This window comes from Chryseobacterium pennae, from assembly GCF_003385515.1.
Taxonomy (GTDB): Bacteria; Bacteroidota; Bacteroidia; order Flavobacteriales; family Weeksellaceae; genus Chryseobacterium; species Chryseobacterium pennae.
Map to the genome: position 1 here is coordinate 57,672 of NZ_QNVT01000018.1, position 57,671 is coordinate 115,342.

The window sequence follows — 57,671 nt, forward strand, 5'->3', positions numbered from 1 at the left end:
GCGTTAAAAGATAATATTGAACCGGGATCCACTTTCAAAACCATTTCGCTTTTAGCGGCAATGGATGATGGATTCATCGATGAAAATACAACCGTAAACGTAGGAAACGGCGTTTGGACATACGCAAAGCAGAGAATTTCTGATGGCCACGGTGGAGGAACTTATGATATCAGTGATGTATTAGCAAAATCCAGTAACGTAGGAACAGCAAAACTCATCACAAAATTCTATGCTGAAAAACCACAGATCTTCCTTGACCATTTGAAACGTTGGAAATTATTCGATAAAATGGACATCGAACTTCCGGGGATCACAAAACCGAAGATTTTAACACCACAAAATAAAAGATGGAATGCAGCAACATTAGCTTCTATTTCATTCGGATACTCTTCCAATGTTAACCTGCTGCAGCTGGCAACATTCTACAATGGGGTGGCTAACGGAGGTAAAATGCTTAAGCCGTTATTCATTGATAAAATCATGAAAGACGGAAAGGTAATGTACACTGCAAAACCTGAAGTAATGGTCAACAAAATGGCATCTGAGAAAGCCATCAAAATGATGACCAATGCCTTAACTAAAGCCGTAGAAAAAGGAACAGGACGAAGCATCTTCACTCCCAACCTTAAAATGGCAGGAAAAACAGGAACCGCAAGATTTGAATACTGGCTTCCTGGCCCAATGAAGTACCGTGCATCATTCGCAGGGTTTTATCCTGCTGATGCTCCAAAATATACATGTTATGTGATGGTAAGCGAACCTAATACATCCATTGGATTCTACGGAGGACCTGTAGCCGCACCGGTGTTTAAGGAAATAGCAGGAAAAACCTTCCTGAAAACACCACAAAACATTGAAAAAGAAATGCTCGTAGACAAAAAGGTAAACCTGAGCAAAATGGTTGAACCTAATGTAAAAGTAGCAGTCAATGATAAGCAAATGCCGAATGTCGTAGGATTGATCGGTAAAAATGTCATCCCGCAATTGGAAAATTTAGGATACCGTGTCGATTTTAAAGGAGTTGGACGAATTAAAGAACAATTCCCATTAGAAGGCACAACGATTAGTAAGAACCAGAGAATATATTTATCTCTACAAAATTAAAAAAACGGAGTCCCGAAGGGACGGCTTAACAAAAAATAGGATAAAGTCCTATTGATATAAAATGATAATAACAGAATTAGTAAACAGAATCCCAGTAATAGAAATCCACGGTGACAACAACTGTGAGGTATCAGAATTGGTATTCGACAGCAGAAAGGTTACAGAAAACTCTCTTTACATTGCGGTAAGAGGAACAGTGGTGGATGGACATTCATTCATAACATCTTCTATTGAAAAAGGAGCAACAGCAATTGTTTGCGAAGAATTCCCTGAAACGCTGGCAGAAAACGTAACTTATATCAAAGTGAAAGACTCTGCTAAAGCTTTAGGCCACCTTGCTTCTAACTTCTACGGAAATCCGTCAAGAAAACTAAAACTGATAGGTGTTACCGGAACTAATGGAAAAACCTCTGTTTCTACCCTGCTTTTTGATGTTTTCAGAAATTTAGGATATGATTCTGCTTTATTATCAACTGTTGAAATTAGAATTGGGGAAGAAATTATCCCGGCTACTCATACTACTCCGGATGTCATTACCATCAACAAAATCTTAGCTGAAGCAGTGGAGAAAGGATGTGAATTTGCATTCATGGAAGTAAGTTCTCACGGAATTGCTCAAAACAGAATTGAAGGATTACACTTCAAAGTAGCAGGATTTACTAACCTTACCCACGATCATTTAGATTATCACAAAACATTCGAAGAATATTTAAAAACGAAAAAAAGATTCTTTGATGAATTAGAAGACACAGCGATTGCCATCACCAATGTAGATGACAAAAATGGTAATGTTATGCTTCAGAATACAAAGGCTAAAAAGAAGTCTTATGCTTTGAAAACAATGGCAGACTACCACGGAAAACTATTGGAAGTTGATTTCAACGGAATGCTGCTGAACTTCAACGGAAAAGAATTCTGGACAACATTGACAGGGAAATTCAATGTGTACAACCTATTGCTTGTATTTGGAATTGCAGAAGAACTTGGTTTTGAACAGGACGAAATTCTTCAGGCTATCAGCCAATTAAAAAGAGTTTCCGGAAGATTTGAAACGATGAAGTCAGACGGTGGGATTTTCTTTATTGTAGACTATGCACACACACCGGATGCCTTAGAAAACATTCTTGACAGCATCAACGATATCAGAACCAAAAACGAAAGATTAATCACCGTTTTCGGTTGCGGAGGAGACAGAGACCACTCCAAAAGACCTGAAATGGGAAATATTGCCTCTAAAAAATCAACATTGGCAATCATCACTTCAGACAACCCGAGAACAGAAGATCCGGGACAGATTATAAAGGAAATTGAAGCAGGTGTTGAACCTCAGTATTTCAGCAAATACACTTCAATCCCGGACAGAAAAGAAGCCATAAAAATGGCCATAAAGTTTGCAGAACCTAAAGATATAATTCTCGTAGCTGGAAAAGGCCACGAAAATTATCAGGAGATAAATGGGGTAAAACATCATTTTGATGACAAAGAAGTAATTAATGAGCTTTGGAAATTAATGTCCAAGTAATTATTAACAATTGAAACTATGCTATACTATCTATACGAATATCTAACCGACCATGGAATTCACATTCCGGGATTAGGATTGTTGAAATACATTTCCTTTCGTGCCGGAATGGCGGTATTGTTCTCTTTAATTATTGCTCTTGTTTATGGAAAAAGAGTCATTAATTACCTGAGAACAAAACAAATGGGCGAATTAGTCCGTGATCTTGGATTAGACGGTCAGAAGCAAAAAGAAGGAACTCCTACCATGGGAGGGCTTATCATTATTTTGGCAACCATTATTCCTGTATTGTTGTTCACAAGAATTACCAACGTATATATTGTGTTACTGTTGGTTTCAATGTTCTGGATGGGAGCCATCGGATTCCTGGATGATTATTTAAAGAAAATCAAGAAAAATAAAGACGGACTAAGCGGTAAATTCAAAATTGTAGGACAAGTTGGTTTAGGCTTAATTGTCGGAATTACAATGTATTTCCACCCGGACATTACCGTTAAGAGAAAATATGCTGATGCAAAAGTAGTGAACAGAAACAATGTAGAGCAGAATTTCATGCCTACAGAGAAAATCACAGTTTCTACAGTACCTTTTGCAAAGAACAATGAATTCGATTATAGCGGAATCCTGTTTTGGATGAATGAAAAAGATGCCCACGAATGGGCATGGATTGTCTTTATCCCTATCGTTATCTTTATTGTAACGGCTGTTTCGAACGGAGCCAATATAACGGATGGAATAGACGGTCTCGCAGCAGGGACCAGTGCCATAATACTGCTCACCCTTGCCCTATTCGCCTATCTTTCAGGGAACATCATCTTTGCAGACTATCTCAATATCATGTTCCTTCCGAATATGGGAGAAACCACCATTTTCGCAGTCGCAATGGTAGGAGCTGTAATTGGATTTTTCTGGTACAACACCTATCCTGCCCAGGTTTTCATGGGAGACACAGGAAGTTTAATGCTGGGAGGAGTTATTGCCGTGTTAGCGATTATTTTGAGAAAAGAATTATTGATTCCTGTTTTATGTGGAATCTTTTTGATCGAAAACCTATCTGTAATGCTTCAGGTAATCGTTTTCAAATACAGAAAGAAAAAATACGGGCTGGAATATGCCCAAAACAATAGACTATTCAAAATGTCACCATTACACCACCATTATCAGAAAGATGGATTTCACGAAAGTAAAATCGTAAACAGAATGATTATCATTGGAGTAATACTGGCAATTGTTTGTCTGATCACCTTAAAAATGAGATAAACCTTAATTTAAAAATTAAAAGATGGAGTCTTTTAATCATTAAATCAAAATAATATGAAAATAGTTGTTTTAGGAGGAGGAGAAAGCGGATGTGGAGCTGCTTATTTGGCTAAAAAGAAAGGTCTGGAAGTATTTCTTTCAGATAAAGGAGCCATTAAAGATAACTATAAGCAGTTTCTTACCGAAAATGGAATTGAATTTGAAGAAGGAAACCACGATGAAGAAAGGATTTTAAATGCTGACTGGATCGTAAAAAGCCCGGGAATCCCGAAAAAAGCTGATATCATCAATAAAATTCATGAAAAAGGAATAAGACTTTCCTCAGAAATTGAATTTGCTTCTGAATTTACAGATGCTAAGATCATTGCCATTACAGGAAGCAACGGAAAAACCACCACCACTTCCCTGATCTATTATATCCTGAAAAATGATGGATTAAATGTAGGTTTAGGAGGAAACATAGGCTACAGCTTTGCAAAACAGGTTGCTGATGAAAACCACGAATATTATGTGCTGGAAGTGAGCTCTTTCCAGTTAGATGATATTCAGAACTTCAGACCTTATATTTCTTTATTGTTGAACCTGTCTCAGGATCACCTGGATCAGTATAATTACAACTATGAGGAATATGCTTTGGCTAAATTCAGAATTACTGAAAATCAGGAAAATGATAATTTCTTCATCTACAACAAAGATGATGAAATGAGCAAAAGCCTGCTTGAAAAATTAGAAATAAAAGCGAAGATGATTCCTTTCTCCACAAAGGAACAACTTCCTGAAGGAGGTTTTGTAAATGACGATCAGATTGTGGTAAAAATGAAGGATGAATTCTCAATGAAAGTTGAGGAATTATCCCTACTTGGGAATCATAATGTTGCCAATAGCTTAGCTGCATCTATTGCCGGTAAGATATTGAAAATAAATAACGAAAGCATAAGGCATTCATTAATGACATTCCAGGCTGTAGAACACAGATTGGAGTTCGTTACAGAAACAGAGGGTGTAAAATACATCAATGACAGTAAGGCAACCAATGTGAATGCCACTTACTACGCTTTGGAAAGTATGAAAACCCCAACCGTATGGATCGTTGGCGGATTAGATAAAGGAAATGACTATACCGAAATTGAAGATTTAGTCAAAAGAAAAGTAAAGGCAATTGTTTGTCTTGGAATTGATAATAAGAAGATTATAGATTTCTTTAAAGATAAAAAAGAGTTCATCTATGATACTTCAAGCATGGAAGAAGCCGTGAAGATATCAAAATCACTGGCTAAAAAAGGAGATACCGTTCTGCTTTCCCCATGCTGTGCAAGCTTTGATTTATTCAAAAGCTATGAAGACAGAGGACGCCAGTTTAAAGAACAGGTATTAAAAGCCAATGGCAATTAGCCAAAAGCCAATAACATTAATTATGGACGAGCAGAATACAGAAAGCAGATTTGAATTTCTAAAGGGCGATAAAGTACTTTGGATGGTCATTCTTGTGATCTCCATTTTCTCTATTTTCCCAGTTTACTCTGCAAGTTCAAACCTGGAATATATTGTGAATAACGGAACCACAACAGGTCACGTTATCAAGCACATGTTTTTTGTAGTTCTGGGATTGGCCATTATGCGGCTTGTAGGAACTATAAAATATGAATACATCGGAAAACTCAGCAGTATCCTGCTTGGCCTGATGATCGTATTATTGGTAGTTACTATGTTTACCGGCCAGACCATTGACGGAGCCAGTGCTTCCCGATGGCTGAAAATTCCGGGAACACCTATCTCATTCCAGCCGTCATCATTTGCCTTCCTGATGTTGATTATCTATTTATGCAGATACTTAACCAAGAAGATTACAAGAGAAAGACTTCCGATAGAGAATATCATGTATATTTTCGGGCCTATTCTTCTTGTTTTTGTACTGGTGGCAAAAGACAACGGTTCTACCGCATTAATGATTTTGATGGTTTCGGTGGTTGTTCTGATTATCGGACAGCTTCACTGGAAATACATTGCAGGCTTTATTTCAGCCTCGTTTGTAGCCATCGTATTCTTTCTGTTGATTGCACTGAATACCAATATGATCGGCGGAAACCGTGTGCACACATGGATGAGTCGTATTGAAACATTTACATCAAGCAAAGCCAAATCAGCAGATACTGATGATGAAAGTGTAAAAGCCAAGAATTATCAGGTAATGCAGGCAAAAGCCGCTATCGTGCACGGTGGAATTACCGGAATGGGACCAGGAAAAAGTGCATTAAAGCAAATGCTGCCACAATCTGCCTCCGACTTTATCTTCGCCGTTATCGTAGAAGAATATGGAGTAATCGGAGCAGCCTTCCTGATCAGTCTGTATCTGATTATGATGATACGGATCGTAATGATAGCAAGTAAAATGCCAGCCTTCTTCGGATCGTTGCTGGTGCTCAGTCTCGGGGTAATGATTTTCATACAGCTATCGGTAAACATAGCCGTTGCTGTGAATCTGATCCCAGTAACAGGGCAGCCGCTACCCTTGATAAGTTATGGAGGAACCTCAATGCTGGTGACCTACTTACAGTTAGGAATTATCTTAAATATAAGCTCCAGAATCCAGATTTACGATGAAGAAGGAATGGGCAAAAAACAAAGCATAGCAGAAATAAACGATATCGCATAAACCAAGTCCTAAAGGGACGATTTAACAAACAATCGGACACAGTCCTATTATATTAGACAATGAACAAAAAATTAAAAGTATTACTATCAGGTGGAGGAACAGGAGGACACATCTTCCCTGCCATCGCCATCGCTGATGAGATCAAGAAAAGATTTCCTGATGCAGAATTTTTGTTCATTGGGGCCAACGGAAAAATGGAAATGGAAAAAGTTCCACAAGCAGGCTACAAAATTGAAGGAATTGATATCGCCGGAATCGACAGAGGAAACCTATTATCCAATTTAGGACTTCCTTTCAAGATTATAAAAAGTTTAAGCAGATCAAAAGCGATCATCAAAGACTTTAAACCGGATGTTGCGATAGGAACAGGAGGATTTGCAAGCGGACCCGCTTTATATGAAGCTACCAAATTGGGAGTTGCTGTTTTTATTCAGGAGCAGAACGCTCATGCAGGAGTAACTAATAAAATTTTAAGTAAAGCAGCTAAAGCTATATTTACAGCCTATCCCAAAGTAGCAGGCTTCCCGGCAGAAAAGATAAAATTTCTGGGAAATCCTATCCGTTCTGTTATTATTTCAGGGATGCAGGATACTGCTCAGGCAAAACAAAAAATGGGATTAAATAAAGATAAGCTTACCATTTTATCAGTAGGTGGATCTTTAGGCTCCAGAACATTAAACAATGCATGGAAATCTCATCTAAAACAAATTGTAGACAAAGATTATCAGTTGATCTGGCAGACAGGAAAGCTTGATTATAAAGATATTTTAGAAGAAACAAAAGATATTGATACCAGAAATATTCAGATCCGTGAATTTATCAAAGACATGGAACTTGCTTATTCTGCAGCAGATATCATCGTTTCAAGAGCCGGAGCCATTGCCATTTCAGAGTTGGCTGTAGCACAGAAACCGGTATTGTTGGTTCCTTTCCCTTTTGCAGCGGAAGACCATCAAACCAAAAATGCCATGAATCTGGTTGAAAAAAATGCAGCCAGAATGGTAAAAGACTCTGAAATGCAGGAAAAATTCTGGAATACATTATCAGAAATCTGCGAAAATGAAAATGTAAGAAAAGAAATGTCCGACAATCTTGAGTATTTTGCTAAACCAGATGCCACAAAAGAGATTGTAGATGAGATATTTAAAGTGATTAATAGATAAAGGAAAAATGAAGAATTTAGAAACATATCAAAACTTTTACTTCGTGGGAATCGGGGGTATAGGAATGAGTGCACTAGCACGCTATTTCCATGCGTCCGGAAAAAAAGTATTGGGTTACGATAAAACCAACACCAAGCTTACCCAAAATCTGATGCAAGAAGGAATTGATATTGTTTTCGAAGATCTCATTGACGAAAGAATTACATCCCTTCAAAAAGAAGATACATTGGTAATTTATACTCCTGCTATTAAAACGCTTGGAATCTTAGATTACTTCAACCAAAATCAGTTTGAAGTATTGAAACGTGCCAAAGTTTTAGGATTAATCACTGAAAATACAGACTGCATCGCTGTAGCTGGAACTCACGGAAAGACCACTACATCTACCCTGGTCTCTCATCTATGCAAAGAAGCAGACCTTCCGTTTTCATGCTTTTTAGGAGGTATTTCTGAGAACTTTAAGTCAAATTTCCTTTATAACGGTTCCACGTATTCAGTGGTGGAAGCAGATGAATATGACAGAAGCTTCCTGAACCTATCTCCGGATTGGGCAGTAGTCACTTCAACCGATGCAGACCATTTGGATATTTATGGGGATAAAAGCCATATTGAAGAAGGTTTCAGACAATTTGCAGCCTTAGTTCCGGAAGATAAACAACTATTCGTAAGAAAAGGAATTGAAATCGGAAGAGCACATCAGACGTATGCTGTAAATGAAAAAGCTGACTACTATTCAGATAACCTGAGAATGGATCATGATAAGATTTATTTTGACTTCCATACCCCTACAGAAACTATAAAAGATTTTGTTTGGGAAATTCCGGGGATTCATAATGTGGAAAATGCTACAGTTGCATTAGCAATTTTGCACAATTTGGGCGTAGATTTTGATACGCTGAAAAAAGCAATTGCCAATTTTAAGGGAATTAAAAGAAGATATACCAAACATTTTTATGAAAATGGCAAAATTTATATAGATGATTATGCGCACCATCCAACAGAAATCAATGCGGTAATAAGCTCTATCAAAACATTTTATCCCGATAAAAAGCTATTGGTAGTCTTCCAGCCGCACCTGTTTAGCAGAACAAGAGATTTTGCAGATGGATTTGCAGAAAGCCTAAGCAATGCAGACGAATTGATCTTATTGGATATTTATCCAGCAAGAGAGCTTCAGGAAAATTTTGAAGGAATCACTTCAAAATGGCTGTTGGAAAAAGTAACATTAGACAAAAAAGAAGCATCCACTTTATCCGATGCTTTTGAAAAGATAAAAGAAAAAGATTTTGACATCCTTCTCACCGTAGGAGCCGGAAATATAGATACCCTATATGACCCAATCTGCGAATGGATAACGAAAATTTAACATACACGCAGTGTACGCTAAGAAAACTTAAAAAGGAAAATATTTTTCGAACGCAGAGGCGTTTCACTTAGCAATGAAGATAAAATAACAGAGATTTCTGTAAAAACAGATATATTAAAAATAAAAGTATAAAACTTACAACCTTCGCTGAGTAAAACGCCCTCGCGAACGGAAAAAGAATAAGGATCCTTTGCGACCATAGCGTTAAAAATAAAAAACACACAATGTATGATAGAAAATGAAATTTCAGGTATTGTTTTCGATGCTGGAATGAAAATACATCGTACCCTTGGGATAGGACTTTATGAAAATGTATATGAAGAATGCTTAGTCTATGAATTGAAGAAAAGAGGATTGAATGTAGAATATCAAAAAAATATTGATATTAAATATGAAGAATTAAATATCTCTAATGCGTTCAGAGTTGATTTATTAATTGAAAACAAAGTAATAATTGAGATAAAAGCAGTTCCGGAAATTAATGATTATCATTTCTTTCAGCTTTTAAATTATTTGAGGATAACAGGTATGAAATTAGGAATGATTTTAAACTTTCATTCAATGTTATTCAAAGACGGCGTAAAACGAGTTGTAAATAAATTGTAATGGAGAGCGGAACATCTCTACGAAAAAGAAATAAAAATACTTTAAGCCCAGCGTTTAAAGAAAAATATGAAAAATAAGTACAGAATATTAAAAATTGTTATCACGGTAATCATCCTTGGATTGTTACTGAGTTTCTCATTGAAGAGATTCGGTGGTCAAAAGATTACGGATAATAAGATTTCTGTAAAAATGAATGAAAAAACGCCTGTTTACTTTGTTGATGAAAAAGACATCAGAGAAATTGTAAAAAAGGAAAACCCATCAGGGAAAGTAGGAGATCTGAACATTCCGGCTTTGGAAAAAAAGATCAACTCACTTCCGGCTGTTGACAGTGCCAATGTCTATCTGAACCTAAACGGTAAATTGAATCTGGATATCAAACAGAGAGTTCCGGTATTCAGACTTAACAAGGATGGAAAAGACTTTTATGTAGATGAAAAAGGAATTGAATTTCCTATTTCAAGAACCTATTCTCATCCTTGTATGCTGGTAACAGGAAATGTACAACCGGATGAATATGAAAAACTGGCAGAATTAGTTGGAAAAATTGATCACGATGATTTCAGCAAGAAGTTCTTCATTGGAATTTCAAAAAGTAAAGACAGCTACAATCTCCTTACCAGCGAAGGAAATTACAGAGTGGAAATTGGAGATCTGGAGAATATTGATTTTAAAGTAAAAGGGTTTAAAACTTTTGTAGAAAAATACCTGGTCTATCAGGATCCTCAAAAGTACAATATGGTTTCTGTAAAATATCAGAACCAGATTGTAACCACTCTAAACCCACACTTTAAAGAAAACGACAGTATCCTGAAAGCTGGTAAATTAGAAATGGCAAAAGCTCCTGTGCTCACTGCTGCTGCTAAAAAGGCGGATGTAAAGCCAAAAATTGCAGAAGTAAAAAAGACAAGCTCACCTCCGGTAAAAAAGAAAGAGAGCATAAAGCCTAAAACACAGGCAAAGGAAACAAAGAAAACAGAGAAAAAAACTACGGCCACGGCACAGTCCAAACCAAAGCCGAAACCAAAGGTGAAAATAGAATAAAAAAAAGTCTCAAAAAGGCAATTTAACACAAAACAGGACTTGGCCCTGTATGGAAAAAGTAGAAAAAATCAAATCGATATAAAAAATGGAAAATCAAGAGTATTCAGTAGGTCTGGACATCGGGACAACGAAGATAGTCGCGATTGTCGGAAGAAGGAATGCACACGGGAAAATAGAAGTTCTCGGTGTAGGAAAAGCTAAAAGTCTTGGTGTTCATAAAGGTATTGTGAATAATATTTCACAGACAATTAATTCAATCAAGGCTGCAGTATCCGAGGCACAATCCAGTGCCGGGGTTCCTATCCGCAAAGTTACGGTAGGTATTGCAGGAAAACACATCCGTTCTCTGCAGCACTCCGATTATATTATGCGTGAACATCCGGATAAATTCATCACAGATGATGATATTGAAGCATTAAAAGATCAGGTCAAGAAACTGGTTATGCTTCCTGGAGAAGAAATTATCCATGTACTTCCACAAGAATATAAAGTGGATTCCGAAGGCGAAATTCAAGAGCCCGTCGGAATGCACGGAAAACGTTTAGAAGCTAACTTCCACGTTGTAGTCGGGCAAATGGGAAGTATCAGAAATATTGCAAGATGCGTTCGTGAAGCCGGATTAGAAATGGAAGCCCTTACTTTAGAACCATTAGCCTCTTCAGAAGCTGTTCTTACCAAAGAAGAGAAGGAAGCCGGAGTTGCTATTGTAGACATTGGAGGGGGAACTACAGATATTGCGATCTTCAAAGACAATATCATCCGTCATACCTGCGTAATCCCTTACGGAGGAGGAATTATTACGGAAGATATTAAAGAAGGTTGCTCCATTATTGAAAAACATGCTGAACAATTGAAAGTAAAATTCGGTTCGGCTGTTCCAGAATTGGAAAAAGACAGTACTTTTGTAACAATTCCCGGACTTCATGGGCGACCAGATAAAGAAATTTCTTTAAAAACCCTTGCTCAGATCATCAATGCAAGAGTAGAAGAAGTTTTAGAGATGGTGAATACCGAACTTAAAGCTTACGGAGCCTTTGAACAAAAGAAAAAACTGATTGCCGGAATCGTTCTTACAGGTGGTGGATCAAACCTTAAGCATCTGAGACAGCTGGCCAACTATACCACAGGTTTTGACAGCAGAATCGGTTTCGCAAATGAATATATTGCCAACGATAAAAATCAGTACCTGAAAGGCCCTGAATTTGCTACGTCTATTGGGTTACTGATGGAAAGTTTGAAGATCAGAGACAAAAAGCAGACTGTTGATGATATAGAAGAAGTTGTAAAAGAGCAGACTAAGCCCGAAGCAGCTCCTGTACAGGCAGAAACTGTTCAGCCCGTTCAGCAGACTGCAGCTCCGGTTCAGGAGAAATCGGTGGCTGATGAAAGACAGGAAAACAGAAAAGCGAAATTGACCTTCGGACAGTCGCTTATGGAAAAAGTAAAAAAATTCTTTGAAGAAGTAGAGTAAATTATAAATGATGAATGATAAGCGATAAACGATCTTTTCCTTATCAATTATCATCAGTCAAATATCAATTATAATTATTAAAAGTATAGTTATGGAAAATATAGGTACACAAGGATTTTCATTTGACCTACCAAAAGGAAATTCATCCATCATAAAAGTAATCGGTGTAGGAGGCGGTGGAAACAACGCGCTAAAGCACATGTACGAAAAAGGGATCCACGGGGTTGACTTCGTGATCTGTAATACAGATGCTCAGACTCTGGATAATAACCCTGTTGCTAATAAAGTTCAGCTAGGAACTACTATTACTGAAGGTTTAGGAGCAGGAGCTGACCCTGAAGTAGGAGAAAAATCAGCCATCGAAAGTATTGAAGATATTAAGGCTGCTATGGGACAGAACACTAAAATGGTGTTCATCACTGCCGGAATGGGTGGTGGTACTGGTACCGGAGCCGCTCCTGTTATTGCTAAGGTAGCAAAAGATATGGGAATCTTAACCGTAGGTATTGTTACCGTACCTTTCAGCTTCGAAGGAAAAAGAAGATTGGAACAGGCTGAAAACGGACTTGATAAATTAAAAAATAATGTTGATTCACTCATTGTAATCAACAACGATAAACTTAGACAGCAATTTGGAAACCTTGGATTCAAACAGGGATTCTCCAAAGCTGATGAAGTATTAGCCAATGCTGCAAAAGGTATGGCAGAAGTTATTACCGGTTATTTTGATGTAAACATTGACTTTAGAGATGCTAAATCTGTACTTCAAAACTCCGGTACAGCATTGATGTCCACAGGTTCTGCTTCAGGTGAAAATAAAGCTGAAGAAGCCGTAAGAAAAGCATTGGATTCTCCACTATTGAATGACAACAAGATTACAGGTGCTAAAAATGTACTATTGTTGATCAGAAGTGGTGCAGAAGAAGTGACCATGGACGAAATCGGTATCATTATGGACCATATCCAGAAAGAGGCAGGAAATACTGCTGATATTATTTTCGGGGTGGGTGCTGATGAAGAATTAGGAGATGCAGTAAGTGTACTTGTTATCGCTACAGGATTCTCTAATGACAATAAGAAATTCTCCGGTCCTACAGAAAAGATCAGAATCAGTCTTAATGATAATTTAGAATCTCAAAAATCTTCTCCATTTAAAACAAGAGAAGAAAGGGATTCTGCCACTGAAGCAACACATGACTTCAGTAGAAAAAATCTTTTCAGATTGGATGATGAAGACCATGACGCTCCCTTCAATGCAACTTCTATTGAAAGAAAAATGATTATTGAAGAAGAGGAGATCAAAACAGAGATAAAATTCTTTGACAAGGAAGAAAGTACAATCAATACTCCTGAACAAGAATGGAGAAATGAAGACGAACAGGAAGAATACAGTTTACTTTCCATTGAAGAAGAGGAAGATCCGAACGATTTGGAAATTCAGTCTTTCTCATTCGATTTTGATAATAAAAAAGAAGAACCTCAGTCTGGTAATGTATTCAACAACAATTCTTCACAGGAGAAGCCGGTTGAATTCAATTTCTTCGTTAATGAACCAAGCAGAAACGAACCTAAATCTGATTATGGACAGCCAAAAGCAGAATTTAATGCTCCGGCAAGTGCTGTAGCAGAACCTGCTCAGAAAATCGAAACGTTCTATCAGAAAGAAGAACCGAAAGCTGAAACAAGACCAGCTTTTGAAAATAAAACAGAAATTGAAGCTCCGCAAACTGAAGAATCAGAATTCACTTTCGTTAATAAAACGATCGATCAGGAAAGAGTAATAGAAAGAAGAAATAAATTAAAAGAATTCAATTCCCGTTATCAAAGTTTCGATAGCACAAGTGAATTCGAATCTATTCCTGCTTTCAAGAGAAAAAATATCTCTATTGACGGAACCAATGCATCAGACCAAAATATCAACACCTATATGTCTGACAACAACGGTTCTATGCAGATCAGGGAAAACAGATTTTTAAATAAAGACGTAGACTAATGCTGATGGCAGCTGGCTACTAGCTAATGGCTTTTTTAGTCATGCTAGCAGCCAGCCGCCAAAAGCCAAAAGCATATAAACATGAGTTTAGAAAATATAATAAGCGAAGCAATAAAAACAGCCATGAGAGAGAAAGACAGAGTTGCTCTGGATTCTCTTCGTGCTGTAAAATCACAAATTCTTCTTTTAAAAACAGAAGCCAGAGGTGCTGAAGTTTCTGCAGAACAGGAAATTGCCATTCTTCAGAGAATGATTAAGCAGCGTAAAGATTCTTTTGAGCAGTTTTCTGCTCAGGGAAGACAAGACCTTGCGGAAGTGGAAGAAGCTCAGATGAAAGTCATTGAGAAGTTTCTACCAAAACAGCTTTCTGCAGAAGAATTAGAAACAGAAATTAAAAATATTATTTCAGAAACCGGAGCTGAATCTATTAAAGATTTAGGGAAGGTAATGGGAGCAGCCTCAAAAGCATTAGCAGGAAAATCAGACGGAAAAAGCATTTCTGAGATGGTTAAAAAGCTCCTTTCATAATGTGATCCGGGTCCTGAGGTTCGGATTGATTCCGAATGTCATAAGCTCGTATCTCATGCCATAACTAAGGATATACAACCTTTGCATATCGATTTGATTAAGAAGCCCGGGACAGTTAGTCTCGGGCTTCATTTTTTGGATATTAAAGTCTACTTGTCTTTGATTCAAAAAACTTTAAAAAAAGAGTTTAGATACGATCATATTTCAGATGGTATTAAGTGATTGATTGCTTGAGGGAAAGCCTTAAATGTTTTTTTCATGGTCGTTTGTTTTTCAGAATCATTTCAAATTTAATAATAATATTTCATTATTCCTAGTTTTATTTCATATTTTTATGAATATTATTACAATATTAATATTTGGTTAATTTTATATACCTAAACCATTCATAGTTATTATATATTGAACAAACGTAAAGAATTACGTAACTTTGTGCTGATAAAAACAAAATATATGTATCCAACAGATTTAGTAATGCCTATGAAGGCTGAACTTACAGATAAAGGTTTCCAGGATTTAACAACTCCTGCTCAGGTAGAAGACGCTATCAAGCAATCCGGAACTACATTATTGGTAATTAACTCCGTATGTGGATGTGCGGCAGGTGCTGCAAGACCGGGAGTAGTATATTCTTTAACAGGAGATAAAAAACCAGATCATTTAACGACTGTATTTGCAGGTTTTGATACAGAAGCTGTAGTAGAGGCAAGAAAACACCTTGCACCATTCCCTCCAAGTTCACCTTGCGTGGCACTTTTCAAAGATGGAGAATTGGTTCACATGCTGGAAAGACATCATATTGAAGGAAATCCTGCAGGAGCAATCGCTGCAAACCTTCAGGCTGCTTATGATGAGTACTGCTAAGATAAACAATAAACCAAATACTAAACCGTTACAGATTTTGTAACGGTTTTTTTATTTAGCTCCTTAAAAAATTCTCTAAACATTCAAATATTATTATATTTGTTGGAATGGCAACCAAAGCACTTTTTAATACTGTAGTCAACTGGTTTATCCGCCAAAGGATAGATCAGATTCAGAACTTTATGGATCATCCCATTGAGACTCAGAAGGGTATATTATTCTCCCAACTGTTTCATGCGGAAGACACAGAATATGGCAGACAGTATGGTTTTAATTCCATTTCAAGCTATCAGGACTTTAAAAATAAAGTTCCGGTTGTTACCTATGAAGAAATGGAGCCTTATATTGAAAAAGCAAGACAGGGACAAAAAGATGTAAGCTGGCCAGGACTGATTAAGCATTTTGCAAAATCCTCCGGAACAACAAATGCAAAAAGCAAATTCATCCCCATTTCTGCAGAAAGCCTTGAATATTGCCATATGAAGGCAGGGAAAGACATGGTTTCTATTTACGCCAACAATCACCCGGAAAATCAACTTTTCAACTATAAAAATTTGCGTCTGGGCGGAAGCTCTGAACTATATGCTGATTTTAACACTAAATTTGGCGATTTATCCGCTATTTTAATTGATAATCTCCCATTTTGGGTAGAAATTACCACCACACCAAGTAAGAAGGTTTCTTTAATGGGTGAATGGGAAAGCAAGCTGAAAGCCATCACCTCTGAAGTAAAAAATCAAGACGTGGGAAGTATCCTTGGAGTTCCAAGCTGGATGATGGTTCTTTTACAAAGAGTACTGAAGGAAACCAATGGAGCCAATATTTCAGAGCTGTGGCCTAATCTGGAGGTGTTTTTTCACGGCGGAATCAGTTTTAAGCCCTACAGGGAGCAATTCCATCAGATCATCGGAAAAAACATCAATTACTACGAAATTTACAATGCTTCCGAAGGTTTCTTCGGGATACAGGACAGATCCAATAGTGACGAGATGCTTCTGATGCTTGATTATGGTATATTCTACGAGTTTATTCCAATGGATGAGTTTCATTTTTCCAATCCAAAAGTAGTAAGCCTGGAAGATGTAGAGATTGGGAAAAATTACGCTATGGTCATCACTACCAACGGCGGATTATGGAGATACCTGATCGGTGATACAGTTGTATTTACCTCTATCAACCCTTTCAGAATAAAAATAACGGGAAGAACCAAGCATTACATCAATGCTTTTGGGGAAGAACTAATGATTACCAATGTAGAATCTGCTCTTTCCAAAGCCTGTGAGCTAACCGGGGCTCAGATTACAGATTTTACAGGCGCTCCTGTCTTCATGAAAGAAAATGAGGGCGGTGCCCATGAATGGATCTTTGAATTCAGCCAGCAACCGGATAACCTGGATAGTTTTGTTGATGCCTTTGATCAGCATTTAAAGAAAATCAATTCGGATTACGAAGCGAAAAGGTATAATAATATCACTCTCAGAAAACCCATCGTTCATATTGCCAAAGATAATTTATTCTATCACTGGCTGGAGTCCAAAGGAAAACTTGGCGGGCAGAATAAAGTGCCGAGATTGAGTAATGACAGGGAATATATTGATCCTTTACTAGCACTCAACAAATAAGTAAAAAATAATCATAAATACAGCCGGATAATTTCATCCGTTGAAAATAAAAATGCAGTTGAATCAACCATTCAACTGCATTTTATTTATACTTATTCTGATCAATTGGCGTTATTCAATTTAAATCTCTGTCTATCAGGAACCTGACCGGTTGTAGGATTACTCTGATCAGTTCCAACAACAAGCAATGTTCCGTTAACAGCCTGTCCGTTTCTTACTTCCAGCCTTAAACCGGAAGCATTAAGCGGTTCAAAACTATAGCCGTCATTCCCTAAATTGTATAGCTTCCATTTTTGATCATTTCCATTGGTATTTCTTCGAAATTCAACAGCTGAGCCATTTGCTGTACCACTAATTGTAAGCACTTTTGTTGCATCCCAAACAGATCTTATAGTATAATATCCATGATCTGATTTACGTAAAATAAACTTCTGGTTATTATTTACTGCAGCCTGAGACAAAACAACATTGATTTTATTCTGATCAACGGCATCTCTCTGAGACGCGATATTCAGCCCGTTGCCTAATGCAGAGGTAAAGTTATACACACCAACAATACCATCATTAACAGGAGCATATAAATGGTTAATACCATTATAATCACCATCAGAAAGACGAACTCTTTGCTTGGTAAAAAGTGACCCATCTAACCTGGTCATGACTGGAAGAGCCGGGTTTATTGCAAAATCTGTAGGTCCATACATCATTACTGATTCAAAGTCAAAATCTCCATATCCAGACATTGTAGGATCTATATTAAAATTAATTAAATATCGTTGATCCGCTCTATTTAAATTCACAATCATGTATTGCCCCCTGTCCGGTCTGCATTGTTCATGCATTATCCCCATAGAGTGCATTGTTTCATGAGCAATAATAGCAGGAACATTATAATTGTAAATATTAATGGTATTAAAGATTTGTCCGTATGCCTCACTCCCTCTCCATCCTAAAGGAGAGTTATTAGCAGATGATGAATATTGAAAATGCAGATATTCTGGCTGTGTCGTTTTTTCTACAAATTCAATTTTTGTTCTTGAAGAAATGATATTAAATGCACTGTCAAGATTTTTTTTAAACATTCCGTAGTTTGCATTGCTAAGTGTCCCCTGATCCGGAATTCTGTAGTAAACAATTCCATTAGGCCAGGTTCTTGCAAAAGACTTAGCAATAGTGCTGCGCCCATTAGTACTTCCTGCAGCTAATTGTTTTAAATAATTAAATTGGTCTGGTGAAATAATCACATCATCTGCAAAATAGTATTTTCCATCCACCTCATTAACATAAGTTGGATTACCATTAATCATCAGTTTATGGGTAATAACATTTGATTCTTGGACGCTCGTAGAGTTTGGATTCCCCGAAGTATCTTCAATTTCTGATTTACAAGAATGTAACAAAAACAGACATCCCAATAAAATTATAACTTTTTTCTTCATGTTTTTTATTAATATGTTAAACAGATGTAAATATATAAATTAACAACTTCACATTATTTAACATAATAAATTGATGGAAATACAATAAAAACACAATAAATGAACAATAAAATTCAAATATTTTAATTTTTATTAAATAAAAAAATATAAAATATTAGTATGGGGAAAAATTGATGGTATAGTTAAGAAATATTTATTTCTCTGATTCCAGTTGTAGAATTACATGGAAATGCCTATCAACGTATTTAATATATAATCACTAAACAGAAAAGCCGCAGAATAACTGCGGCTTTCTTTTTTTATTTACTTAAATCTTCTTTTAATTTTTTAGCAGCATCTTCTACTTTCGCTGCACCTTTTCGAGCAGCTTCTTTTGCATCTTTTCCAGCTTCCTGAGCCCCTGTTTTGATATCTTTTCCTACTTTATTAGCTTCAGTTTTGATATCATTACCTGCTTTGTTCAGGTCCTGTTTTGTTTTATCTGCTGTAGCATCAATTTTATCTTTAGCCTTTTGAGCAGCATTATCTATTTTATCTCCGGCCTGATCTAATTTTGCATCAACCTTTTCCTTAGCTTCGTTAACTTTCGCTGAATCAACCCCATGAGGAGAAGTTTCAGTAACTGTTGTCGTTGTGGTAGTTACAGTTCCATCTGTATTTTCCACTTGCTCTGTCTTTGTTGTTGATTTTGTGCAAGCAACAGTGAATGTAGAAATCACTAATGCCATCAGAATTTGTTTTTTCATATTGTATATTTTTAAAGATGTTTTTTGGATTTATTCTGGTTTGGTTTCAGCAGAAGGAGAAGTTTCGCCAGTTTTTTTCTTTTTCTCAGCATCTGCTTTTTTCTTTTCTTCCTCTTCTTTCTTTTTGCTTTCTTTTTCCACTTCTGCTTTAAGTTTCTTCTCTTCTTCCAAAAGCTTTTTAGCCTGTTTTACAGAGTCGAGATACTGGGGAGAAGACATTTTGATTTTACGGGCAATATCCACAGTAACAGCCCCATTGGAAAAGGAATCAACAGCAACTGTATCATAATGGATTTTTACATCCTGCTCAACGGCAAATCCAGGAGATTCTTTCTTGGAACAGGCCGTAAAAAGAAGGGCAAAAATGAATATTGCAGACAGTAAATTTTTCATGGAACTAATTTAACAGAAATTCTGCAATTACAGGATAATGATCTGACAATTTCACAGAGTGGTCTACTTTATAGCTAAGTGGAATGATTGATTTTGAACTGAAAATATAATCAATTCTTAAAGGAATTTTATAATCATGAAAACTGGAAGCACTTCCCTTTCCAGCAGTTAAAAAAGCATCCTGAAGATCTTTTCCCAAGCTATAGTATTCGTATGAATTCGGAACAGAATTAAAATCGCCGGCTAAAATTACCGGATAAGGAGAAAAATCAATTGCTTTTCTGATTTTTTTAATCTGATCTTCATGAGCCTGAAAAGTAGGAATCATATGAGAAAGAAGAGTGGATAGATTTCCAATTCCCATAGCATCCAGCTTTGTAAACATTGTTTTCTGAAGTCGGAAAGGTTCCAGATAAACATTTACAATTCTGATGATCTTTCCGTTGATGTCTACATCTGCATAGAAAGAATTCCCTCTTGAATTATCTTCTATAATCTCTGCCTGTCTTACAATCTTATGCTTTGTTTTAAGAATGACTGAAGGATATTTTACCAAATCCTGTCTCAGGGCACGGTTCGTATCTTTTTCCTGAACCAGAATAATATCCGGATCCTGTTCTTTGATATAGTTTTTTACTTTATCCCATCCATAATCGCCATATTTCACATTAAAAGTCAATACTTTGATATCCCTGATTGTTTTTACCTGATCTGTTTTGGGAGAAAAATTAACCCATCTTCTTATCGGGTTATAAAAGAGTAATGTTCCCAATGCAAAAGCAATGGCAATTTTATTTTTTTTGAAAATCCATACCAGTGTAAGAATAATGTGTGCAGATATAAGATAGGGAAAACCAAGAGAAAGCAAATTAAGGTTACCTAAAATATTAGGTGGAACCCATGCATTTCCCAATGTGCACAACAATAAAACAGCAACAGCGATATGTATAAATAGTAATATCTGATTCGACTTCATGAAAAAACGGTCTTGGTACGCATATTTTTAAGCAAAAAGCCTACCAAGCAACCAATTTTAACTATTTTTATGATTATTAATCGCTCACAGAAAATTCAGTAATGACCGGATAATGGTCTGAAATACTGACAGAACGGTCAACGACGTAAGATAGTGCCTTCAAAGATTTTGAAGAAAAAACATAATCTATCCTAAGTGGAAATTTATAATCATGAAAACTGGTAGCACTTCCTTTTCCTGATGTCATAAATGCATCTTCAAGCCCTTCTGACAGGTGATAATATTCGTAAGAATTGGGTACAGAATTAAAATCTCCTGCTACAACAACGGGATATGGAGAGTTTTCTACAGCCTCCCGGATTTTCTTCGTTTGATCCTGATGTATTTTGAAAGTAGGAATTAATTTTTTTATAACACCCTTAACTTTTCGCTCATTAGCTTCTGAATTACCATCAAGCTTGACCATCTTTTTTTCGAACTGAAATGGATAAAGATAGATATCAACAAATCTATAGGTTTTGCCTTTTATTTCAATATCTGCCTGAAGACCACTTTGTAATTCCATATTTTCATCTTCAGAAAAAAATAATTTTTCGTTAGACAGATGATACTTTGTCAGAATGGTTAAGATCCCATTCGTCTGGGTTCTGTTATAGCCTTTAAGTGTTGGATATTCCATTCCTCCATCTTCCTGTAAGAGAATAACATCTGCATCTTGAGCTTTTAGATACCTCAATACCTCTTCCTTCCCCATAAGTCCTGCTTTTATATTAAAAGACACAACTTTTATAGTGCTGGAATCGTTCTTTTTTTCGGAAGAAAAATTAACCCATCGTTTTACAGGATTAATAAAAGCTAATCCTATAAACATAAATATAAATGCTCTTTTTTTCCAGCTGATTACCCAGAATATTGTTAAAACAATATACAGGATCATCAGAACAGGAAACCCTAAAGAAAGCAGATTAAACCACGGAAATATCTTAGGTGGAACATAGGCATTCAATAAAGAGCCCAGCAATAAAAATAGGATTCCTACATGTAGGATCAGGAGTATAAGTCGGAAAATCTTCACAGGAAATAATTAATTGAATCTATACAAATGCTTTTTCCAGCTTATTGCCAAAAGCCAGCCAACTAGAGCTCCACCAACGTGAGCAAGGTGGGCAATTCCGCCTCCATTTCCGGAAATCCCAAGATATACAGAAACTACAATAACGATCGGCAAAAGATATTTTACCTTTATAGGAACCGGAATAAACATGATTCCGATTTTTGAATCAGGATATAATGTTGCAAAAGCAGCTACCACTCCGAAAATTGCTCCGGATGCTCCTACCATAGGAGTTGCTACAATTCCTTTTAAACTATCCAATAATTCTTTCTGCTTCATAATTGCCTCTGCACTTCCTGCAAATTGAACACTGGCACCGGACATATAAGCATCCACATTAAAGCCTAACTGTTGCAATTCATTGGAAAGCTGCTGAGCCTCAACAAAATTCCATAAATTAAACAGGAAGAAAGCTCCCAGACCACTTAAAAAATATAGAATCAGATATTTTTTATCGCCTAATGTCTGTTCCAGGATAGGACCAAAACTAAAAAGCGTCATCATATTGAACAAAATATGCATGATACTTCCATGCATAAACATATGGGTAATCACCTGCCACGAGTGGAAGAACGGTGAGAAAGGATAAAATCCGGCAAGATAACCGATCACCTGATTTCCCATTAAAGAGGTAACAATAAATACAATCACATTGATAATGATGATATTTCTTGTAATTGGCGGTATATTATTAAACATATTTTTAAAATTTGTTTTTAAAATCATTAAACGGAACTTCATAGAAACACCTTTTTCCATCTGGTAAAAACTCCGGGAATCCTAATGCTGTAAAGTCTTTGATTACCTGTTCCGCATCTTTTTTATAAATAAAGTCAAATCTTGATTTCGACTGCATTTTACTCCATTGGTTATGATAGTACTGCATAAACTCATCTTCTGTCTTGTAATCCAGGATCTCAAAAAGGTTCTCCAGAAACTTCATAGCTTGTGTTTCTTTCAACCCTTCAGGAAGCGAATCTATTCTCAGCACGCTTTCATGAGCAATTTTCATGTCAAACCCAATCTCAGGAAGATATTTTTTGATAGATTCGTATTTATTTTTCTCAATCTCGTTCATGTGATACTCCAAAGAGAAAAGCAGGGCATGACTATTTGTCCCTGTATTTGTTTTTCTGGTAGATTTATTATTTTCTGAAACTAACAGCCTGTGCATTCTTCCCAAATCAAGCATCAGGGTAACATCTCCTTTATTAAATAGCCAGTATCCGTTAGGCAGCCTCATCAGATCTTCATCAAAGTCCTCATCTTCAAACAGATTGATTTTTGAAGGCTCTGCAGTAATACTCTGATGATACATCTCCGTAAGATTTTGAATTTCTTCAGGATGTACTACATTTCTTTCTTCTAAAAAGGGGTTATAATCTCTATCTACAATAATTTCAGGCATTTTTATAACACCGCTACCTCCCCCATTTCCTTTACTGGGAATAGGTTTATTCATCATCTCATCCAATTCCGGATCTCTATCAAAATCAAGACTCGGAGAAACGTTATAGATTCCCAATGATCTCTTGATGGTTGAACGCAGTAAAGCAAAAATAAGATGCTCGTCCTCAAACTTCACTTCAGTTTTCTGCGGATGGATATTGACATCAATCTTCTCCGGATCCATCTCCAGATAAAGAAAGAACGACGGAACATATCCCGGCTGAAGAAGGCCTTCAAAAGCTTCCTGTACTGCTTTATTAAAATATGGACTCTTAAAATATCTTCCGTTGACAAAAAGGAACTGCTCACCTCTTGCTTTTTTCGCTCCTTCAGGTTTAGCAACAAATCCATGAAGTTTACACCAGATGATATCTTCTTTGATAGGAATTAGAAGTGGCTGCAGTTTTCTTCCGAAAACATCCACAATACGCTGCATCTGGCTTCCTTTTCTTAATCTGAAAACGGCTTCATCATCATGAAACAGAGAAAACTCCAATCCTTCATGAGCCAATGCAACACGCTGAAATTCATCAATAACGTGTCTGAATTCGATATTGTTGTTTTTAAGGAACTTTCTTCTGGCAGGAACATTATAAAAAAGGTTCTTTACCAGAAAATTTGACCCTTCTGCTGTCTGCACAGGATCCTGAAACTGGAAAACTCCACCTTCAATATATATGTTGGTGCCAATGGAGGCCTCCTTTTGTTTTGTTCTCAGCTCAACCTGTGAAACGGCAGCTATAGAAGCTAACGCTTCCCCACGGAAGCCTTTTGTTACGATCTTAAAGATATCTTCTGTTCCTCTGATTTTGGAAGTAGCATGTCTTTCAAATGCCAGTCTGGCATCTGTTTCGGACATCCCTTTTCCATCGTCTACGACCTGGATAAGGTTTTTGCCGGCATCCCTGATGATCAGTTCAATCTTTGTTGCATCTGCATCTATAGCGTTTTCCAAAAGTTCTTTCACGATGGATGCAGGTCTCTGCACCACCTCTCCCGCCGCAATTTGGTTGGCTACATGATCTGGTAAAAGCTGAATAATATCTGACATAAAAACGTAAATCAACTTACAAAAATAGTCAATGAAAACGGGAATTAAAACATTAAAACCGTGAATTAATATTTAATTATCAACATTTCAACAATACAGCTTTCAGCAAATTCTGCTCCAAACTATTTGAGATATTATCTTTTGAAGAGAACAATCCCCTATTGTTTTACATCAATAGAGGATTGAACCAGCTAGTTTATACAAAAAATAATAGTAATATTTCCCCTGCACCGGGGATTTAGTCATCAAAGACTAATTTTCTTTTCTTATTCGTTTTAGGAATCCCGTGGATCTTTTCATACAGATAAGCCAAAAGATTCGGTTTTTTATAGATCCTGTTATATCTGTACTTAGTGTTAAAGTGTCGTACATGAATTTTATATGCATCATATCCTATCACAATCATAAGGCATAAACTGATTACATAGAATACTCTAAATTCCAGGTAGTAATAGGTTAGCCCGGAGAAAACTGCTCCTAAAACATAGGCTATCATAATACTTAAAAGTAATTTTGCCCTTCCAATTAATTCTCCGTTTTTCCTGTATTTCTTTTGGGTAAACATGGAAACCAGAATCCCCAAATCGGTCGTAGTTCCCGTAAGGTGAGTCGTTTTAACCGAGAAGTTGGAAATACTTGCCGTTAAACCATTCTGCAAGCCTGTCGCAAAAAGCATCACTGCTACTAAAATTTCCGTCTCCATCAGTGTTTTTTGATAATATAATTGTCCATACACTCCTACTCCAAACAGGCATAGTATTTCCAATACCAGAGGCATTGCATGGGCAAAATATTTACTCTTTTTATTAAAATTAATCACAATGAAGTTAGACAGGAAACTTCCGAAGAAGAATAAAAAGATCCAACTTCCCATTATGCCCACCTGAGACCAGTTTCCTTTGCTGATTTCTGCGGCTAAAATCGCATAGTGACCCGTTACGTTCGATGTAAAAGAGAGAAATATAAGTAGGGATGCAATATTTATAGTACCTGCTGTAAAGGCAGTCAGCGTCCCCAACCTGATATTGTCTCCCAATGTTCTGCTGTTACTATAATTTCTTAACATTTTTTATTTTTTTAAAATTGTGTTGATGATGATTAAACCTCCACAAAGATTTCTGCCAGTCTGCCCCTTTCAGGAAGCCTTTCTCTGATTTCCAGTGTAATTTCTTCAGACTGCAGCCCTTTGCATTTTTTGATATAAGGAACAAGATCAAATTTTCCTTTTCCTTTACTTTTAATAGAGTTAGAATAATAAACTTCCTCAATTGTATTAGCCTCTACATATTGGTTAAACGTTCTTTGAAAGCTTCCTGTAAAGATGTCGCAAGTAATTTTATTAATTAAATGAGGATACTTATTCTTGATGATTTCATAGCCATCGCAAAACTCTACAGGTCTGATCTTGTTGAAAATTGTTGTTTTCGTATTGAATAAAAGATCTCTGATAGAATCTCCTGAATCATATCCTGAAACCAGAAGGATATCATACTGGTTCTGGTCTTCAGAAGCGTCTTTTTCTCTCAGAACTTTTTTCAGTATGTTTAATGACTCAAGAGAGTAATCTGTTGCAATTAAAATTGTTTTAGCCATGTTCTTATTATTTTGTATTGTGTTTATCTTTTTTGATGATACAAAACTAGAGCGGCAAGATTAGAAGTTCTTTGGAACGGAATTAAAATGTCATTAAAGAGATTAAAATGAGATTAGAAAATTGTTAATAGCTATTAATATAAGAAGAAACGGCTTAGAGGAAAACAATGCAAAATATTTACTATCAATAAATTACATCAATATTGTCAAATTTCATCGTAGATAAAATCTTTGCGCCTTAAAAGCGTACACCATGTTAAAAATCTTGCGACTTTGCGTTTTTCCAAAAGCAATCAGCATTTTAAAGCTATATCCAATCAATGAGCAAAATCAGCAGTGGAAAAAATCTTAATTATGTTGGAAACGCAAAGGCGTAAGGATTTAAATAGAAAATGGCTTTTAAGGCGCAAGAAAATCAAAGATTTTCAGCAAGTGCATATTTTAAAAGCAACATTCTAATGTGGTCTAATTTTTCTAACCACATTTACTTTACAGGTAACGTAAAAATGATAAAAACGGTGGAGTGTGAGCCTTTAAAAGGTCATTAACATTGAAACATCAATCTAAAGTTCTTCAAGAAAACCTTTGCCTACTTTTTACCTTCAGATTTACATGGTTTCTTTTTGTGTACTGTAAAAGTTGGGAAAACGCATCTGTACGGTAGTTCCCTGATTTTCATTTGACGTAACAATCAGTTCACCATGGTGCATTCTTACAATATTTCTGGCCAATGGGAGCCCTATTCCATACCCTTCGTAATTATTGGTATTGGAAGCCCTGAAGAAAGGATCATAGATTTTATTCATTTCCGATTGAGGAATTCCGATTCCGTTATCTTTCACAATGATATAAACATCTGCATCTGTTGCCCCCAAAGAAACTTTAACCTGCTGAAAATTAGAATATTTACAGCCATTACTGATAATATTGGCAACAGCAAGATGTAGAAGCTGCTCATTTCCCTGTACTTTCAGTTTTTTAGGATTATCAGGAAGCATACTGATATCCAGATAGATATTATTTCTGGAATCAATTTTTCTCAGGGTTTCAATAACATCCCAAAGCAACTGATCCATTCTTACTTTATCCATTTTCTGGATCTTCCCATCAAAACCTGTTTGCGCAATCATTAATAAGGCTTTAATCTTTCTGTCCAGTTTTTCAGCTTCATCCAGAATGATTTCAAGGGTTTCTTTATACTCTTCCGGTGTTCTGCTTATAGAAAGAGCAACATCAGCTTCCCCCATAATTGAGGTAAGCGGAGTTCTCAATTCATGAGAAACATTTCCGATCAGATGATTCTGGGTCTCAAAAGATGTTTCAATACGGTTAAGCATTCCGTTGAAGGTATCTACCAATTCATTCAGTTCCTTATTATCAGGTTGTCGCTCCAGTCTCAGGTGAAGATTTTCCGAGCTGATCTCTTTTACTTTTCCTGTAATTTTAAGAATAGGTTTAAAGAGTGTTTTCGAAAGATAAAATGAAAAGATCATGCTGAAGAACAATGATAATACAATACAGGTAAGTAGTGTTCTTTTTAAAAATCCAAGGTAGTAAATTACATAGTGGTTTTTGGCTGAAGCAATAGCAATATAATCTTTATCATCATATTTAAAGCTCTGCCCGATATAATAGAATTCTTTATCATTATAGTTATCCTCTCCTTTTTTGAGAACATTTTTAAAGAAATAATCGGGAATATGAACTTCCTGAGAAATCTTCTTGAAGTTAGAATCCGTAGGAACAGCAAAAACATAGTCTTTTTCCATTGGAAGCTCTTCATCATTCAGGTTACTGAGAATATAGTTTTCGGGAAGATCAAGATGCCCCTTACTTTTTTCTATCTGAATAATAGTAGCAGTACGGATCTTTAAAAGCTCATAAAACCTCTGATGGGAAAAGTTAACGATTGAAAAATAAACCAAACCACTGAACAACAGAACAATGACGGTAAAAACCAACATTAAAAGTACCATCGTCTTGGTCTGATTTGTAATTACTTTATTAAACATCTATTATGTTTTTTTCAGAACATACCCCATTCCTATAACAGTATGAATCAATTTGTTATCATCCCGGTCATCCAGCTTCTTTCTTAAATAATTCACATATACATCTACCACATTGGTTCCCAGCTCATAATTTACCCCCCAGACAGCATCCAGAATTTCGGCTCTGGAAATTACTTTTTCCGGGTTATTAAGGAAATAAAGTAACAGCTTGTACTCAGTAGACGTAAGGGTAATTTCTTCTCCGGAGCGGGTCACCTTTTTGGTGTAATCATTTACTGTTAAATCTGAAAACTGAAAAACATGCTCATTATCCGGTTCTGATTCTGTAATTTCCTGAGGGCCATTGTTATGACTTCTTCTCAGAAGTGATTTAACACGGGCAACCAGTTCGATGAATTTAAATGGCTTCACCAGGTAATCATCACCTCCGCTCTCTAATCCCAGAACAATATTTTCAGAAGTTCCCAAAGCGGTTAAAAATAAAATCGGAACACTCTGATTCGTTTTTCTGATCTCCTTACAGACATCCAATCCGTTCATTTCCGGCAGCATAATATCTAAAATCACCAAATCGAAGTCATTGGCCTGTACCAGCTGTACACCGGTACGCCCGTCAAAAGCCACGGAAATTTCATATCCGTTTTCCTGAAGTCCCTTTTTAATAAAAGATACTACACTGGTTTCGTCTTCGATGAGAATTATTTTTTTCATAAATGAAATAAGGAGTTTTACAAAAATAGGGAAATTTTATTGGGCGAAGAGTATTAGGAGGAAAAGCTTTTTAGACAGGAAGACGGAGGCTGGAAGCTGGAGGTTTCTTAAAGACCATGTAGAACTGAAGAATATTTATTGAGGTTTTTAACACAGCGTACTCAAAGAATTTAAAAAAATATATGTAAAGGCATTTCATTCAGCTACGGATTGTGTATCCAGCCCCTATGATCTAAAAATAAAACAGTAAAACAATTAGAGTTAAATTTTGATATTGGAACAAGGATATGATTATCCGAGTTCCAATATTTTTTTTGCCTATGACTTAAGGTCCAGCTCCATCTGCACATCTACACGGTCGTAACCCGGATTGGTAATTTCAGTATGCTTAAACCCTAGTTTTTCATATAACTTTATAGCAGGAACCAATATAGAATTGGTTTCCAGAAAGATTTTTTCTGCTTTTAATTCTCTGGCTTTTTCAACAAGAGCATTTCCGAGCAGATACCCGATTTTCTTTCCCTGTGCTTTAGGACTTACTGCCATTTTAGACAGTTCAAAAGCAAGAGGTTCTTCCTGCGCTCTCACTAAAGCACACGTCCCTACTGCTTCACCATTCAACAAGGCAAAAGCAATATATCCGCCTTTGTTGATAATGTACTCTTCAGGAGTATCAAGCAATTTATAATCACTGGACTCCATCACAAAGAATGTTTTGATCCATTCTTCGTTTAAAGTCTTAAAAGCCTCTTTGTATTGAGGTTCATAACTTATAATTTTTACTTCATTATTCATATCATTCATCTCTTAGTTTAATATATTCTGTTTTTTATCATTTTCCCCAGTTTTTCGAGATCGCTTTCTACACGGTCTGTCCATTCCAGGGCATAATTTAATCGCATACAGTTTTGATACTGATTGTATTGTGAAAACATTCTTCCCGGAGCAAAGTTTACTTTCTGGCTAACTGCTTCATCATAAAGATCTTCAGTGCATATTCTTTTATCCAGTTCCAGCCATAACATAAATCCTCCTTTTGGTTCTGAAATCTTGGTATTATCCGGAAAATACTGTGTTACCGACTTCTGAATCTGAAGATAGTTGGCATAAAGCTTTTTTCTGAACATCCTCAAATGATGATCGTAACGCCCATGTTCAAGGAAATCAGCGATCACATCTGAAAATAAAGACGGGCCGGAAACAGTCTGTACCAATTTTTGTCTGATAATCTTTTCTTTAAATTTTCCCGGAGCTACCCAACCTACCCGATATCCCGGAGCTAAAGTCTTAGATACTGAACCTACCCACATTACAATGCCTGCCTCATCATAAAATTTGCAGGGTTTTGGCCTTCCTGCTCCGAAATAAATGTTTCCATAAACATCATCTTCCACTAATGGAACATTATGCTCAGTAAGCATTCTTACCAGTTCTTTCTTATTTTCATCCGGCATCTGAAAGCCTAAAGGATTATTGTAATTCACAACAAAACAACAGGCTGAAAGTTTCGGCATTACCTTTTTTAAAGCATCCAGATCTATTCCGGTAATAGGATGGGTAGGAATTTCCACGGCCTTCAATCCCAGCAACTGGATAGCCTGAAGAATTCCAAAATAAACAGGACTTTCTACCGCTACATAATCTCCCGGCTGGGTAACAGCCATCAGACAGTTGTACACTCCGTTCATAGCACCGGAAGTAATGACCAGATCATCTTCAGTAATTCGTCCTTCCATCACAATAGACCACTTGGCAATTTCCCTCCTGAGGCTTACATTTCCCTGCACCGGCTCATAATTGGTTCCGCTGTCATTCTTCCGCTTCATTACGTCAATCATGCACTTCTTCATCTTAGCAACAGGAAGAAGGCTTTTTCCGGGAATTCCTAACGCAAACTGCGTCATATCTGTTCCTCCAATGGCCCCAAACACTTTTCCGATAAGATCTTCCGGGCTGTTCTTCTCTTCCGAAACCTTCATTTTAGCCACAGAAGGTAACGCCAGCTTTCTTTGAGAGGTCTGGCTCACATAATATCCATATTTCGGGCGTGATTCTACAAGCGAACGGCTTTCAAGCTCCATATAAGCCTGTTTTACAGTATTTAAACTAACATTATATAGTTTTTGAGCACTTCTCAGCGAGGGCAATCTGTCTCCAAACTGCAAGGTCTCACTTTTGATCTGTTCAGTGACAGAATTGGCTATTTTAAGATACAGAACATCTTTAGGCATTGATCACAGTTTTAAGTAAAAATACAATTTTATCCCTGTTTTATTACATATTCAGCCAGCTGATCATCTTTTGGATGCTGCTTTTTAGCTGCTCTGGATTCCGGAAGTTAGGAGTATTATTCTTTTTAAAATAGCTCTCCACTTGTGAGATAAAGTTCTTTTTTTCTAAACCCTGGATCCCTGGTTTATCATAAGCCTTAAAAGCAATTCCGCCTTTTTCCTTGATGACCAGGCTCGCAAATGCAATCACCTCATCTTTCTTTTTAGCCAGAAGGAAGGGAATTCCAAATTCTGAATTCACTTTTCCGGTATTCTGTGCCTGCAGAAATATATTTTTTAGCACCAACATGTCTGAAATATAAACTTCTGCATATTGAAGCTGTTCCTGATATTGAACGTTGGTTTCCATAGTATTTCTTTTTTAATACAACAAAATTATGGAGTCTTTGAGTTTGGACACAGATACAGAAGTATTGAATATTGTGGGTACAGATTGTATATTAACAAGTTCCTGCTGTAATGAAAATTTTAACGCTTTCGTATAAAATAATCTATAAATATGTATTTTTATTTTTCGAATCTAAACAAGTAAATAAACCATGACGAGAAAATTTTTGAGATTTATTAATCTTCATTTCGGGGAAGAAGATAAAGAGAAAGTCCTTGAGAATATCACCGATAATATCTCTTTCCGGGGCTCGAATCTATGGATTTTGGCATGTGCTATTGTTATTGCATCTGTGGGGCTTAATGTAAACTCTACGGCAGTCATTATCGGGGCAATGCTTATATCCCCTCTTATGGGGCCTATAGTGGGAGCTGGGTTTGCCTTGGGTACCTATAATTTTCAATTACTTAAAAGATCGGTCAAGAACCTTCTTATTGCAACAATAGTTAGTTTATTGGTATCTTTTATCTATTTTTTCTTAAGTCCTTTTAAAGAAACTCAATCTGAGCTATTAGCCCGTACATCCCCGAATATTTACGATGTCTTGATTGCTTTTTTTGGTGGTCTTGTTGGGGTTATAGCCATTACACGAGTGAAACAAGGTAATCCAATACCGGGAGTTGCTATTGCTACTGCATTAATGCCACCTCTCTGTACGGCAGGATATGGGCTTGCTATAGGAAACTGGAGCTATTTTGCAGGGGCATTTTATCTTTACACCATCAATTGCTTTTTCATTTGCATTGCAACCTTTCTTATTATCAAATACCTGAAATATGAGCCTATTGAACTGATAGACAGAAAATACGAAAGACACATACGATACGGAATAACAGCATTGATTATTATTATGATTGTACCAAGCTCTTATTTGGCTTATAATCTTCTGAATCAGAAAAAGTTTACACAAAATATTGATCAGTTCATCAATAATGAGTTTACTCAAAAAGGATATACCATCATTTATAAAAAGATCAACTACAATTCTTATCCAAAAACAGTAGAATTAGCCTTTCTATCTAAAAAATTTGGTAAGAATGAGATGGATACGATTAATAAAAAGCTTCTAAATCTGGGAATTGCCAACACTAGATTAGTGATTAAGCAGGATGCTACTGATATTAAATCCGAAATACTTAACGAAATTGGGCAACGGAATAATGTATTGTCTGAAAAAGACCTTGTCATCAACCAATTAAGACAACAATTGGATAAATACACAGTAAAAGACTCAAGCCTTATTAAGGAAATACATATCTTATTTCCGGATTTTAACCATATTTCTATTGGTAAAGTAACCAATTTCCCTAACACAGACAGAGCCAATGTAAGCACCGTAATCCTTTATAGGTCTGAAAAAGAAGAAAAGGAGCAAGAGGAAAAAATGCAACAATGGCTCTCGGAAAAGTTATCCGATAAAAATGCTAAAGTTATTCGTCAATAAATATTAATAAAACAGCACCCATATATACAGGGTGCTGTTTTACTTTTATGATAAAGTAAGGTTTACTCTACTTTTTTCAAAGCTTCTTTAATTCCTTCCAGCCCGTCTCCGAATTGGGCCAGCAAAGCTACAATCTGAGACATTCTATCATTTTCTCCCAGCCCTTTTAAAGTTTTATTTTTTATAAAAGTCTTCTTAATCTCTTCCCAACGTTCTGTTTCCTCTTCTTGGAGGATACCCATCAATTCTTTCAACTTCAGCATATTCGATTCTGCACCTGTTGTCAGCGTCTGAGATTCATTCTGATAATGGTTCAGTATGATCTGGATCACTTCATTTTCCTTTAAAATAGGCTGAATCTGAGTAATCAGTTTATTCATATTACGATAGGATCCCTGAAGCTTGAACGGAGGTTCATTTCTGTAATCATCAGACATTGCTGCTGAAGCAATATATTCTTTGTTGACCTTCAGAATCATATTTCTGACCATGATGGTATTTTTCAGTACCGCTCTGAAGTCTGATATTTCATTGGAACTGAAATTTCCTTTCAGATTGTCTGCAGGATTATCGGTTACCACACAATCATAGAGCTCGTAAAGATTTTCCATTCCCGGCTGGGTCAGTCTGGTCAGATATTCATTGGACATCAGCGAGTTTTCAATGAGGCTGAGATCAAAAAGGTTTGTTTTTGAGCCGGATATTTCTCCTAAATTGTAAGTATCTGAACGGTTCGCCAGCATATCAGGAATTTTAAATTTCTCACCGCTTTCCGTATATGGATTTCCTGCCATGACCAGACAGAATCTTTTCGAGCGGAGATCATACGTTTTACTTTCTCCGTTATAGATTCCTTCAATTTTTCTCTGTCCATCAGCAAGTGAAATAAACTTCTGAAGGAATTCAGGGTTACAATGTTGAATATCATCAAGATACAACATCACATTATCTCCCATTTCCAAAGCAAGGTTCAGTTTCTCCAATTCCTGTCTTGCGCCTGCATTTCTGGCTTCTGCCGGATCTGTGGAAACGATATCATAGCCTAATGAAGGGCCATTGATCTTCATAAACACCAGTCCCATACGTTCTGCCATATATTCCATCAGGGTGGTTTTACCATATCCCGGAGGGGATACCAGAAGAAGCATTCCCATTCTGTCTGTTCTCTTATCTGAACCCACTGTTCCCAACTGTTTCGCAAGGTTAGCTCCAATCAAAGGAAAATAAACATCATTAATCAGTTTATTTCTGACAAATGAACTTAATATCTGTGGTTGGAAAGTATCCAGCTTCAGTGCTTTTTTCTTTTCATTCACCCAGCTGTATTTCAATTCCTGAAGTCTTTTATATTTCGGAACAGTAACGGTATTAAAATGACTTAGCCTGGATACAAATTCAAAATAATTCAGATTGTATTCTGTCTCTTTTTCAAGGGATTTCAAACCTTTAATTACGGCTTCATAGGAAACGCTTCTGATATTTTTCGGATCAAATTTCTGGGTAATGATAAAGCCAAGAACCTCATCTATGATATTTTTCTCCGCATTCGGATCAAAGGCTTTTAATGCTCCTTCCGCAATATAATAACATGCTGAAGGATACTGATACATAGCCTGTATCTGAACCAAAAACTCCAGATCTTTCCCTTTTTCCTTAAGTTCTTTTAAAAATAATCCATACAGTGCCCCTGCTTTTTCCGAAATCAGGAAATTTTCCTTGTCTTCCTGTTTCAGATATACTGCCGCATTGATATAATCTGTCTCTGTAAAAATACCATTCACTGATGCAAATGATTTCATTTCTTCTGCCAGCTCTTTGCTTAGGTAATCAAATCCTTGTTTTACGGCAAAAGATTGTGAAATAATTGCTGTAGCTGCAAACTGTTTGGCGTAATATTCTTTTCTTTCAGGATTCAGGAAAAACCAGAACAGCTGTGCTAACCCTCTTTCCTGAGCTGTAAACCTCATCAGTCCTAATTCATTATGTACTTGCTGAAGCTTCGTAACAATAATCTGGGCGTCTTTGTCATGAATTCCTTTTACCAGCCCTTCCCCAAAATGTTCTGCTGTAAACTGCTGAACCACCTGCTCATTCTGCTGTTCTGTAACAAGCTCTTTATGGTTGGAAAATACATTCCAGGCAAGGTATTCAAATCGTTTTACATGGGTATTTTCTGAAACAAATTCCTGGTTCCAGACTTCTTTGAACTCATCAACTGTAGGAAAGTTCAGAGGTTCATAGAAGCTAGTTCCGGTAAGGTGATAGTAATATTGTGCATTCTTCAGCACAAGAGTAAGATCCAGTTTCTGTTGATTGACCGCAAATTTATAATCTCCTAATGCTATAACGCTTTCACCATCTACATAGATCTCTTTTTTATCTTTAAGCTTTCTTACAGATTCCTGCTGACTTGTTTTTAAAAGAGTCTGAATCTCTTCTGATTTTGCAGAATCTTCTAATTCTGCCAATTGTCTTGCAAGATCCCTCACTTTTTCCACCATCAGATCTGAGGCAAAATACCCGTTGATCTCATTTTCTGAATCAAAGGATTCTGCTTTGGTCTGAACGGATTTCAGGATTCTTTGCGCCGCATCAAAGAGACTTTGAGTTCTTTTGTTTCTTGATTCTGTAAGTTGTACTCTTTTATTCTGGAAATGTCCGTAGACTTCTTCTCTTTTGGTTCCTATCTGCTGGATAAACTCATCAAAATCAATAAATTTAGTTTCCATCTCTTCCAACTGAATGGAAAGTTTGGTCAGATATTCATCACATTTCTCCGGAGTCTGTGAAAGTTCCAGAAAATTAATCACAGACTGATCAAATAATGTAATCTGGGCCTGGAAATCTGAAGCCAGTTCTTTTCCTGAAATTTCCCTTTTTCTTTTGCTGAGTTCAAGTCTCTCCTGATTCAAACGGGCAAAGATTAAGGATATATTTTCGATAATCTGAGTGGACTGAGAGGTATCTTCAATTTTAAGATTATTAACGATATCTACCAACAGCTCCAATTGTCCGGATAATACGTTGATATTCTCATCGATGGTTTTGGCATCAATAGCCTTCTGTAGCGCAACAATATCCTCTGAAATTGTCTGAGCTTTCTCCTCATAAGGCAATAGAGCGCCTTCCTGCAGCAGAAAATTCACACAGGCATTGGAAAGTTCGGTATAACGGTCTGAAAGAGCTTTTTCCAGGGAATCCAATAAAGCTGTATCTGCATATTTCAGCTCTCTGGCTCCTGTTACTTCTCCTCTTAACGCCCTGATTTGTGAAAGAGCATCAATATATTCTGTAAGCTGGGAATAATGAAGCCTTTTGGTATCATCAAGGATCTTATCACAGGACTGTTTTATTTTTTCTAAGGCTTCTTCTGTGTTTTTCCTCTGCTCAACTACTTTTTCATATTCGTTGATCGCTGAATGGGCAATTTTACGAATTTCTTTTAGCGGCTGATCCAGTTTCTGAACTTCATTTTCACCCAAAAAGTAATAATTATCCAGAATAAAAGTGGAAAGCTTTACAATATCATCGTATAATCCGCTGTAGGAATCTTTTTTATTCAGAAGCGTGATAAGCTCCTGGCTTTCTGCCATTACTCTTACAATATCTTTGTTTCCGATCTTGTAAATCAGACTGTCGGCTTTTTCGGCATTCGGCTGTAGCTCTTTGGAGAAAGGAGTCTGCCAGATTTGGGTCAGATGGTGCTTAGTTGTTTCAATACTCTCCCGAAGATAGATCAGTTTTCCATCATTGAGAAGCGAAAAACCGCTGCATCGGATGGGTGTTTCTATCGTTTGGGTGATGATATTATAAGAAATCAGCTGATAGTTATTCGTTTTATCATCATAGAAAACATACAAGAAGTTTTCTCCGTTGGGTTCTATAACGGTTTTCAGGTAATACAGTCTGTTCTGTTCCTGTGAAATCACCTTTAACCCACCGGTCTGTAATGCATATCCGTTTGAAAATAGTACTCCCTGATTTTCTGGCAGCAGCAAACCTGAATATTTAAGAGCATCAGCTCTTGAAACGGTTTTTTCTTTATGGTTATAAATGAAATAGCGTTCTGTTTCCTGGTAAGGTTTTATTTTAAACAAAACAAGGTTATCGAGGTCGCAGAAATGGATCTCGGCATCATCGAGGTTTTGATCTTTATGAATTACATCTTCGGAATAGATTCCTTTTCCCGTGTCTGTATTATCTTCAACCTTAATGGTAATATCTCCACCGATGCTTTCTACGAAAACCTTATCAGCCAGTGAAATATGCGGATGTTTTCCGGATCGCTGCATATCTCTTGTCGCTTTTGTCCATGCAAAACCATGCTGAGGCGGGTATGATGTTTCTGAAGCGCTTCTGGAATCTACATAAATAAGCTGATTATCTTTAATCAACCATTTGAACGCTTTAATATCTGTAGTGCTTTCTGAAAGCTGGAACACCATATAAAGATAGTTCTCTGTAAAACTAAATCGGGCAAAGAAGGTATTCCTGTAGTATTTGTAAAGATTTTTAAACTCATCAATAAAGATCTCATCATTGATAAGAGCATAATCCTGAGGTTCAAACCTATTTTTATTGATTTTATAAACGGAAAAAACATCCGAAATATTGATTTCAGTCTGTAGGCCTAAATGCGCATTGGAGCCAAATATCAAATGGTCACCTAAAGAATAAATATCCTTGGCAATACAGCTATGTTCTGTGGAAATCCTTTCATTGGCAATCAACGAAAAATCTATTCTACCGAAGATATTTTTACGGTCTTCATTAAGCTGCTGAAGCCTTTGTATAAGGTCATTCTTCTGCTCATTCAGACGGTTCTGAATAATTTCGTAAGTTCCGGAATTAAGTTTTTCTGACATAGTGTTGGATTAGATGGTCATCACTGCTGCTGTACAGCAGATCTTTGGGTAGAACTTATTATACTTTGCCTTTATCTTCATATAAGCCTTATAGGTTTTGGAAACCTATAAGGCTTGTCAGGCAAACAGTCAATCTATTTTTAAACTGATTATCAAAAGATTAACTGTTTTTGTATATTAAACATGGTTATTGTTTACCGGTTTATTGTCCACACCCAAATGTCTGGCCATATCAAGAGCTCTTTCCAGAATTCCTTTTTCCTGTTGATTGGCAACACCGTTCAGCTTAAAGATCAGGGAGGCAATACTCATGTTTTTGATATCGTCTGATGAAATATTGTATTTGTCTACCATTCCCATTACCTTGGCTATGATATTTTCACCGTCTCCTAACAGGTTTTCTCTCAACATCTGTGCATTTTCGCTATGGTTTACGAACTTATCCAGACCTTTTCCTGCGGATACCTGGCGAATCACATTATCAAAGAAGGTATTATCTCCACCTACGATATCAATTTTCGCTGTTTTGAATGCTTCTGCCAATACCAGAGACTGAGCTTCTGCAATGTCTTTCTGAATCGCAATTTCAGCCAATTCAACTTCTTTTTCTTTATTCAGTCTCAGACGGAATTCTTCGTGATCTTTTCCTGCTTCATTCAGTTTCTTCATTGCTTCTGCCTTTTCATTAATTCCGGCAGCTTCTGCCAATGCTTTTTCTTTGATTACTTCTGCCTGGGCAATGCCTTCTTTCTTTACGGCATCAGCTTTTTTCTCAATCACCACGGCTTCTGCAATACCCTGTCTTTCTGCAGCGTCTGCTTTTGCATGCATCACCTGAGCTTCGGATAACCCTACAGTAGCTTCTTCTTTAGCCTTAGCATCTGCTATAATCTTACGTGCTTCTGCTTCTTTTTCTGCGGCATCTCTTTTCGCCTGAGCTTCAATCACATATTTCTGAGCATCTTTTTCTGCGGCCAGCTTGCGTGCTTCTGCTGCTCTGGTTTCTTCAATCAGTTTTTTCTCTGCTTCCTGAGTAGCAACTGTAATTTCAACCTGCTTATTTCTTTCTGCAGTTTTGAAAGCTTCCAGATCTTTAATTCCCTGCTGCTCTTCCACTACTGTTTTTTCCATAGTCAAACGTTCGCGGATTGCATCCTGAATGCTTTTCTTTTCTATCTCTATCGCTTTCTCTTTTTCAATCTGAGCAAGGGAAACAATTCTTTCTCTTTCTGTAGCCTCTAACGCTTTGTCTTTTAGTACTCTTTCTGTTTCTACGAGATCTGCACGTTCTTTATTTTTAGCAGCAATCACCACCTGACGAAGTTTATTTTCTTCTGCAATCTGTAATTTCTCTTCTGTTGCAATACGAACGGTTTCATATCTCAGACGTTCTTCTTCTTCTACTTTTAAGATTTCAGCATTTTCACGGGCTTTGATATTGGCTACTTCTCGTTTTTGAGACTCCTGCTTTTCTGCCAGTTGTTTTTCAAGCTCAAGAATTGCTTCTCTGGCTTCTACGTTTTGTTTTGTAATGGTTTTTTCTTCATCACGACGAACCTGATTGGCTTTAATATTCTGTGTTGCCGTAAGTTCTGTAATTTTCTTAATCCCCTCAGAATCAAGAATATTGTCTTTATCTAATTTATCGATGGAAGTCTGTTCAAGATAATCGATCGCACAATCATCTAAAACATAACCATTTAAGTCTGTTCCGATAATATCAAGAATTTCCTGACGGAATTCACTTCTCGCTTCGTATAATTCAGTGAAATCAAATTTCTTTCCTACAGTTTTTAAGGCTTCCGAGAATTTAGCTTCAAAAAGCTCTCTTAAGGTCTGAGCATCAGAAGCTCTCTGACATCCAATTGTTTGCCCTACATTAATGATGTCATCTACTGATTTATTAACACGGATAAAGAATGCCACCTGAATATCAGCTCTCATATTGTCTTTACAGATCAATCCGGCTCTTCCTTCTCTTGATATTTCCAGTTTTTTCACCGAAATATCCATAGATTCCATACGGTGAATGACAGGAATTACGATTCCAGCGTTAAAGAAAACCTTTGTGCCACCATAACCGGTTCTTAAAATAACAATTCCCTGAACAGTTTTTTTATACATGGATAAAATCCAGAAAATCAATCCGATTGATGCTACCGCAACAATGATAATTCCAGCAATTAATGGTAAGTTCATAGTTTTATAAGTTTAGTAGTTTATATAAATGTGTTTTTTTAAAAGGTGTTGAGAAAGATCTTCAACATATAGTTCAACATAATTAAAAATAAGCTGAGCACGGTTATTTGTTTTTAATACCTCATGGATTTCTGTACATAGTAGATTCGCTTATCAAGATCTTCATCCACGATCATAACACGGGTTCCGTGTTCCAGCTTTGTTCCGTCCTGGCTTCTTACCATCAGGGTCATAGGATCGCTTCCGATAAAGACCTCCATCATTCCTATTTTGTCATCCTGAATGCTAGACTTCAGTCTTCCTTCTCTTCCCAGAAATGCATACGACACTTCTCCTTTATGGTTAATTTCCTTGAAAAAAGGATTTAAGGGTTTCAGGATTACTTTGGTGAGCAGCATTCCGGCAATAAACAATGGAAACAAGATCAATATTCCTAACCATGTCGGCAATGGAATGAAATAATTCAGATAAAAAGACCCGAGCCATGTCATCAATAATGAAAGTGTCAGGAAATAGGTAATAGGAACAATATCCAGATTAAGAAACTTCAGGAAATGCATCCATGCAGAAGGATCGTGATCAGGGGTATGAAAATGTCCATCCGGAACATGGGTATCTGCACCAATATCCAAGTCAGAATGTAGTCCCACATCGATATCCAGCCCCGTAATAATGGTAAATAACCAATACACAACCGAAAGCCCCAGCAATACACTCAAAACAGTATTTACCGGTGAAAATGCTATATTTAAAAATTCCTGAAAGGTCATATTAGCCTTTTTTAAGTGTTTCCTTTAATCTGTTCAATGCTTCTTCAGCTTCACTGTCTTTGTTATTTACCATAGCATCAATCTCTTCATCAATCGTCTTTCCCGATTTTGAAATATCGGAATAAGCTTCTGCCAATGTTTCCTGCTGTACTACTCTTTCTTTCAGTTTTTCCAGCATGCTTACCGTACTTCCGGTATCCATCTGGGTCATTTTCTGATTAATATCTTTTGTAGCTTCGCTTACCTGTACTCGCGCTCTAAGGGTCTTTAATTCATTTTCCCATTTGGCAATACTGGATTTCAAATGATTGATGGTAGCCTGCATCTTTTCACATTCTGAGTGAAGCTTTTCGTGCTCTTTATGCAGCTGATCTGCATTTTGCTGGGAAGAAGCCTGCCTTTTTAAAGCTTCTTTGGCAAGACGGTCCGCTTCTGAAGCTTCCACCTCTCCTTTTTCGGCTTTCTGAACAATCACTATCGCCTTATTGTAGTAATCTTTTGAGGTTTGTTCTTCTGTTTCAGCTTCATTTTTCTTTCGGATGGTAAGAGCTTTTAACTGAGCCAGAGATTCTACACTTTTCCCCAGTTCTTCTTTCATTTCACGGATTCCCTGTTCCGTTAAATTGATAGGATCTTCAAAATTGTCGATCACAGAATGGATCTCTGCTTTTCCTATTGTTAATAATCTTTTGAAAATGTTCATTTTAAATATCTTTTGTGAATTACTTACTCATTTCAAGCATCTCGTTGGTAAACTCTCCTACCAGAATTCCTAATGAATTGATGGATGCCATCACTTCATTCTGTGCCATATGGTCTGTAGGAAGGGTATCCCTGAAAATGACCCGTTTTCCGGTGCTGTCTAAAACAAAAGCTCCATGCACAATATCTCTGTTTTTCTGAAGCAGCCTTCTAAAGATTTGTTCTGTAGGATTTTTTATTTCGAAAAGAAACTGTTCCATAATAAGGATAGAATCTGATATAATAAGGATCATATTTTTGATTCCGTTGGATTCTTTTTCAATGATTAAGATTCTCTGAGCCTCATCTTCCAGGATGATGTTAAACTCATAATCTAACAACCACTCTTTGACTGTTCTAAATATTTGATTCTTCATGCAGGCTGGTTTAGTGTTTTGATTTTTCGTTCTACACAAATATAACATAAAATTTTCAAATTGCAAATATTTTTAGCAATCATTTATTTAAGATTCTCTATATTTGCAAAAAAGATTAGACAAACAATGAGCTTCTTTGGATCCAATATTAAGAAAATAAGGCAGGTTAAAGGTTTGAGCCAAAAGGCTTTTGCTGATTTATTTGACTTAAACAGAGGGGTAATAAGCTCTTATGAAGAAGGCCGTGCAGAACCAAAGATCGAAACCATACTAAAGGTAGCCAGCCATTTTAATCTTGATCTTGATAAACTGTTAACTGAAACCCTGCAAGTGAATCAGTTAGCCAGTGTTTCAGACATTGATCAGTTGATGCTTTTTCCTGAATTGGCTATCAGTGGAAAGAAAGAAACAGTAAATTCAAAAGACAACAATTCTGAAAGCGCTTCTATTGTGCAAAAAATATTAGCATCCGTAGATCTGGTGTATGAATTTACTCAAGAAAAGCAATTGATTTCCCCTTATCATTATGGTGATATTTTATTTTTGAAGAAGGCTGATCTGAAAAAAGATCCCAATCATCATTTATTAGCAGTGGTTAATGGAAATTTAAAATACACTACTCATACTGATAATCAGGATCTTTATAAAATTGTAGGGCATGTTTCTACTGCTGAAAAGAATATCTTTACTGATATTTTGGAAAGACTGGAAAGACTGGAAAGAAATAGCTAAAACAACTAGATCCAGATACTGGATTCAATAATGGAAAATAATATATAAAGCTCTTACCGTAGAATGTAGGAGCTTATTTTTTAAATTAAATAAGTCGAGTCACTTTAAAGCATAAAGCCCTTAGAAACTATTCTTTTATTTACAAATAAGTATATAAACAAAAAACCCTCCGTATTCAAAATACAGAGGGTTTTGTACCCCAGACGGGACTTGAACCCGTACGTCCTTGCGGACACAGGATTTTAAGTCCTGCGTGTCTACCAGTTCCACCACCAGGGCCGGTGTGTGGTACAAAAAAAAGGATTTGAAAGCAAATCCTATTGTTTGTATGGTGCGGATGAAGGGACTCGAACCCCCACGCCTCACGGCACCAGATCCTAAGTCTGGCGTGGCTACCAATTACACCACATCCGCTGGTTATATTGATCTGTTTTCACAGATTCAAAATCAATTCTCTTACAAATATAAGAAATTCTATTAAAGAACACTCTCTATATAAACAAAAAACCCTCCGTAACGAAATACAGAGGGATTTGTACCCCAGACGGGACTTGAACCCGTACGTCCTTGCGGACACAGGATTTTAAGTCCTGCGTGTCTACCAGTTCCACCACCAGGGCATGGTGTGGAGCGAAAAACGGGATTCGAACCCGCGACCCCAACCTTGGCAAGGTTGTGCTCTACCAGCTGAGCTATTTTCGCATAGTGCGGATGAAGGGACTCGAACCCCCACGCCTCACGGCACCAGATCCTAAGTCTGGCGTGGCTACCAATTACACCACATCCGCTGGTTTTTTGTATTGTAAGTTTTAAAGAGCTTGCTTCGTTTTTGTGAGTGCAAATATAGGACAATTTCCTTTACCTCCAAACTTTTTCAGGAAAAAAATTAAAATTTCCAGATTTTTTTTCAGCAGCAGCTATTATTACATTTCATTTTCTTACTTTTACATCGTTAATAATTACGATATGGAATTACAAGGAACGGTAAAGAAACTTTTTGAAACTCAAACATTTGCAAGTGGATTTCAAAAAAGAGAATTGGTTATTTTAACCCAGGAACAGTATCCACAGCCGATAAACATAGAATTTTTGTCTGATAAAATTAGTTTATTAGATAACCTTAAAGAAGGTGAAAACGTAAAAATAGGAATCAACATCAGAGGTAGAGAATGGGTTTCTCCACAGGGTGAAACTAAATACTTCAACTCTATCACAGGATGGAAAGTAGAGAAGGTTTTTGATAATGGATCAGAACCTACTCAGGCTATGCCTCAGCAATCAGCATCTCCTGTTTCCAACGAAAATCCTTTTGCTGGAGACGATGACGACGATTTACCTTTCTAATTAAAGAATTAAAATCAAATATAATCCTGCTTTCTTAAAAGTGGGATTTTTTTTCCAAAAAATGGTCCGACTAGACGAAAATGAGATTTCATTTCCTGATCCGGAAGTGTATGATGGACATGACGGGCTGATTGCCCTTGGTGGAGATTTGTCTGTAGAACGCATTTGGTTCGCTTATCAATTGGGTATCTTCCCCTGGTACAATCCGGAAGAGGAAATTCTATGGTGGTGCCCGGATCCCAGATTTGTTCTGGTTCCAGATGAAATAAAGGTTTCCAAATCGATGAGAAAAATCCTGAACAGGAATATTTTTACTTTTTCGGAAAACAAAAACTTCAGAGAGGTCATCAAAAACTGTCAGCAAACTGAACGAAAAGGGCAATCCGGAACCTGGCTTTCTGATGAGCTTATGAATTCTTTCATTCAACTTCATGAATATGGCCTGGCCAGAAGCATTGAAGTATGGCAGGATGGCGAATTGGTAGGTGGTTTTTACGGTTTACAGATTGGTAATGTTTTCTGTGGTGAAAGTATGTTTACAAAAGTAAGTAATGCCTCAAAAGCTGGATTTATTCACTTTGTAGAAAGCAATAAAAATTATATTGAATTAATTGACTGCCAGTCTCATACCGAACACCTAGAAAGCTTGGGGGCAAAAATGATTCCTAAGAAAGAATTTTTAAAAATCCTACACGAAAACAATGAACGCAGATAAAGAAAAATGGATTCTTCTGACAATCCTGAGTATTATTTGGGGATCTTCTTTTATTTTGATCAAAAAATCACTGGATCATTTCAACCCGTATCAGGTAGGGTCACTAAGAGTCCTTATTGCCGGTATTGTTCTGCTGCCAATTGCCATATCCAATTATAAACTTTTTCCGAAGAGGCACTTGAAGTGGCTTATCCTGGCTGCTTTTACCGGAAACTTCATCCCTATGTTCCTGTTTCCTATTGCAGAAACAGAAGTCAGCAGCAGCATTGCAGGAATCATCAACTCTATGATGCCTATTTTTGTAATTATTGTAGGAGCTTTGGTATGGAAGTTTGAAACCACAAAGAAACAGATCATAGGAACGCTGATAAGCTTTACAGGAGTCTGTATTCTGGCTTTTGGCGGTGGTAATAGTGGTGAACTTAAAATAATCCCAATTTTACTGTTATTACTGGCTACCTTATGCTATGCTGTGAGTACAACCACCGTAAAATCAAAACTTATGGAGGTTTCTTCCGTAGTTTTATCTTCTTTTATATTTTCTTTTGTTTTAATTTTTCCTTCCATTATTGCCCTTACAAGTACAGGTTTTTTTTCTGAGTTCAGTTTTTCAAAGGACAATATGCTTGGGCTTATGTTTGTAAGTTTACTTTCTATTTTCGGAACCGGGCTTGCTATGACCATGAATTATCGGTTATTAAAAGTTTCCACCCCTCTTTTCGCCTCAACGGTCACGCTTATCATGCCTATAGTAGCTATTATTTGGGGTCTCATTGATGGTGAAAAACTAACTGTTTTCCAATTTATAGGTGCGGGAATTATTATTGCCGGGCTGATCTTTTTAAGAAGTAATCCGAAGAAATAAAGGTCTATTTGAAAAGACTGGAGGCTGGAAGTTACTTTTAGTGATATGATTAACTGATTATTTGTTAATGGTTATTCCAGAATTATTTTAACGCAAAACTCACAAAGGGTTTGATTGAAAAAATTTCGTTCGCAAAGGCGTTTCACTTAGCTATGTTCGTATTCTTTGCCGAATGAGGTGCCCTTGCCGGCGAAAAAAATTCGTATAATTTGATGCTTCTTTGTGTATTCTTAGCGTTAAAAAATAAAAAAACATCCTAATCTGAACTCCGGTTCATTAATGGTTCTTACTTCAAAACCTCCCTAAAAAATGATTAAACAGAAAGGACAATAATTATTCTCCGCTTTCTTTTCCATCTCCCAGCTTCGAGCTTACAAAATCGTTTATCAATAAAAAAAACCTGCATTTCTGCAGACTTTTTCGTTATTTGGAGTATGTTTAGTTCTTTTTCTTTACTTTACTCACCTTCACCTTTTTCACCTCATCTTTGATGAACGGATATTTCTTCTGCATATCCTTTACCAGAGACGGATCCAGCTCTAAAGCTTTCTGAAGGGATTCTATTCCTTTGTCCTGATCTTTCAGATTGAAAAAACAGTTACTTAACTGATAGTATAGCTCTGCTCTGTCATGATGTTTTATCGCTGCATTTAAAACAGTAACAGCGTCTTCATATTCCCCAACAAGCATAAGAACTTCTGAGTAAGCATACCAGTTGTAAAACCTTGATGGTTCAGCGTCTACCAGTTTTTTAAGACAGGCAAGACTTTCTTCAAATTTCCCTGAATCAATGAACAGGAATGCTAATCTTTTCTGATAATCAAGATTATTTTCATTCAACTGTGTTGCTTCCTTAGCAAAATGAAGTGCTTCAGACATACCACCCATTTCTTCATATAAATAAGACTGCTCCATCATCGCCAGATAAAACTGAGGGTCTTCTCTCAACGATTTCTGAAAAGAATTTAAAGCTAAAATAGGCTGCTTTAATGCTTTGTTGCACAATCCGATTTTATAAAAAGTAAATGCTTTGGTATATTCCAGTTCAAGCATTTCCTCATAGGTATCAATAGCTTTTTGGTATTGTCCTAAAGCCTCATAACATGCTGCTTTATTGGCATATACTCCTACAGAATTTGAATTGATAGCCAATAGATAATCATATCCTTTTATGGCTTCATCGAAGTTCTTTCGGTTGAAGTAGAATTGTCCGTATTCAAACCATGCGGTTTCAGAATAAGAAAATTCATCTAAATATTCATTAAGAAAGGCAATAGCCTCCTCACTCTTATTCAGATCACTGAAGCACACCATTGCATTTTCCAGCGAATATTCATCCGTAGGATCTTCTTTAAGTGCTTTTCTGTAATGTTTAAGAGCGTTAAAAGGATCACCCAGATTTACATATTCATCTGCAATAAAGTTGTGAAGAAAGTTTTCTTCTTCCTCCAGCGTAAGAGCTTTTTTACAGATTTCAATGGATTTTCTAGGGTTACCCAGGTTCGAATAATACTTAGCGTAGCAAACTAAAAAGTCTGTATTCTCCATGGAAGAACCTTTTAACTCATCAATAAGATCTTTCGCTGTATTATATTCTTCCCACTCCAGAAGGATTTCAAGTTTTTTGATCTTGATATCTAATGAATTGGGGTGAAGCTTTAGTCCATAATTAACAGCTCTGTCAGCGTAATTAAAATCACCCAGCTCCAAATAATAAACAATGATATCTTCCAACTCCTCAGTATCGAAGTAGAATTCGTCATTGTTTTCCATCATTTCTTCGAACTTTTTTACAAGTTCATTTCCAAAATACTCTTCCAATAGTGTCCTCTTTGTCGGCCCGATGCCTGAATTTGCTTGCAGACCCCGGCAAACTTTATTAATTAATAATATATCTGAAACTGATATTCAAATATTTATGCAAAGTTGCAACTTTTTTTTGAAATATCCTTTTCATAAATTTCTATTATAAAAATAGTAAAAAAAGAAAACCGATAAAAGGATTGTGGATAAAAAAACGAAAATTGGGGGTTAAATTTTTATTACGAGCCTTTTTCCTGTTTGTATCTCAGCATTCCATGCTTTTTCGATATTTTTTATATCAGCCTCTTCTGTTTCTATTTTAATTTTTCCTTCCACAGCAGCCTGAAACATTTCGGGAATAATTTCTGAAAATAACAGTGCTGATTCTTCTTTTGTCCAGCTTCCCAATCCTGATCCTGAAATCTGGATATCTGTCGCTCTTAGAATCTGAGAAGACAGCTGAATCGTATCGCTGCTCATCCCGCCAATAGTAATCAGTTTTGTTTTATGAGAAAATGTTCCGTCTCCTTTAAATGCTGATAAAATCATTTCTACAGAATGGCCCCAGATATAATCGATAACAATATCAATAGGAGTTTCATTATGAATTTCCTTTATTTTTTTTTTAAAATCTTCGTCACTTAACTGCAGGGAAACAGCCTCATCTGCTCCCAGTTCACGGAGTGCCTGCAGAGATTCTTCGTTTCTTCCGGTAACAATAATTTTTGAGGCTCCATATACCTTCGCAATCTGAACCGCTATTCTGCCTGTAATTCCGGTTGCTCCATTTACCAGAACAACATTTCCCGGTTGTATACCTGCTTTGAATTTTAATGCCATCGCCGACCCCATCACTGCATTGGGAAGGGCTGCTGCAATGGAAAAATCAAGTCCGGCAGGAACATTAACCATCATTTTCTTATCTGCAAGGGCTTTTTCAGCCACCGTTCCTTTTTTACTGAAAAAATATACTTTTGTCCCGTCTTCGAGCATCCCTACTCCATCTGAACCTACAACTGTTGGCTGATGAACTTCATTTTCTGTAGAATAGTGTTTTCCACTGGCTCTTGCTTTATCCAGATTTTTAATGGATGCTGCTTTTACCGTAACCAATACTTCATTTTCATTGGATATTACCGGCTCAGAAAAATCTGCATACTGAGGAATACCTCCTTTTTCAAATACTACTGCTGCTTTCATTGTTTTAAATTTTTGTACAAAATTATGACGAGGAAAACCGTGAGACGATAACATTTGTTATCAGTTGGAGAAAGGCTGGAAGAGGGAAGAGGGAGGCTGGAGGTTATATGAGTCGTGATTACAAGTGAAAAGGATAAAAACGCAAGGTTCGCAAGGGTTTTATGGGTATGTTTTATTTTCGTTCGCAAGGGCACTTCGTTCAGCTAAGAATGCGAACATCGCTAAGTGAAACGCCCTTGCGAACGTTTTATAAATATTATTTTTAATTCTTTACGTACGCTGCGTTAAAATTTAATTCATTTTTTCCTTCGTCTGCATACCGTCTGCGAGAAACTTCCCGCTTCCAGCTTAAGAACTCTTCTCTTTCAATATTTTAGACTTTATCCTGCTAAGATGCACGGTGGTAATACCCAGGTAAGAAGCAATATAATGCTGGGGAACTCTTTTGATGATTTCCGGTTTTTGCTGGGTAAGCTGAATATACCGCTGCTGTGGGGTATCTTTTATGAAGGAAAAGAAATGCTTCATATAATCGAAGATTCTTTCAAACAGCGCGTCCATCAATAGGTTTCTGAGTTCGGGGGTTTCGTAAGCCTCTTCAAGAAATGCTTCTACATCAGGCTTTTTAATTTTATATAAAATACAGGGTTCCACTGTTTCAAAGGAGACCATGCTGGGAAGACCTTTTTTAAAACTTTCCAGAGAAGAAAACATTGTGTTTTCAAGAAAGAACTGAAAGGTAACATCTTTACCATCGTTATTATACCAGGCTCTTACAATTCCTTTTTCAAGATAGAACGCATTATTTGAAACTTCTCCTTCGTTTAGAAGCAGGGTTTTAGCAGGAACTTCCATCCGTTCGAAGTTGCCTAAAAATTTTCTCCATTTTTCTTTTGGAAAAGGGAATCTGTTTTTGATGTGTTCAAACATTCGGGTATAAAAAAAGAACGGAACAAGTCCGTTCTTATAAAGTATTTAAATTAAACTTTTAATTTTCGCGATGATGTCATCTCCTAATTGATCAGCTTCTTCCTGAGATTTTGCTTCTGTATAAATTCTGATGATCGGCTCTGTATTGGATTTTCTAAGATGTACCCAATTGTTTTCGAAGTCAATTTTCACACCATCAACAGTAGAAACGTCTTCGTTTTCATATTCTTTCTCCATTTTACTTAGGATAGCATCTACATCAATCTCCGGAGTCAGTTCTATTTTCTTTTTACCCATGAAATAACTTGGATATCCTGCTCTCAATTCGGAAACTGTCTTATTTTCTTTTGCCAGATGGGTAAGAAATAAGGCCACACCTACTAAAGAGTCTCTTCCGTAGTGAAGATCCGGATAGATAATTCCTCCGTTTCCTTCTCCACCGATTACGGCGTTTTTCTCTTTCATTAAGGTAACCACATTTACTTCTCCTACAGCACTTGCAAAGTATTCTGAATTTTGTGACTGCGCAACATCTCTCAAAGCACGGCTTGAAGAAAGGTTAGAAATTGCAGCTCCTTTTTTATGCTTTAGTAAATAATCGGCAACGGCTACCAATGTATATTCTTCACCAAACATTTCTCCTTTTTCATCAATCAGAGCCAGTCTGTCTACATCTGGATCTACCACAACTCCTACATCTGCATTTTCTTTTTTTACCAATTCGCAGATATCTCCCAAGTGTTCTTTTAACGGCTCCGGGTTATGTGGAAAATGACCTGTTGGTTCGCAGTATAATTTAACCGTTTCACAACCTAATTTATCTAATAGCATTGGAATGGCAATTCCTCCTGTAGAGTTTACAGCATCCAACACCACTTTAAAGTTTTTAGCTTTAATGGCTTCTACATCTACCATTGGCAAATCAAGGATCTGCTGAATATGAATATCAAAAGCATCTTCTCTGGTCTCATATTTTCCAAGATGATCTACTTCTGCATAGTTGAAATCTTCGCTTTCAGCCAATGCAAGTACATCTGCTCCGTTTTCACCCGTGATGAATTCTCCTTTTTCGTTTAAAAGCTTAAGGGCATTCCATTGTTTTGGATTGTGAGATGCGGTAAGGATAATTCCACCGTCTGCTTTCAGCTCAGGAACCATTATTTCTACTGTAGGAGTTGTAGAAAGTCCTAAATCAACCACATTGATTCCTAATCCCTGTAATGTTGCTGTTACCAGTGAAGAGACCATCTGTCCTGAGATTCTGGCATCTCTTCCGATAACCAGTGTTAAGTCTTTTTTATTTTTATTATTCTGAAGCCATGTTCCGAATGCGGAAGCGAATTTTACCACATCTAATGGTGTCAAGTTATCATTTACTTTTCCCCCGATGGTTCCGCGAATTCCCGAAATAGATTTTATTAACGACATTCTGTTTTATTTCTTATTGATTAGTGTAATAATTTATGCGAAACAAAGATACTTAAAAAGACATTGACCTTATAAAACAGGAATCTTTTTTTGAACTTTATCATAAGTATTCTTTACAACTCTTGGAGGAGCAAAACGATAACCTATGTACAGTAAACCATATAGGCTGTTATTCTGTACGGCCTGATTTCTTGTCTGGTTATAGGCATAGGCACTGAAATTCATTTTCCCGCCAAATAAAAACCGGTCTGTATTGTATCCTATATGAAGACCTCCTTCCATTCTTAACGTCAGATATTGGACGTTCTTTATCGAACCATCCCCAAAAACATCGCGATAGGTTGAAAACTTCCCTCCGAGTCCGAGAGCAAGATAAGGTGCAATATTTACATTTTTTCCAAGTACCCAGTTATAGAAATAGCCCATATTGGCTCCTAATTTATACTGTGTTTCTTTGGCTTTCTGATCTTCTATTTTATTTCTTAAAATAGTAAGGTCATAATCCAGAAACAGAACCCAGCTGCCACTGCTTTTCTTTTGCCATTCGCCCTGGGTGTAGATACTTCTTGCAGAAAAGTTTATATTAAGAATATAGGCCGTAGAGCCTCCGAAGCTTTGTACTCTTAAATCCGGGAATTGCATATAATAATCTCCTTCCTTCCAAGCTGGAAAGAGCTCTTTCATATTTTCAATATAAAAGCCTTTTACATTTTTGTAATAAAGATTCTGGATCAGTCTATTGGGGAAAAATCTGACACTAAAGTCTGTATAAGAACTATTTCCTTTCAGATCGTTGTCATTATTCCCTTCAAAGAAACGGGGTGCAAAGGATATGGTAGCACTTATAATCCTATAGTCTACGGAAAATGAAACTTTTGTTTTATTATTGATGGAGAAAATCTGTTTTTTTTCATTTCCTTTTTCGCCTTCTGTAAAGATATAGCTTTCAATATTGGTATCCAGATTGGCGCGAATCATCACCTGATCTGCGTAAGATTTAATATCTGTGGTATCTCTTTGTGCATCGACCTGAATGATCAACAGTAAAAATAATACAACAAATATTCCTTTTGTAAGACTCAATCTGGATATTTTAAATTAAAAAAATGAAAATACTACATTTTTTTCAATTATACATGTGAGTTTTATATTAAGAACAACCGCAATCTTTATCGCAGCTTGATCTTTTAGAGCTGAATTTTTTAGGGGCAAAATTCTTTTTAAGCACTTTGAATAAAGAATAGCAGGCAAATACTACCAATAAAGCAATAAGTACATACTGAATAACTAAGGAAGAGTCCATTATTTTAAAATTTGATATACTATCATCGACACAAAATATGCCAAACCTGTCATCATAGCTACCTGAAAGCCTGTCCATTTCCAACTTTTGGTTTCTCTATAGACTACTGCAAGTGTAGAAATACACTGCATTGCAAACGCATAAAACAGAAGAACGGAAATTCCGGTTGCAAAGCTGAAGACTTTTTCTCCATTGGGTTTTACATCTCTTCTCATTTTATCAATTACCTTTACTTCCGGAGCATCATCTTCAAGACTATACAGCGTTGACATAGTGCCTACGAATACTTCTCTTGCTACGAAGCTGGTCAGGATTCCTACTCCCATTTTCCAATCGTATCCCAGTGGAGCGATCAGCGGTTCTATTCCTTTACCCATTTTGGCCAGGTAAGAATGATCTAAGTGAACGTCTGAAGCAACAGACTCATTCGGCTGTTGTTTTGGCCCGAAATAGCTTAAAACCCAGATAATAATACTTACAATAAAGATTATTTTTCCGGCTCCGGTAATGAAATCCCATACTTTCCCTAAAACCATTTTAAGATCATATCCGAAAAGTGGCTTTTTATAAGCAGGAAGGTCCATTACCAAATATGTTTTTCCACTGTCTTTAATGAATCTTTTCAGAATAGCTGCAGAGAACAAAGCTACTAAGAATCCTAAAAGATACATTCCCATCAGAACCAAAGCTTTATATTTTATTCCTAAAAACGATCCTTCTGAAATAATTAATCCGATGATAATACTGTATACCGGAAGTCTTGCAGAGCACGTCATAAAAGGAGTTACCAATATCGTCAGTAATCTTTCCTTAACGTTTTCAATATTTCTTGTGGAAATCACTGCCGGAATTGCACAAGCGGTTCCTGAAACAAGGGGTACAATACTTTTACCATTTAATCCAAATGGACGAAGAAGCCTATCCATCAGAAAAACAACTCTAGCCATATATCCTGAATCTTCCAATAAATAAAGGAAATACAGTAAAATACCAATCTGTGGTGCAAAGACTACAATTCCTCCTATTCCCGGAACGATTCCGCTAGAGATTAACGAATTGATTGGTCCCTCCGGAAGATGTTCTCCTGTAAAAGCTGACAGCCATGAGAAAAGCTCTTCAATCCAATTCATCGGATATTCTGCAAGGAAAAAAACGCTTTGGAATATCACCAATAAAATCAGTAAGAAAACCACATATCCCCAGAATTTGTGCACCAAAACTTTATCCAGTTTCTCTGTGAGCAATTCTTTGAACTGAGGCTGTTTGGAAATAACGTTGTCTAATATTTTATCTACATTCTGATATCTCCTAACGGTCTCCTGAACCTGTAATCTTTTAGGAACCAAACTTTTAACATCAGAACTATTGATCTGATCCATTTCAGGATCTATTTTTTCAAGGTTTGTTCCCAGTGAAAGACTCATCCAGGCCTTATATTCATTATCAAACCCTTTTTGAGAGACAAGTTTCTGAATAAAATCTTTATGTTCGTTCGGGGTTTCAAAAGAAACTTTTTCTGTTTTTACAAACTCATTGTTATAAACAGCATCTTTCACTTCGTTGATCCCGATTTGCTCTTTTGCATTGGTCTGAATAATCTTAATGCCTAATGCATCAGAAAACTTTTGAATGTCTATGGTAATTCCTCTTCGCTCAGCCTGGTCAATCTGATTGACAATCAGAATCATTGGGATCCCAAGATCCTGTATCTGCTGGAATAGAAGAAGGCCTCTTTTTAAACTTAATGCTTCAAGAATATAAACAACTCCCTCATAATTTTCCTGCTCATCAATAAGGTATTTTGAAAAAATAGCCTCATCTTCTGAACTTGGATAAACGCTGTAAGAACCCGGAAGATCAATGACTTCGATGTCCTCATTCTTATGCGTATAATTTCCTGAATGGCTTGCAACGGTAACCCCTGCATAATTTCCGGTTTTCTGCTTTTTGTTACAAAGCGCATTGAAAACCGTTGATTTTCCTACATTAGGATTTCCGACTAAAAGTATCTGTTTTTTCTTGTTTGCCTGCATTAATTCAATTCTTCAACAATGATATAATCTCCTTCTTCCTCACGAAGAGCAATCCGGCTTTTTTCGGCTCCAAATTCCACATACATCGGTCCATTAAACGGAGCCTGGTATAAAACTCTGAAAATGGTCTCCGGAAGAAGTCCCATTTCAATAATTTTATTGGGCATTTTCAGATGGTCATTATCATATCCCAATATCTTTCCCATTTTGTTTTTAGGAAATCCACTTAATTTATGTAATTCTTTCTCTTTCAAAGCCCTATTATTTTGTAGCGCAAATATACGTTATTTAAATTTAATCTAAATAACGTTTTGGCTATAAAAAGAATCAACCCAAATACATTACTGTACCTGGGTTGACTCGGAATATAATTTAGTTGATATGAATGCTTATTTTTTCTTTTTATCAGGAGAAACCTGATCTTTTTCAATCGGATTATCATTTGAGTTAAAGTAATCCTTAGCCATCTTCTCTTGCTTTTTAAGCGCATCTCCAATGGTAACATCTGATCCCGGCATTTTCATATTCATCATTTCGGGGCTCACTTTCTGGCGGATTTCAGCCATTGGATCCTGCTTAAAGCTGGCGTATGCTTTGTCAAATTTTTCTTTTGTAGTAGGTGTCACTGTATTGGAAACACCATATTTCGCATTGATCTTATCCGAATAGGTTAATTCATCATAATTTTCAATCTTCTTATTTCCGCTCAGCATCCATGAATAGTTTTTCTCATCATCTTCAATCTTAACGATGAGCCCTGGAAGGCCATAGAATTTATACGGACCATCCTGAAAAGGAATATCTGAACTGAACCATGCAGTCCATTTTCGACCTCCATATTCTGTAGTTGCTTTCTGGGTATTGTATTCTCCTATTTTCTGTTTTTCCGGCTGGATATTCCAAACAAACTTAACTGGTGCATCATATCCAAATAAATTCATGCTTACCCTATCAAGATACTGTTGTTTCATTTCCGGATAAGTTTTTACAATCTTGTAAGCAAATTTAGGAGTCTTGATAAGTTTAGAAATATCTTTCCATACTTTTGCTTTCTCCATTTCCTCAACAGCAAGCCTGATAATGGAATCCTGAGCAGACATGGTATAATCCTGATAAATGGACTTTTTTGGCGTAATATCCAAAATTGTAATGAGCTTGTCCAGTTTTGCAGAATCTTTCTTAGGCTTAAATGTCAATTCATAAAAGAATCGGTTTGCCGTTTCTTTGCTGCCCTGAGCATTAGCAAAGGCAAAAAGTATGATAAGAAATACTGAAAATAGCTTTTTCATTCCTCAATTTTAATAATTAGTAATCACTGTTAAGAATTTGTTACAGTTTTTCTTCAATTTATTTTTTAAAAGATAAAATCAGGAAGAGGGAAATTAATCTGAGCAAACGGTAATTTCCACTATAAAATTAAGGAAAGTATAAAAATTATGATTCTCTTAAAACATTTTAAGATATAAAATTTTTACCTTTAAACTTCTCAAAAACAAAATATTATGGATACTCTATCGCAATTTAAAAATGAGCTGGAAGCTGAATATCAGACGACCAGAAAATTCTTTGAAATTTATCCTGAAGAAAAAAATGATTATGCTCCTCATGAGAAAAGCATGAAAATGTTGCCCCTTGCCACTCACATCGCTGAAGTTTTTGAATGGCCCAACACTATGCTTACCACTTCAGAGCTTGATTTTGGCAAAGGAGATTATCAGCCTAAACAGCTTTCTACGAAGGCAGACCTTCTTCAAACTCTTGATCAGAATTTTAAATCTGGAAAAGAAGCTCTGGAAAGTGCAAATGAGAATGACCTTACTGCAAGCTGGGCACTTAAAAACAATGGAGAAGAGCTTGCAAAATGGTCTAAATATGAATCCATCCGCCATGCGCTTAATCAGATTACCCATCACAGGGCACAATTAGGCGTGTATTACAGGATCAATGATATTCCTTTACCGGGAAGCTATGGTCCTTCTGCTGATCACCAGGCTTTTTAAGTCCTTATATATCTCAATAAAAAACCAATCCGCTCGGATTGGTTTTTTTTATTTTATTTAAAGTTGAATTTTACAGTAAACATGACCTGGCTAGGGCGAAGCTGCATGGAGGTGGAAGTAATCGCAGCATTGTCAAAATCAATTTTTTCAAATACTTTTCTATTGGCAATATTCATCCATTTCAATTCAAAATCTACTTTCTTCTTAGCCCAGGAAAACTGATAGGAAAGGTCAAAGAATCCGTTATTATACTTTGCATCACCTGATTTTGAATTGATCTGATCCCAATAAAATCCAATGGTATGGTTTTCTATCGGATAAAAGAAGACATTCAGGTTATGGGTATACCCTTCGCTTTTTCCTAAATTTCCTGTCATGAAGATGTTAGACTGCTTATTCCATGTTTGAGAGGCGTTAAAGTCTACACTCATCCATGAAAAATAGTTATTATTGAATTTAAAGCCTACTGTGTTTGCAATGGTCTTGTTATCAATAAAAGCAGTATTTCTTATTAACTGTGATTTAGACAGGGTATTGTTAAATGTAAAAGAAGCATTGGTTTTAAATTTTGGAAAATATTTTCCTATTTCTGCATAATAGCTGTTGCTGGTTCTCTTATTTTCTCTTTCCAGATATTCAGTCACTCTGAATCCAAATGGATTGACAAAAATGGAAGAGATAAGATTATTTTTGGTATCCCCTATTCTGCTTCCTACATTGAAGAAAAGGTTATTCAACGGGTTTCTGTATTCTAATCTTGCTCCTAAACTTTTTGTAGTGGTCTGAGGAATCGGGTTGTTCGGGTTCATGACGCTGAAACTTCCCGGATTGGTCATAATATATCCGCCGTAAGCAGTCTTTATATCTCCAAAGTTATTACTGATATTTCCATTGACACTTGCTTTAAAGAAAGAAGCAAATGAATACTGCACAAAAATATTAGGCGTGAATGTCGTTTTATTCAATGTTTTTGAAACGTTTCTAATGACATCATCTGCCTTAATGTTATTAAAGTTTACCGGAAAACTGGCAAATAGGCTCCAGGCTTCTGATTTATAATTAACTCCTAAAGATGCTGAAGGGGTAATTTCAGTAAATTTCAGGCTGTTTTCATAAGTCGGGCTGTTAAAATCAGGTTGTCCGGAGGTTGTAATTCCGTCAAAATTTGTATCCAGTTTATCAGTAGAATAATCAAATCCTACCTGTGGAGTAAAGGTCCAGCCTTTCTTTGTAAAGCTTATATTCGCAGAATGTGAGGTATCTAATGTCTTGATTCTGAATCGTTGTAATGCAAAACTTCCCGGAACAAAATCGATCGTTTTCATTGAATCTTTGATTGAATTTCTGTATGGAATCTGCATATAATTAGCAGGAGAGATCTCCAGAGTCTGGTTATCATCCTGATAGCTGATATAGGATTTCAGGTTGATCATCTTTTCTTTCCAGGGAATAATTGTACTTAATGAGTTCTGGAAAGAGGACGTTGGAGATTGTACAGCTTCAAGCCCGTTTCTTTCAGAAACACTGTCTTTTCTGTATGCGTTGGTACGGTCTCCGTTCCAG

At 36.6% G+C, this 57,671-nt stretch carries 48 protein-coding genes and 5 tRNA genes (2 of these 53 cut by a window edge); 20 read left to right on the top strand and 33 right to left on the bottom strand.

Annotation, left to right across the window (positions count from 1 at the left end; translation table 11 throughout):
- From DRF65_RS17570 to DRF65_RS17635, 14 genes are all read left to right on the top strand, one after another.
- On the top strand, positions 1 to 1,104 hold the 3' portion of the coding sequence (locus DRF65_RS17570; protein WP_115972055.1) for a penicillin-binding transpeptidase domain-containing protein. It extends 888 nt beyond the left edge of the window; the window shows 1,104 of its 1,992 coding nt (coding positions 889-1,992); its start codon lies beyond the left edge, outside the window; it ends in the stop codon at positions 1,102 to 1,104.
- A 61-nt stretch (positions 1,105 to 1,165) separates the two neighbouring features.
- Entirely contained in the window at positions 1,166 to 2,626 is a 1,461-nt protein-coding gene (locus DRF65_RS17575) for a UDP-N-acetylmuramoyl-L-alanyl-D-glutamate--2,6-diaminopimelate ligase (RefSeq protein WP_115972056.1), read from the top strand.
- An 18-nt stretch (positions 2,627 to 2,644) separates the two neighbouring features.
- Positions 2,645 to 3,886, top strand: a complete 1,242-nt coding sequence (mraY, locus tag DRF65_RS17580; protein WP_115972057.1) for a phospho-N-acetylmuramoyl-pentapeptide-transferase — start codon at positions 2,645 to 2,647, stop codon at positions 3,884 to 3,886.
- A 54-nt stretch (positions 3,887 to 3,940) separates the two neighbouring features.
- Complete coding sequence (gene murD, locus DRF65_RS17585) at positions 3,941 to 5,278, top strand: UDP-N-acetylmuramoyl-L-alanine--D-glutamate ligase (RefSeq protein ID WP_115972058.1); 1,338 nt, start codon at positions 3,941 to 3,943, stop codon at positions 5,276 to 5,278.
- Positions 5,279 to 5,300: 22 nt separating this feature from the next.
- Entirely contained in the window at positions 5,301 to 6,539 is a 1,239-nt protein-coding gene (locus tag DRF65_RS17590) for an FtsW/RodA/SpoVE family cell cycle protein (RefSeq protein ID WP_115972110.1), read from the top strand.
- Positions 6,540 to 6,598: 59 nt separating this feature from the next.
- Positions 6,599 to 7,702, top strand: a complete 1,104-nt coding sequence (gene murG / locus DRF65_RS17595; protein ID WP_115972059.1) for an undecaprenyldiphospho-muramoylpentapeptide beta-N-acetylglucosaminyltransferase — start codon at positions 6,599 to 6,601, stop codon at positions 7,700 to 7,702.
- Positions 7,703 to 7,709: 7 nt separating this feature from the next.
- On the top strand, positions 7,710 to 9,068 hold the full coding sequence (gene murC / locus DRF65_RS17600; RefSeq protein ID WP_115972060.1) for a UDP-N-acetylmuramate--L-alanine ligase: 1,359 nt from the start codon (positions 7,710 to 7,712) through the stop codon (positions 9,066 to 9,068).
- A 228-nt stretch (positions 9,069 to 9,296) separates the two neighbouring features.
- Positions 9,297 to 9,674, top strand: coding sequence for a GxxExxY protein (locus DRF65_RS17605; protein WP_115972061.1), 378 nt, complete (start codon positions 9,297 to 9,299; stop codon positions 9,672 to 9,674).
- 66 nt (positions 9,675 to 9,740) lie between these two features.
- Positions 9,741 to 10,718: a cell division protein FtsQ/DivIB gene (locus DRF65_RS17610; protein ID WP_115972062.1), complete on the top strand. Its 978-nt coding sequence runs from the start codon at positions 9,741 to 9,743 to the stop codon at positions 10,716 to 10,718.
- Positions 10,719 to 10,803: 85 nt separating this feature from the next.
- Positions 10,804 to 12,189, top strand: a complete 1,386-nt coding sequence (gene ftsA / locus DRF65_RS17615) for a cell division protein FtsA (protein WP_115972063.1) — start codon at positions 10,804 to 10,806, stop codon at positions 12,187 to 12,189.
- Positions 12,190 to 12,280: 91 nt separating this feature from the next.
- On the top strand, positions 12,281 to 14,182 hold the full coding sequence (gene ftsZ, locus DRF65_RS17620) for a cell division protein FtsZ (RefSeq protein WP_115972064.1): 1,902 nt from the start codon (positions 12,281 to 12,283) through the stop codon (positions 14,180 to 14,182).
- Between the two features lie 81 nt (positions 14,183 to 14,263).
- Positions 14,264 to 14,710, top strand: coding sequence for a GatB/YqeY domain-containing protein (locus DRF65_RS17625; RefSeq protein WP_115972065.1), 447 nt, complete (start codon positions 14,264 to 14,266; stop codon positions 14,708 to 14,710).
- Positions 14,711 to 15,163: 453 nt separating this feature from the next.
- Positions 15,164 to 15,574 (top strand): BrxA/BrxB family bacilliredoxin, encoded by a 411-nt coding sequence (locus DRF65_RS17630; RefSeq protein WP_115972066.1) that lies wholly within the window; start codon positions 15,164 to 15,166, stop codon positions 15,572 to 15,574.
- Between the two features lie 107 nt (positions 15,575 to 15,681).
- Positions 15,682 to 17,196, top strand: coding sequence for a GH3 auxin-responsive promoter family protein (locus DRF65_RS17635; protein ID WP_115972067.1), 1,515 nt, complete (start codon positions 15,682 to 15,684; stop codon positions 17,194 to 17,196).
- 101 nt (positions 17,197 to 17,297) lie between these two features.
- Here DRF65_RS17635 and DRF65_RS17640 read toward each other — a convergent pair whose 3' ends face one another.
- The 14 genes from DRF65_RS17640 to DRF65_RS17705 form a co-directional block, all read right to left on the bottom strand.
- Positions 17,298 to 18,635, bottom strand: a complete 1,338-nt coding sequence (locus DRF65_RS17640) for a M12 family metallopeptidase (protein WP_115972068.1) — start codon at positions 18,633 to 18,635, stop codon at positions 17,298 to 17,300.
- Between the two features lie 299 nt (positions 18,636 to 18,934).
- Complete coding sequence (locus DRF65_RS17645) at positions 18,935 to 19,381, bottom strand: hypothetical protein (protein ID WP_115972069.1); 447 nt, start codon at positions 19,379 to 19,381, stop codon at positions 18,935 to 18,937.
- Between the two features lie 30 nt (positions 19,382 to 19,411).
- Entirely contained in the window at positions 19,412 to 19,774 is a 363-nt protein-coding gene (locus tag DRF65_RS17650) for a hypothetical protein (RefSeq protein WP_115972070.1), read from the bottom strand.
- Between the two features lie 4 nt (positions 19,775 to 19,778).
- Entirely contained in the window at positions 19,779 to 20,750 is a 972-nt protein-coding gene (locus DRF65_RS17655) for an endonuclease/exonuclease/phosphatase family protein (RefSeq protein ID WP_115972071.1), read from the bottom strand.
- Between the two features lie 76 nt (positions 20,751 to 20,826).
- Entirely contained in the window at positions 20,827 to 21,825 is a 999-nt protein-coding gene (locus DRF65_RS17660; protein WP_228438777.1) for an endonuclease/exonuclease/phosphatase family protein, read from the bottom strand.
- A 9-nt stretch (positions 21,826 to 21,834) separates the two neighbouring features.
- Complete coding sequence (locus DRF65_RS17665; RefSeq protein ID WP_115972112.1) at positions 21,835 to 22,563, bottom strand: rhomboid family intramembrane serine protease; 729 nt, start codon at positions 22,561 to 22,563, stop codon at positions 21,835 to 21,837.
- Between the two features lie 4 nt (positions 22,564 to 22,567).
- Positions 22,568 to 24,364, bottom strand: a complete 1,797-nt coding sequence (gene mutL / locus DRF65_RS17670) for a DNA mismatch repair endonuclease MutL (RefSeq protein ID WP_115972072.1) — start codon at positions 24,362 to 24,364, stop codon at positions 22,568 to 22,570.
- Between the two features lie 238 nt (positions 24,365 to 24,602).
- Positions 24,603 to 25,430, bottom strand: coding sequence for a YoaK family protein (locus DRF65_RS17675; protein ID WP_115972073.1), 828 nt, complete (start codon positions 25,428 to 25,430; stop codon positions 24,603 to 24,605).
- A 32-nt stretch (positions 25,431 to 25,462) separates the two neighbouring features.
- Positions 25,463 to 25,957 carry a hypothetical protein gene (locus tag DRF65_RS17680; protein ID WP_115972074.1) on the bottom strand — a complete coding sequence of 165 codons (495 nt, stop codon included), beginning with the start codon at positions 25,955 to 25,957 and terminating at the stop codon, positions 25,463 to 25,465.
- Positions 25,958 to 26,565: 608 nt separating this feature from the next.
- Entirely contained in the window at positions 26,566 to 27,969 is a 1,404-nt protein-coding gene (locus DRF65_RS17685) for a sensor histidine kinase (RefSeq protein WP_115972075.1), read from the bottom strand.
- Positions 27,970 to 27,972: 3 nt separating this feature from the next.
- Positions 27,973 to 28,680, bottom strand: a complete 708-nt coding sequence (locus DRF65_RS17690) for a response regulator transcription factor (RefSeq protein WP_115972076.1) — start codon at positions 28,678 to 28,680, stop codon at positions 27,973 to 27,975.
- A gap of 318 nt (positions 28,681 to 28,998) precedes the next feature.
- Positions 28,999 to 29,484 carry a GNAT family N-acetyltransferase gene (locus tag DRF65_RS17695; RefSeq protein ID WP_115972077.1) on the bottom strand — a complete coding sequence of 162 codons (486 nt, stop codon included), beginning with the start codon at positions 29,482 to 29,484 and terminating at the stop codon, positions 28,999 to 29,001.
- An 8-nt stretch (positions 29,485 to 29,492) separates the two neighbouring features.
- Positions 29,493 to 30,911: an aminotransferase-like domain-containing protein gene (locus tag DRF65_RS17700; RefSeq protein ID WP_115972078.1), complete on the bottom strand. Its 1,419-nt coding sequence runs from the start codon at positions 30,909 to 30,911 to the stop codon at positions 29,493 to 29,495.
- A 43-nt stretch (positions 30,912 to 30,954) separates the two neighbouring features.
- Complete coding sequence (locus tag DRF65_RS17705; RefSeq protein WP_115972079.1) at positions 30,955 to 31,320, bottom strand: hypothetical protein; 366 nt, start codon at positions 31,318 to 31,320, stop codon at positions 30,955 to 30,957.
- 190 nt (positions 31,321 to 31,510) lie between these two features.
- Here DRF65_RS17705 and DRF65_RS17710 point away from each other — a divergent pair, with 190 nt between their 5' ends.
- Complete coding sequence (locus DRF65_RS17710) at positions 31,511 to 32,803, top strand: DUF389 domain-containing protein (protein WP_115972080.1); 1,293 nt, start codon at positions 31,511 to 31,513, stop codon at positions 32,801 to 32,803.
- Between the two features lie 62 nt (positions 32,804 to 32,865).
- Here DRF65_RS17710 and DRF65_RS17715 read toward each other — a convergent pair whose 3' ends face one another.
- The 5 genes from DRF65_RS17715 to DRF65_RS17735 all read right to left on the bottom strand — a co-directional run bounded on the left by DRF65_RS17715 (position 32,866) and on the right by DRF65_RS17735 (position 41,755).
- On the bottom strand, positions 32,866 to 37,668 hold the full coding sequence (locus tag DRF65_RS17715; protein ID WP_115972081.1) for a DNA repair ATPase: 4,803 nt from the start codon (positions 37,666 to 37,668) through the stop codon (positions 32,866 to 32,868).
- Between the two features lie 177 nt (positions 37,669 to 37,845).
- Complete coding sequence (locus tag DRF65_RS17720; protein ID WP_115972082.1) at positions 37,846 to 39,867, bottom strand: flotillin family protein; 2,022 nt, start codon at positions 39,865 to 39,867, stop codon at positions 37,846 to 37,848.
- A gap of 113 nt (positions 39,868 to 39,980) precedes the next feature.
- A complete protein-coding gene (locus DRF65_RS17725) occupies positions 39,981 to 40,637 on the bottom strand; it encodes a hypothetical protein (protein WP_115972083.1) in 657 nt (218 codons plus the stop codon).
- Between the two features lies 1 nt (position 40,638).
- The gene (locus DRF65_RS17730; RefSeq protein WP_115972084.1) at positions 40,639 to 41,340 is read right to left on the bottom strand and encodes a PspA/IM30 family protein; all 702 of its coding nucleotides are present in this window, start codon (positions 41,338 to 41,340) and stop codon (positions 40,639 to 40,641) included.
- 19 nt (positions 41,341 to 41,359) lie between these two features.
- Positions 41,360 to 41,755 carry a YbjN domain-containing protein gene (locus DRF65_RS17735; RefSeq protein ID WP_115972085.1) on the bottom strand — a complete coding sequence of 132 codons (396 nt, stop codon included), beginning with the start codon at positions 41,753 to 41,755 and terminating at the stop codon, positions 41,360 to 41,362.
- 126 nt (positions 41,756 to 41,881) lie between these two features.
- Between DRF65_RS17735 and DRF65_RS17740 the strand changes: the two genes are divergently transcribed.
- Positions 41,882 to 42,487, top strand: coding sequence for a helix-turn-helix domain-containing protein (locus DRF65_RS17740; RefSeq protein ID WP_115972086.1), 606 nt, complete (start codon positions 41,882 to 41,884; stop codon positions 42,485 to 42,487).
- 195 nt (positions 42,488 to 42,682) lie between these two features.
- Here DRF65_RS17740 and DRF65_RS17745 read toward each other — a convergent pair.
- From DRF65_RS17745 to DRF65_RS17765, 5 genes are all read right to left on the bottom strand, one after another.
- A tRNA-Leu gene (locus tag DRF65_RS17745) sits at positions 42,683 to 42,766 on the bottom strand.
- 50 nt (positions 42,767 to 42,816) lie between these two features.
- A tRNA-Leu gene (locus DRF65_RS17750) sits at positions 42,817 to 42,901 on the bottom strand.
- Between the two features lie 122 nt (positions 42,902 to 43,023).
- Positions 43,024 to 43,107 (bottom strand) — tRNA-Leu (locus DRF65_RS17755).
- 6 nt (positions 43,108 to 43,113) lie between these two features.
- Positions 43,114 to 43,189: transfer RNA gene (locus DRF65_RS17760), tRNA-Gly, on the bottom strand.
- A 4-nt stretch (positions 43,190 to 43,193) separates the two neighbouring features.
- Positions 43,194 to 43,275: transfer RNA gene (locus DRF65_RS17765), tRNA-Leu, on the bottom strand.
- A 178-nt stretch (positions 43,276 to 43,453) separates the two neighbouring features.
- Here DRF65_RS17765 and DRF65_RS17770 point away from each other — a divergent pair.
- From DRF65_RS17770 to DRF65_RS17780, 3 genes are all read left to right on the top strand, one after another.
- Positions 43,454 to 43,831: a DUF3127 domain-containing protein gene (locus DRF65_RS17770; protein WP_045492249.1), complete on the top strand. Its 378-nt coding sequence runs from the start codon at positions 43,454 to 43,456 to the stop codon at positions 43,829 to 43,831.
- Positions 43,832 to 43,892: 61 nt separating this feature from the next.
- Positions 43,893 to 44,546, top strand: coding sequence for a leucyl/phenylalanyl-tRNA--protein transferase (gene aat, locus DRF65_RS17775; protein WP_115972087.1), 654 nt, complete (start codon positions 43,893 to 43,895; stop codon positions 44,544 to 44,546).
- Complete coding sequence (locus tag DRF65_RS17780; protein ID WP_115972088.1) at positions 44,533 to 45,411, top strand: DMT family transporter; 879 nt, start codon at positions 44,533 to 44,535, stop codon at positions 45,409 to 45,411. The genes aat and DRF65_RS17780 overlap by 14 nt, the downstream gene beginning before the upstream one ends.
- Positions 45,412 to 45,849: 438 nt before the next feature.
- On the opposite strand, the gene DRF65_RS17785 is transcribed toward DRF65_RS17780, so the two are convergent.
- The 8 genes from DRF65_RS17785 to DRF65_RS17820 form a co-directional block, all read right to left on the bottom strand.
- A complete protein-coding gene (locus DRF65_RS17785; RefSeq protein WP_115972089.1) occupies positions 45,850 to 47,232 on the bottom strand; it encodes a tetratricopeptide repeat protein in 1,383 nt (460 codons plus the stop codon).
- A gap of 210 nt (positions 47,233 to 47,442) precedes the next feature.
- The gene (locus DRF65_RS17790) at positions 47,443 to 48,414 is read right to left on the bottom strand and encodes a quinone oxidoreductase family protein (protein WP_115972090.1); all 972 of its coding nucleotides are present in this window, start codon (positions 48,412 to 48,414) and stop codon (positions 47,443 to 47,445) included.
- Between the two features lie 348 nt (positions 48,415 to 48,762).
- A complete protein-coding gene (locus DRF65_RS17795) occupies positions 48,763 to 49,344 on the bottom strand; it encodes a Crp/Fnr family transcriptional regulator (RefSeq protein WP_115972091.1) in 582 nt (193 codons plus the stop codon).
- A gap of 45 nt (positions 49,345 to 49,389) precedes the next feature.
- Positions 49,390 to 50,772, bottom strand: a complete 1,383-nt coding sequence (glmM, locus tag DRF65_RS17800) for a phosphoglucosamine mutase (RefSeq protein ID WP_115972092.1) — start codon at positions 50,770 to 50,772, stop codon at positions 49,390 to 49,392.
- Between the two features lie 69 nt (positions 50,773 to 50,841).
- The gene (locus DRF65_RS17805) at positions 50,842 to 51,855 is read right to left on the bottom strand and encodes a DUF4421 family protein (RefSeq protein ID WP_115972093.1); all 1,014 of its coding nucleotides are present in this window, start codon (positions 51,853 to 51,855) and stop codon (positions 50,842 to 50,844) included.
- 219 nt (positions 51,856 to 52,074) lie between these two features.
- Positions 52,075 to 54,108, bottom strand: a complete 2,034-nt coding sequence (feoB, locus tag DRF65_RS17810; RefSeq protein WP_115972094.1) for a ferrous iron transport protein B — start codon at positions 54,106 to 54,108, stop codon at positions 52,075 to 52,077.
- A complete protein-coding gene (locus DRF65_RS17815) occupies positions 54,108 to 54,362 on the bottom strand; it encodes a FeoA family protein (protein ID WP_115972095.1) in 255 nt (84 codons plus the stop codon). Before DRF65_RS17815 ends, feoB begins: the two co-directional genes overlap by 1 nt.
- A gap of 135 nt (positions 54,363 to 54,497) precedes the next feature.
- Complete coding sequence (locus tag DRF65_RS17820) at positions 54,498 to 55,397, bottom strand: GLPGLI family protein (protein ID WP_115972096.1); 900 nt, start codon at positions 55,395 to 55,397, stop codon at positions 54,498 to 54,500.
- Between the two features lie 213 nt (positions 55,398 to 55,610).
- Between DRF65_RS17820 and DRF65_RS17825 the strand changes: the two genes are divergently transcribed.
- A complete protein-coding gene (locus DRF65_RS17825) occupies positions 55,611 to 56,108 on the top strand; it encodes a DinB family protein (RefSeq protein ID WP_115972097.1) in 498 nt (165 codons plus the stop codon).
- A gap of 53 nt (positions 56,109 to 56,161) precedes the next feature.
- On the opposite strand, the gene DRF65_RS17830 is transcribed toward DRF65_RS17825, so the two are convergent.
- A protein-coding gene (locus DRF65_RS17830; protein ID WP_115972098.1) for a TonB-dependent receptor crosses the window boundary here: on the bottom strand, positions 56,162 to 57,671 show its 3' portion. It continues 1,202 nt past the right edge of the window; the window shows 1,510 of its 2,712 coding nt (coding positions 1,203-2,712); its start codon lies beyond the right edge, outside the window; the stop codon is at positions 56,162 to 56,164.

What these genes read in the sequence shown, in the direction of transcription:
- DRF65_RS17575 (WP_115972056.1), top strand. Translation starts at nt 1,166, where the DNA reads ATGATAATAACAGAATTAGTAAACAGAATCCCAGTAATAGAAATCCAC.
- mraY (WP_115972057.1), top strand. Translation starts at nt 2,645, where the DNA reads ATGCTATACTATCTATACGAATATCTAACCGACCATGGAATTCACATT.
- murD (WP_115972058.1), top strand. Translation starts at nt 3,941, where the DNA reads ATGAAAATAGTTGTTTTAGGAGGAGGAGAAAGCGGATGTGGAGCTGCT.
- DRF65_RS17590 (WP_115972110.1), top strand. Translation starts at nt 5,301, where the DNA reads ATGGACGAGCAGAATACAGAAAGCAGATTTGAATTTCTAAAGGGCGAT.
- murG (WP_115972059.1), top strand. Translation starts at nt 6,599, where the DNA reads ATGAACAAAAAATTAAAAGTATTACTATCAGGTGGAGGAACAGGAGGA.
- murC (WP_115972060.1), top strand. Translation starts at nt 7,710, where the DNA reads ATGAAGAATTTAGAAACATATCAAAACTTTTACTTCGTGGGAATCGGG.
- DRF65_RS17605 (WP_115972061.1), top strand. Translation starts at nt 9,297, where the DNA reads ATGATAGAAAATGAAATTTCAGGTATTGTTTTCGATGCTGGAATGAAA.
- DRF65_RS17610 (WP_115972062.1), top strand. Translation starts at nt 9,741, where the DNA reads ATGAAAAATAAGTACAGAATATTAAAAATTGTTATCACGGTAATCATC.
- ftsA (WP_115972063.1), top strand. Translation starts at nt 10,804, where the DNA reads ATGGAAAATCAAGAGTATTCAGTAGGTCTGGACATCGGGACAACGAAG.
- ftsZ (WP_115972064.1), top strand. Translation starts at nt 12,281, where the DNA reads ATGGAAAATATAGGTACACAAGGATTTTCATTTGACCTACCAAAAGGA.
- DRF65_RS17625 (WP_115972065.1), top strand. Translation starts at nt 14,264, where the DNA reads ATGAGTTTAGAAAATATAATAAGCGAAGCAATAAAAACAGCCATGAGA.
- DRF65_RS17630 (WP_115972066.1), top strand. Translation starts at nt 15,164, where the DNA reads ATGTATCCAACAGATTTAGTAATGCCTATGAAGGCTGAACTTACAGAT.
- DRF65_RS17635 (WP_115972067.1), top strand. Translation starts at nt 15,682, where the DNA reads ATGGCAACCAAAGCACTTTTTAATACTGTAGTCAACTGGTTTATCCGC.
- DRF65_RS17640 (WP_115972068.1), bottom strand. Translation starts at nt 18,635, where the DNA reads ATGAAGAAAAAAGTTATAATTTTATTGGGATGTCTGTTTTTGTTACAT.
- DRF65_RS17645 (WP_115972069.1), bottom strand. Translation starts at nt 19,381, where the DNA reads ATGAAAAAACAAATTCTGATGGCATTAGTGATTTCTACATTCACTGTT.
- DRF65_RS17650 (WP_115972070.1), bottom strand. Translation starts at nt 19,774, where the DNA reads ATGAAAAATTTACTGTCTGCAATATTCATTTTTGCCCTTCTTTTTACG.
- DRF65_RS17655 (WP_115972071.1), bottom strand. Translation starts at nt 20,750, where the DNA reads ATGAAGTCGAATCAGATATTACTATTTATACATATCGCTGTTGCTGTT.
- DRF65_RS17665 (WP_115972112.1), bottom strand. Translation starts at nt 22,563, where the DNA reads ATGTTTAATAATATACCGCCAATTACAAGAAATATCATCATTATCAAT.
- mutL (WP_115972072.1), bottom strand. Translation starts at nt 24,364, where the DNA reads ATGTCAGATATTATTCAGCTTTTACCAGATCATGTAGCCAACCAAATT.
- DRF65_RS17675 (WP_115972073.1), bottom strand. Translation starts at nt 25,430, where the DNA reads ATGTTAAGAAATTATAGTAACAGCAGAACATTGGGAGACAATATCAGG.
- DRF65_RS17680 (WP_115972074.1), bottom strand. Translation starts at nt 25,957, where the DNA reads ATGGCTAAAACAATTTTAATTGCAACAGATTACTCTCTTGAGTCATTA.
- DRF65_RS17685 (WP_115972075.1), bottom strand. Translation starts at nt 27,969, where the DNA reads ATGTTTAATAAAGTAATTACAAATCAGACCAAGACGATGGTACTTTTA.
- DRF65_RS17690 (WP_115972076.1), bottom strand. Translation starts at nt 28,680, where the DNA reads ATGAAAAAAATAATTCTCATCGAAGACGAAACCAGTGTAGTATCTTTT.
- DRF65_RS17695 (WP_115972077.1), bottom strand. Translation starts at nt 29,484, where the DNA reads ATGAATGATATGAATAATGAAGTAAAAATTATAAGTTATGAACCTCAA.
- DRF65_RS17700 (WP_115972078.1), bottom strand. Translation starts at nt 30,911, where the DNA reads ATGCCTAAAGATGTTCTGTATCTTAAAATAGCCAATTCTGTCACTGAA.
- DRF65_RS17705 (WP_115972079.1), bottom strand. Translation starts at nt 31,320, where the DNA reads ATGGAAACCAACGTTCAATATCAGGAACAGCTTCAATATGCAGAAGTT.
- DRF65_RS17710 (WP_115972080.1), top strand. Translation starts at nt 31,511, where the DNA reads ATGACGAGAAAATTTTTGAGATTTATTAATCTTCATTTCGGGGAAGAA.
- DRF65_RS17715 (WP_115972081.1), bottom strand. Translation starts at nt 37,668, where the DNA reads ATGTCAGAAAAACTTAATTCCGGAACTTACGAAATTATTCAGAACCGT.
- DRF65_RS17720 (WP_115972082.1), bottom strand. Translation starts at nt 39,867, where the DNA reads ATGAACTTACCATTAATTGCTGGAATTATCATTGTTGCGGTAGCATCA.
- DRF65_RS17725 (WP_115972083.1), bottom strand. Translation starts at nt 40,637, where the DNA reads ATGACCTTTCAGGAATTTTTAAATATAGCATTTTCACCGGTAAATACT.
- DRF65_RS17730 (WP_115972084.1), bottom strand. Translation starts at nt 41,340, where the DNA reads ATGAACATTTTCAAAAGATTATTAACAATAGGAAAAGCAGAGATCCAT.
- DRF65_RS17735 (WP_115972085.1), bottom strand. Translation starts at nt 41,755, where the DNA reads ATGAAGAATCAAATATTTAGAACAGTCAAAGAGTGGTTGTTAGATTAT.
- DRF65_RS17740 (WP_115972086.1), top strand. Translation starts at nt 41,882, where the DNA reads ATGAGCTTCTTTGGATCCAATATTAAGAAAATAAGGCAGGTTAAAGGT.
- DRF65_RS17770 (WP_045492249.1), top strand. Translation starts at nt 43,454, where the DNA reads ATGGAATTACAAGGAACGGTAAAGAAACTTTTTGAAACTCAAACATTT.
- aat (WP_115972087.1), top strand. Translation starts at nt 43,893, where the DNA reads ATGGTCCGACTAGACGAAAATGAGATTTCATTTCCTGATCCGGAAGTG.
- DRF65_RS17780 (WP_115972088.1), top strand. Translation starts at nt 44,533, where the DNA reads ATGAACGCAGATAAAGAAAAATGGATTCTTCTGACAATCCTGAGTATT.
- DRF65_RS17790 (WP_115972090.1), bottom strand. Translation starts at nt 48,414, where the DNA reads ATGAAAGCAGCAGTAGTATTTGAAAAAGGAGGTATTCCTCAGTATGCA.
- DRF65_RS17795 (WP_115972091.1), bottom strand. Translation starts at nt 49,344, where the DNA reads ATGTTTGAACACATCAAAAACAGATTCCCTTTTCCAAAAGAAAAATGG.
- glmM (WP_115972092.1), bottom strand. Translation starts at nt 50,772, where the DNA reads ATGTCGTTAATAAAATCTATTTCGGGAATTCGCGGAACCATCGGGGGA.
- feoB (WP_115972094.1), bottom strand. Translation starts at nt 54,108, where the DNA reads ATGCAGGCAAACAAGAAAAAACAGATACTTTTAGTCGGAAATCCTAAT.
- DRF65_RS17820 (WP_115972096.1), bottom strand. Translation starts at nt 55,397, where the DNA reads ATGAAAAAGCTATTTTCAGTATTTCTTATCATACTTTTTGCCTTTGCT.
- DRF65_RS17825 (WP_115972097.1), top strand. Translation starts at nt 55,611, where the DNA reads ATGGATACTCTATCGCAATTTAAAAATGAGCTGGAAGCTGAATATCAG.